This window comes from Kitasatospora sp. NPDC088346 (assembly GCF_044740765.1).
GTDB lineage: Bacteria > Actinomycetota > Actinomycetes > Streptomycetales > Streptomycetaceae > Kitasatospora.
Map to the genome: position 1 here is coordinate 227,413 of NZ_JBIURH010000005.1, position 57,671 is coordinate 285,083.

Consider the following 57,671-nt stretch of genomic DNA (forward strand, 5'->3'; position numbering starts at 1 on the left):
TGCTCCGGGACTGGCTGGGCCGCAACGGCCACAACGGCAACGGCGGCAGTTGGCCGGTCAAGGTCGGCCTGAACGACGTGAACGCCTACTGGGACGGCTCCTCGATCTCGATCGGCCACAACAACGCCAACGAGTGGATCGCCGCGATGGACGTCGTGGGCCACGAGTTCGGCCACGGCATCGACCAGTACACGCCCGGCGGTGCCAACAACGAGTCCGGCCTGGGCGAGGCGACCGGCGACATCATGGGCGCCCTCACCGAGGCGTACGCCAACGAGCCCGCGCCGTACGACGCGCCGGACTACACCGTCGGCGAGATGATCAACCTGGTGGGCAGCGGGCCGATCCGGGTGATGTACAACCCCTCCCAGGTCGGCGGCAACCCGAACTGCTACTCCGCGTCGATCCCCACCACCGAGGAGCACGCCGCGGCCGGCCCGCTCAACCACTGGTTCTACCTGCTCGCCGAGGGTTCCGCGCCCGGCGGCGGCAAGCCGTCCAGCCCCACCTGCAACAGCAGCTCCGTGACCGGGATCGGTATCCGCGACGCGGGCCGGGTCTTCTACGGCGGCATGCTGCTCAAGACCAGCGGCATGACCTACAAGCGCTACCGCACCGCCACCCTGACGGCCGCGAAGAACCTCGACCCGGGCTGCACCATGTTCAACCGGGCCAAGGCGGCCTGGGACGCGGTCAGCGTGCCCGCGCAGAGCGGCGACCCGGCCTGCACGCCGTCCGGCAGCAACGACTTCTCGCTCGCGCTCGGCCCGGCGGCCGGCTCGGTGCAGCCCGGCGGCTCGGCGACCTCCACCGTGACCACCGCCGTCACCTCGGGCAACGCGCAGACCGTGAACCTCACCGCCTCCGGGCAGCCGAGCGGCGTCACCGTCAGCTTCAACCCCGTTTCGGTGCAGGCCGGTTCGTCCTCCACGATGACCGTCTCGGCATCCGCCGCGGCGGTCGCCGGCAGCTACCAGCTCACCGTGACCGGAGCCGGCAGCGCGACCCACACCGCGCAGTACACCCTGACGGTCGGCGGCGGCGGCAACCCCGGCGGCGGCGCGCCCGACATCGACGTGGCCAAGGTCCAGGCCGACCTCACCCAGCTGAACACCATCGCCTCGCAGAACGGCGGCAACCGCCGGGCCGGCAGCGCCGGGCACACCCAGTCCGTCGCCTTCGTCAAGGCCAGGCTGCAGGCCGCCGGCTACACCGTCACCGAGCAGTCCTGCACCTCCTGCACGTACGTCTCCAGCAACCTGATCGCCGACTGGCCGGGCGGCCCGTCCGACCAGGTGACGATGTTCGGCGCCCACCTGGACAGCGTCTCCGGCTCCGCCGTCCTGCTGGAGAACGCGCTCGCGCTCGCCCAGGCCAACCCGACCCTCACCCGGCACGTCCGGTTCGCCTGGTGGACCGGCGAGGAGCAGGGCCTCCAGGGCAGCGCCCACTACGTGGCGCAGCTCGGGTCCGCCCAGCGCAGCGCCGTCAAGGTCTACTACAACTTCGACATGGTCGGCTCGCCCAACGCCGGCTACTTCGTCAACAACCTCGGTTCCGCCGCCGCCGCACCGCTGAAGGCCTACTGGGACTCGCTGAGCCTGCAGCCCGAGGAGAACGTCGAGGGGCAGGGCCGCTCGGACGACTACTCGTTCCAGCAGGCCGGCATCCCGACCTCCGGGTACGCGGCGGGCGCCAGCGCGGTCAAGTCCTCGGCGCAGGCGGCCAAGTGGGGCGGCACCGCGAACCGCGCGTACGACTCCTGCTACCACCAGTCCTGCGACACCACCGGCAACGTCGGCGCCACCGTCCTGAACCGCAGCGCGGACGGCGTCGCCTACGCCCTGTGGAGGACCTCGGTCGGCGGCACCGCCCCGGCGGACGACTTCTCGCTCACGGTGAACCCGGCCACCGGCACCACCGCACCCGGCGCCACCACCACCGCGACCGTCTCCACCGCCACCACCTCCGGCTCCGCGCAGAACGTGAACATCACCGCCTCCGGGCAGCCGAGCGGCGTCACGGTGTCCTTCGAGCCGGCCTCGGTGCAGTCCGGGTCGGCCTCGACGATGACCGTCTCGGTGGGCGCCTCGACCGCCGCCGGCACGTACACCGTCACCGTGACCGGTACCGGTACCGGTACCGGCACCGCGGCCCACGGCACCACGTACTCGCTGGTCGTCGGGAGCGGGCCCGGCACCGGGACCTGGGCGGCCGACACCGTCTACCGGGCGGGCGACGTGGTCACCTACAACGGCGTCAGCTACCGGTGCCTCCAGGGCCACCAGGCCCAGACCGGGTGGGAACCGCCCGTCGTCCCGGCCCTGTGGCAGCGCCTCTGACCGGACCGACCCGTGCCGCAGCCCGTCGGGGACGGGCTGCGGCACGGCCGCGCGCCCGCCCCCGGAGCGGTGTCGGTGGCCGGCGGTAGAGTCCCTGCGGGCCGGACGGACCGGAGACCGGCCTCCCCGGATCGCCCACCTCCCGGCGGGGCCACCCCGCCCCGGGCTGCGGCGACCCCGGCGCGCCACCACCCCACGCAGGAGACACATGACCCCCCGATTCCCGAGGACCCGCCGCGCGGCCTCCGCGCTCGTCATGGCGGCGGCCGTCGGCCTGCTCGCCGCACCGTCGGCGCAGGCGGCCCCGACCGGCGTCACCAACCCCGGCTTCGAGGCCGGGAGCACCGGCTGGAACCAGTTCTCGACCCCGTTCGGCGGCCTGCCGCTGATCAACTCCTCCTCGGCCCGTCCCGCCCACTCGGGCTCCTGGAAGGCCGAGTTGGGCGGACGCGGCTTCACCGGGGTGAACCGCATATCGCAGCAGGTGACCGTCCCCGCCCACCGCGTGCCGGTCCTCAGCTTCTGGCTGCGGATCGACCCGCAGACCCCGGCAACCCTGGCCTACCGCGAGCTGGACGTCGAGGCGACCGCGCCGGACGGCACGCCGTACCTGCTGGCCAGCCGTACCAACAAGGACGCCGACGGCGCCTACGAGAAGGTCACCGTGACCCTCCCCGACGCCTTCTACGCCTCGACCGACCAGCAGGTGAACCTGTCGTTCCTCGTGGTCGAGGACGCCTCCAACCGGGTGCCCTTCCTGGTGGACGACGTGACGGTGGACTTCCGGCTCAAGCTCGTCCGTCCCTGGCCGCCGGTGATCCTCCGGCCGACCACGACCGGGCTCTGACCGGCGCCGGGCTCCCGCCCGCGGGAGCCCGGTCCGTCCCGGCACCGGCCGGGCCCGCGGCGCCCTGCGGTGCCTTGCGGTCGGCGGGGGCCCGGGCGCAGGCTGGTGGGAGAGCGCAGCGCAGGGGGGCGGCGTCTGGAGGCCGTCATGCAGAATCAGTGGGATGTGCAGCTGAGCTTCGCCGAGGACGGTGTGCAGACCGTCTGCGAGGCGACCCTGGTCGGGCCGCAGGCGCCGGGCCTGCACGGGCACGGCGAGTCCACCCGCAGCGTGGACGACCGGCCGCTGGCTCGGATCGGCGAGGAGCTCGCGGCCTCGCGCGCCCTGGAGGACCTCTCGCACCGGTTGAGGTCCCAGGCGGACGGCGAGATCGCCGACGAGGGGCACCGGCCCGCGTACCTCATCTACTGACCCCTCATCCACCGACCCCGGCCAGGTCTCGCCCCGGGCGCCCGAGTCCCGGCCGGGGAGGGGACGTGCGCACGCGAACGTCCCTGGTGGGCTTATGAGTTCGACTCGGCGGCCGGTCGACCGGTACGGTCGCCTGTCATGTGCAGCACGGCCGACGACGGCCGTCACCGCACGGGGACGCCCGGCCGGGCGGGGGCGACGGACGTCGAGGGGACCACGAAGGTGCACGCAGCAGGGCCGATCCGGTCCGTCGGCAACGGCCGCTACGTCCTGCGGTCACCGCTCGGCGAGGGCGGCATGGCGTCCGTGTACCGGGCCGACGACCTCGTGCTCGGCCGTACCGTCGCGGTGAAGACCCTGCACGCCGACCTCGCCCGGGACCCGTCCTTCCGCGAGCGGTTCCGCCGGGAGGCCAGGGCCGTCGCCGCCCTCGGCCACACCAACATCGTCGCGGTGCACGACAGCGGCGAGGACACCGACGACGACGGCGACGTCGTCCCGTACATCGTGATGGAGTACGTCCGGGGCGGGTCCGTGCGCCAACTCCTCCGGGCGCGCGCCGACGGCACCGGACGGGAGGCGCTGCCGCTGGACCGGGCACTCGCCCTGACGGCCGCCGTCCTGGACGCGCTCGACCACAGTCACCGCAACGGGCTGATCCACCGGGACATCAAGCCGGCCAACGTGATGGTGACCGAGGACGGCACCGTCAAGGTGATGGACTTCGGCATCGCCCGCGCCCTGCAGTCGGACGCCACCGCGATGACCCGCACCGGCACCGTGCTCGGCACCCCGCAGTACCTCTCGCCCGAACAGGCCCTGGGCCGGCCCGCCGACGCCCGCTCCGACCTCTACTCGGTCGGCTGCATGCTCTACGAACTGGTCACCGGCAGCGTGCCGTTCGACGGCGAGTCGACGATGAGCGTGCTCTACCAGCACGTGCAGCAGCCCGCACCGACGCCGTCCACCACCCGCCCGGAGCTGCCCCCGGCCCTCGACGCCGTCGTGGCCCGCGCCCTGCACAAGGACCCGCAGCAGCGGCACCGCAGCGCCGGGGAGATGGCCGCCGAGCTGCGCCGGATCGCCACCGGCGAGCCGCCGGCCGGGGAAGGCGACCGCCGGTGCGGTCCGGAGCTCCCGCCGCACCACGCCGTCACCGTCACGGCGGAGACCGTCGCCGTCGCACCCCCGGGAGCGGGCGAGAGCGGGCCGGCCGGCGCCGGGGCCGCCGACGCGGGGGCCGCCGACGCCGACGCGGGGGTGCGCGTGCGGGTCCGCCGGAACGCGCCGCGGCGCGGGCCCCTCCCGCTGGTCGCCATCCCCGCCGTGGCGGTCCTGCTGGCGGCGGGGGCGTTCGGGGTGCCGCACCTGTTCGGCAGCGCCCCCAGGACCCCGGATCCGCGGGCCACCGGGGCGTACGCCGGGTGCGACCCGGCCTCCGTCCCCGGCAGTGAGCACAACCCGCCCTCGTTCACCGGCATGTCGCCCGCCGAGGCCAGGACCTGCGCCGGGATCGCCGGACTGACCCTCGATCAGAAGGAGGCCCGCGGCACCCGGCAGGACAAGGACACCGTCACCCGGCAGGAGCCGGAGGCGTCCCGGACCGTCCGGCCGGGCGGCACCGTGACCGTCTGGGTGTCGACCGGCGGGGACCCGAGGGCCACCGGAGACCTGGAGAAGTGCGAGGTCGAGGAGCGGCACGGCAAGGTGTCCGTCCCCTGGCTGCAGGGCCTCAGCGCGGCGGACGCCCGGGTCTGCGCGGACATCGCCCGACTCGCCGTGGAGGACGCCGGCCCCCTCCAGGACCCGCTGACGCCCGCCGGCCGGATCGCCCGGCAGGAGCCGCGCTCCCAGGACGTGTCCACCGGCAGCACGGTCAAGGTCTGGACCTCCAGCGGCGGCGACCCCCGGGCCGTCGGCCCGCTGGGCGGCTGCGACCTGTACGCGACCGCCGAACAGCCCGAGGCGCCGTTCCTGCAACTGAAGAGCACCGCGGACGCCCGGCTCTGCGCCGAGATCGCCCGCGTCCGGCTGGAGGAGCACACCGTGCCGGACGCCCTCTGGCCGGCGGGCCAGGTGGTCCGGCAGGAGCCGGCCTCGGGCACCCGCATCACGCCGGGCGGCACCATCGAGGTCTGGATCTCCTCGGGCAGTCCCTGAGGCCCCACCCCGCCCCGCGCGGGCACCCGTCCCGGGACGCCTACGAACACCTTACGGTGCGGAGATATAGTGCAATTCGGGGCATCAGGGGGTACCGGTTCCGACGGCCGCCATCGGATCATGCCGGCAGATCGGAGGCATGACAGTGGGCACCACACCCGCCCCCGGCGCGGCGGACCCGGGCCCGGGGGCGTCGGACGGCGACCGGATCCGGCTGGCCCTGGACACCGTCCGGGTCGGCGCGTGGGACTGGGACATCCGTACCGGGGACCTGCTCTGGGACAGCACGATGACCCGGGCGCTCGGCATCCCCCCGGACGCCTTCGACGGCCGGATCGACACCTGGCGGGCGCTGATCCATCCCGAGGACCTGCCGGCCGTGCTGGCGCAGGCGGAACAGTCGCTGCGCGAGGGCGCCGAGTACAGCGTCCGGCACCGGATCCGCCGCCCCGACGGCTCCGTCGGCTGGGTCGAGGTGCGGGGCCGCACCGTCGTCGGGGCGGACGGCCGGCCCTCGCACATGGTGGGGCGACTCTGGGAGACCACCGGGACCCGGGCCGCGACGGAGTCGGCCGGGCGCGCCCTGCGGCACATGAGCGACGGGTTCGTCGCCGTCGACGCACAGTGGCGGATCCTGTACCTCAACCTGCGCGCCGAACGGCTCCTGGGCTCCTCCGGCGAGCTGGTGGGCCGGCTCCTGTGGGACCTCCCGGCCGTCCGGGTGCCCGGTCTGGAGGCACGCTGCCGGCGGGCCGTCGTCGACCGCCGGCCGGCCGAGCTGGAGCGGCGGTTGCCCGCCGACGGGCGCTGGTACCACCTGCGACTGATCCCGGTGCCCGACGGGCTGACCGTCTACCTGGCCGACATCACCGAGCAGCGGCAGCTGGCGGCGGAACGCGCCGTCGCCGAACGCGCGGAGGCCGAACGCTCCGCCCACATCGGGCGGCTGACGTCCGCCCTCGCCGAGGCGCTCACCGCCGCCGACGTCGTCGCGGCCGCCGAACGGGTGCTCCCGCTGTTCGGCGCCTCCGGGCTGATCGTGCAGGCCCTGGAGGGCGACCGGGTGCGGCCCGTCGGCGCGGTCGGCTACTCACGGCAGTTCCTCGACCTCCTCGCGAGCGGCGCCTTCCCCCGCGGAAGCCCGATCGACCACGCGCTGCAGGACGGCCGCCCCAGGTTCATCGCCTCGCCCGAGGAGATGACGGCCGGCTACCCGGGCATGGCCCCCCTGCTCGAACTGAGCGGCAAACGCGCCTGGGCGTTCGTGCCGCTGGTGGTCTCCGGCCGTCAGGTCGGCGGTTGCGTGGTGTCGTTCGACCGGCCCCGCCCGTTCGCCGCCGAGGACCGCACCCTGCTGATCGCCCTCAGCGGGCTGATCGCCCAGGCCCTGGAACGGGCCCGGCAGTACGACACCGAGCACAGCCGCGCCCAGGCGCTGCAACGCGGACTGCTGCCCGGCGCGCTGCCCGCACTGCCCGCGGTCACCACCGCCGCCCGCTACCTGCCGGCCGGCGAGGGCATGCTCGGCGGCGACTGGTACGACGTCATACCGCTCTCGGCCGAGCGCGTCGCCCTGGTCATCGGCGACGTGATGGGCCACGGCCTGCCCGAGGCCGCCACCATGGGCCGGCTGCGCACCGCCGTGCACACCCTGGCCGGGCTGGAACTCCCGCCCGACGAGCTGTTCTCGCACCTCAACGACGTGGTCAGCGGCCTCGGCGACGACTTCTACGCGACCTGCCTGTACGCGCTGTACGACCCGGCGGACGGGCTCTGCACGCTCGGCAGCGCCGGTCACCCGCCGCCTGCCGTCGTCCGCCCCGACGGCACGGTGACCTTCCCCGACCTCCCCGTGAACCCGCCGCTCGGCGCGGCCACCCCGCCGTTCGACACCACGGAGCTGGCGCTGCCCGCGGGGAGCCTGCTGGTGCTGTACACGGACGGCTTCGTGGAGTCGGCCCAGCGTGACATCGGCACCGGGATCGCCGAGCTCGCCGCCGCGCTCCGGGCCGCCCCCGGCAGCCCGGTGCCCGGCGCGCCCGCCGGACCGGACGAGCTCGACGAGCTCGACGAGCTCGACCGGCTCTGCGAGCGGCTCGTCACCACCCTCGTCCCGGCCCCCGAACGGACCGAGGACGACGCCGCGGTCCTCCTCGCCCGCACCCGCACGCTCGCCCCCGGCGACGTGGCGTCGTGGGACCTCCCCGAGGGGCCCGTCGCGGCCGGCCGGGCCCGCGCGCACATCCGGCACCGGCTCGCCGAATGGCAGCTCGACGAGCTCGTGACGACCACCGAACTGCTCGCCAGCGAGCTCGTCGGCAACGTGGTGCGGCACGCCCGCGGGCCGGTGCGGCTGCGCCTGCTGCGCAGCCGCACCCTGGTCTGCGAGGTCTCCGACGGCAGCCTGACCACGCCCCACGTCCGCCGCGCCCGGGAGACCGACGAGGGCGGCCGCGGACTCCAGCTGGTCGCCGCGCTGAGCCAGCGGTGGGGCACCCGCTACACCTCCGACGGCAAGTGCATCTGGACCGAGCAGCCGCTGCCCGACACCCCCCGATGACGGCTTCCGCCCGCCGCGGGTGGTACCGCGGTACCACCCGCGGCCGCCGGATTCCGCCCCGGGTACCACGGTCCGCCACCACCGCCCGGCTAGCGTGAACAGGGAGACAGCTGCAGCAGGTCGGGACCCGAACCGAGGCCGGACACCGCGTCCGGCGCCGGCGTCCGGGCACCGGCACCGAGCACCTCCGGAGGGCGGCATGAGCACCATCGCCTGCGTCAGGACCCCCGTGACCGCCGTCGGCCCCGCCGCCGCACCGGCCCCGCCCGCACAGCAGTCCGCGCCACCGTCCGCACCGCCGCTCGCACCGCCGCCGTCCGCGCCCGTGCCCGGGACGGGGTCCGGCCGCCGTGCGCGACGGCCGGTCGGCGGTCCGCCGGCCGGCGCCCCGGTCCTGGCCGAGTGGGCGAAGCGCACGCCGTGGCCGGCCGCCCGGGCCACCGTCCTCCCCCGGACCTCGCCGCCGCCGCGCCCGCGCTGCACCTGCCCCTGCTCGGCGTCGGCCCCTCCCGCCGCGCCCTGGGCACCGCCCCCACCACCGCGCTGAGGGCTCCCGGGCCCGCCGGTGCACGGGCCCGGCCGGTAGGGTCGACGGATGTTCGATCTCCGAGAGGCGATGGCGGCCCGCGAGCGGCCGATCCGCCGGTGGCTGCCGATCGCGCTGCGCACCGCGGCGGTCCTGCTGGTCCCGTGGATCCTCACCCTCGCGCTGTCGGTCCGCCGCTTCGGGGCGCGCAACCTCGCCAACTCCTGGGTGTGGCTGGACGTCCTGGAGGTGCTGGCGCTGCTGCTGCTCGCCGCGCTGGTCCGCCGCCGCCACCCGGCGACCGGTTCGCTGGCCTCCGCCACGGCCGTCCTGCTGGCGATGGACGCCTACTTCGACCTCTGGTCGGCGCACCGCGGCTCCGACTACCTGGCCGCCCAGGTGATGGCCTACAGCGCCGAACTGCCCGGCGCCGCGCTGCTCGCGGCGCTCTCCTGGTACGCCGCGCCGTGGGCGGCGCACCCGGCCCCGGCGCAGCAGACCCCGCCGCAGCAGACCCCGACCCGTCCGGCTCCCCCGGGGGCCTGACGGGTTCAGCCCTCCCGGCCGGCCGGCGCGGCCAGGTCGAGCGGGTCGGGGAACCCGGGCGGGCCGGGCAGGTCGTCGAGGTCGGTCAGCGGGCGGCCGGCCAGCATCGCGGTGGTGAGTGAGACCGTGACCCGGTGCCAGGTCCGCGCTCCGCGCAGCATGGTGTGGCCGCCGCCCGGCATCGCGACGGTCCGCACCCGGGCGCCCGCGGCGGCGGCTCGGCGGGCGAAGTCCCAGGTCTGCCGGGCGGAGGTGACGCGGTCGGCCTCGTCGTGCAGGAAGGCCGCGCTGCGGCCCGCCAGGGGCCGGACGGGCTCGCCCGGCGGGCACCAGGGCGCGAGGGCGACGACCCCGCGGACGGCGTCGTGGGCGGCGGCGCCGAGGGCGGCCCGGCCGCCCATCGAGTGGCCGACCAGGACGACCGGGATCCCCGGCGCCCGGCGGTGGAGCTCGTCGACAGCCCGTAGGGCGTCCCGCAGGGCGTCGGCCCGGTGGCCGTTCCAGCCGCGCAGCCGGTAGCGCACCGAGGCGACCAGCAGGCCCGGTCCGTCGGGGCCGTCCCGCAGGGCGGCGGCGAAGGGGCGCATCCGGGCCAGCGGCAGGTTGACGGCGGGTGGCGCGGTCAGCGAGTCGGCGCGGCCTCCGTGCAGCAGGAGGACGGCGGCGCGGGGGCGCCGCGGCTCGTGGTGGAGCCGCAGCGGACTCCGGTCGGCCGTGCCGTGGCCGGGCTGCCGGGGCGTGGTCATCGGGCTCCTGTCCGTTCGGGCGCGCGGGTGCCGCGCCGGGGTGTCCCCGACTCCTCTTCGGAGCACCCCCGGCCGCCGGATTGGTCGCGGCCCCGGCCTGCGGGCCGGGCGGGCTCCCGGGACACGGTCGGGCCGGACGGCGGCCGCCGCCCCGGGCGCCCGGGACGGCGGGTGGCGGAGCTTGGGGATCCGGGCCCGGTCCACCGGGCCGCACGATCCGCCGAACCATGGGGATTCCACCATGCGCGCACAGCCCGTCCTGCTCACCCGACACGACACCCGCCGCGCCGTCTGCCTGCCCGACCTGCTCCGGCGGCAAGCCGTCGCGCGGCCGGACCGCACGGCCGTGACCGACGGCGGCCGGCACCTCGACTACCGGACCCTCGACGAGTCCTCCGGTGCGCTCGGCGCCCGACTGCGGCACCTCGGGGTCGGCGCCGACGACTGCGTCGGCCTGTACGTCGAACCGTCCCTGGAGCTGATGGTGGGGGTCTGGGGCGTCCTCTACGCCGGGGCGGCGTACCTGCCGCTCTCCCCGGAGTACCCCGACGACCGGATCCGCTGGATGATCGAGGACAGCCGGGCCCGGGTGATCGTCACCCGGGAGCACCTGCGGGCCCGGCTGGCCGGCCTGGCCCCGCGCGGCACCCGCGTCATCACACCCGACAGCGCCGACACCGCCGCCGACACCCCGGCCGGCCCCGGCGGGGCGCACCCGATCCCGTCCCAGAGCCACGGCCCGGCCGACCCGCCCGCGGGCCCCCGGCCGGAGTCGCTGGCGTACGTCATCTACACCTCGGGCAGCACGGGCCGCCCCAAGGGCGTGATGATCGAGCACCGCAGCATCGTGTCGCAGCTGCGCTGGCTGGTCGCCCGGGGTCACCTGGGCGAGGACGCCAGCGTGCTGCAGAAGACACCGCTGAGCTTCGACGCGGCGCAGTGGGAGATCCTCGCGCCGGCCGGCGGTGCCCGGGTCGTGATGGGCGCGCCCGGCGTCTACCGCGACCCGGAGGCGCTGGTCGACGCCGTCCGGGAGCACGGGGTGACCACCCTTCAGGGCGTGCCCACGCTGCTCCGGGCGCTGCTGGACACCGAGCGCCTCGGCACCTGCACCACGCTGCGCCGGGTGTTCTCCGGCGGCGAACCGCTGTCGAACGCGCTGGCCCGGGCCCTCACCGCGGAGCTGCCACGGGCGTCGCTGGTCAACCTGTACGGTCCGACCGAGTGCACGATCAACGCGACCGCCCAGCCGGTCGACCCGGCCGAGGTCGGGCACGGCGGCGGTTCGGTGCCGATCGGGGTGCCGGTCGACCACACCCGCTGCTTCGTGCTCGACCCGACCCTGGCGCCGGTGGGGCCGGGTGAGACCGGCGAACTCTGCATCGGCGGCGTCCAGCTGGCGCGCGGCTACCTGCACCGGCCCGACCTGACGGCGGAGCGGTTCGTCACCTCGCCGCACCTGCCGGGCGAGCGCCTCTACCGCACCGGGGACCTCGCCCGGTGGAACCCGGACGGCACCCTCCAGTGCTCGGGCCGAGTGGACAACCAGGTCAAACTGCGCGGCTACCGGGTCGAGCTGGACGAGATCGCGCTCGCGATCGAGGAGCACACCTGGGTGCGGCGGGCCGCCGCGGTCGTCACCGACGACCCGCGGACGGGCCACCGGAACCTGGTGGCCTGCGTCGAGCTCAACCCGAGGGAGGCCGCGCTGATGGACCAGGGCGAGCACGGCGGCCACCACCAGTCCAAGGCGAGCCGGCTGCAGGTGCGGGCGCAGCTGTCGAACCCGGGTGTCCGGGACGCGGCGGAGCTGGCCGGGCGGGAGGAGCTGGAGCTGCCCGGCCGGTGCGAGACCCGGCGCCAGCGGCGGGAGGCGTTCGCCCGCAAGACCTACCGCTGCTACGAGGGCGACCGCCCGGTGACCCGCGCGGACCTGCTGGCGCTGCTCGCACCGCGCGAGCTCCGTGCCGCGCGCCCGGCCGGCGCCCGACCGGGCGGCCGGGGCCGTGGCCCGGCGGAGCTGACGCTCGCCGAACTCGGCCGGATCCTGCGGTGGTTCGGGCAGTTCCACAGCGAGGAGCGGCTGCTGCCGAAGTACGCGTACGCCTCCCCCGGCGCGCTGTACGCCACCCAGCTGTACCTGGAGACCGGAGGCGGCTGCGGGCCGGCCGCCGGCACGTACTACTACCACCCGGTGCGGCACGCGCTGGTACGGGTCGGTGACAGTGCGGCGGGCCCGGGACTGACCGTGCACCTCGTCGGCCGGAGGCGGGCGATCGAGCCGGTCTACCGCCACAACGTCGAGGAGGTGCTGGAGTTCGAGGCCGGCCACATGCTGGGCGTCTTCGAGGAGGTGCTGCCGGCGTACGGGCTGGACATCCGGCCGCTGGGCCATCTCCCCACGGCCATGGGCCGGTTGGACGCCGCCGGGGACGACTGCTACCTGGGCGGCTTCGCGATCCGGCCCGACGACGGGCGCCCGCGCGCGGAGCTCACCGAGGTCTTCGTCCAGGCGCATCCCGGGGGTGTCGAGGACCTGGAGGCCGGCCAGTACCGGTTCCGGGACGGCGCCCTGGAGCGGGTGTCCGCGGACGTCGTCCGGTCGAAGGACGTGATCGCGATCAACCAGCAGGTGTACGAGCGGGCCGCCTTCGGTATGACGGCCGTCGCCCGGACGAGGGAGCCGTGGCTGGCCTACATCGCGATGGGCACGCGGCTGCACCACCTGCAGCGCAACGGGCTCGGCCTCGGCTTCATGTCGTCCGGCTACAGCTCGCGCAGCGGGCACCCGCTGCCGGCCGCCCGGCGGATCGACGACATCCTGACCGGGTGCGGCATCGAACCGGGCCCGTCGTACTTCTTCGTCGGCGGGCGGGTCAGCGAGGAGCAGGTGCGCAGCGAGGGCATGCGGGAGGACGCCGTCCACATGCGGGGTCCGGCCGAGCTGGTCCGGGCCGACCTGGCCGCCCTGCTGCCCGACTACATGGTCCCCAACCGGGTGCTGGTGCTGGACCGGCTGCCGGTGACCGCCAACGGCAAGGTCGACCTGCGGGCGCTGGCCGCGGACGGGCGGGTCGCGGACGCGGGGACGGGCAGTCCGTTCGTCGCGCCGTCGACACCGACGGAGGGCCGGCTGGCGGAGGTCTGGGGCGGCGCCCTGGCGTACGAGAACGTGTCGGTGGCGGACGAGTTCTTCGGGGCCGGCGGGAACTCGCTGATCGCGGTGGCGCTGGTCAACCGGATCAACCGGGAGTTCGGCACCCGCCTGCCGCTCCAGGTGCTGTTCGAGAGCCCGCGGCTGGCCGACCTGGCCGCCCGGGTCGACGAGGACGGCGGCGCGCCCGCCTCGCGGCTGGTGCCGCTGCACCGCGGCGGCAGCGGTGCGCCGGTGTTCTGCTGGCCCGGGCTCGGCGGCTACCCGATGAACCTGCGCCCGCTCGGCAGGTCGGTGGGCCGGCCGTTCTACGGCGTCCAGGCCCACGGCATCAACGCCGGGGAGATGCCGTACCCGACGATCCGGGAGACCGCGGCCGCCGACCTGGCGGAGATCCGCGCGGTCCGGCCCAAGGGCCCCTACACCCTGTGGGGCTACTCCTTCGGGGCCCGGGTCGCGTTCGAGGCCGCCTGGCAGCTGGAGCGGGCCGGCGAGCGGGTCGCCGAACTGGTGCTGATCTGCCCGGGCAATCCGGAGGTCCGGCAGGTCGGCGGTGGGCGGAACGGGCGCGAGGCGTCCTTCGACAACCCCGCGTACGTCGCCGTCCTGTACTCGGTCTTCGCCGGGTCGATCAGCGGCCCTGGGCTCGCCGAGTGCCTCGCCGAGGCGCACGACGAGGACGGTTTCACCGCCTTCGTCCACCGGATGCTGCCGGATCTCGACGAGGAGGTGATCCGCCGGATCACCCGCATCGCGGCCCTGACCTACGAGTTCGACTACAGCTTCCACGAACTCGCCGAGCGGCGGCTGGCGGCTCCGGTGACCGTGCTCAAGGCCGCCGGGGACGACTACTCGTTCATCGAGGGCCGCAGCGGCTGGTCCGCCGCTCCCCCGACCGTCGTCCGGTTGACCGGTGACCACTACGGCGTGCTGAAGGAGCACGGCGTCGCCGAACTGCTCACCGCGGTCCGCACCGGACCGAACGGCTGAGCCCACGAGCCCTGACGCGGCGGTGCCGCGTCAGGGCTTGTAGCTGCCCGTCCTGACCGGCGTCCAGGAACCGTTCTTCACGGAGTACACGGTGAGCTGCCGGTTGACGGTGTCGCCGTACTCGTCGAAGTCGACCCGCCCGGTGACCCCGTCGAAGGCCACGGCCGCCATCGCCGTGGTGACCTTGGCCCGGGCGCCGGCCGGCAGCGTGCCGCCGTTCGCGGCGACCACCGCCTTCACCGCCTCGATGACGGACCAGGCCGCGTCGTACGCGTAGGCGCCGTACGCGCCGGCCTCCTCCGAGTACCCGGCCGCCGCGTAGTCGGCCTGGAAGATCCTGCCGCCGGAGAGCAGGTCGGCCGGCGCGCCGACGGCGGTCGCCAGGTCGCCCTCCGCCTTGGTGTTGCCGCTGACGAACTCGGCCGCGTAGATGCCGTCGCCGCCCATCAGGGGGACGTTCACGCCCGCCTGCTTGAGCTGCTGGGACAGCGGCGCCGCCGCCGGGTACTCGCCGCCGTAGTACACGGCGTCGGCACCGGCGGCCGCCACCTTCGCGGCCAGCGCGGTGAAGTCCCGGTCGTCCGGCTTGACGTGCTCGGTGCCCACGACCGTCCCGCCGAGCCGGGTGAACTGGCCGCCGGCCGCGGCGGCGATCCCGGACCCGTACGTCCCGTTGTCGTCGATGACGAAGAGCCTGGTCTTCCGGGCGTCCTGGTACAGGTACTGGGCGGCGTACGGTCCCTGGGCCGCGTCGGTGGCGACGGTCCGGAAGTACGACGGGTGCGGGCGGGCCTTGACGCCCTTCGCCCAGTCCGGCCCCTGGGACAGCAGCGGGTTGGTGTTGGCCGGCGAGACGTCCGTCAGGCCCGCCGGGTCGAGCACGCCCAGCATGGCCTGGGCCACCGAGGAGTTGAGCGGCCCGACCACGCCGAGCACCTTGGCGTCGCCGACCAGCCGGGTGGCGTTCTGCTGTCCGGTGGCGGGCTGCGCCTGGTCGTCCAGGGCCTGCAGCTCGAAGGTGACGCCGGGTACCTCGTGGGTGCGGTTGGCCTTCTTCACCGCCAGGTCGGCGGAGTTCTTGATGCCCAGGCCCAGGGCGGACAGGCTGCCGCTGAGCGGCGCCGCCACCCCGATCACCACGGTGGTGGCGCCTGCGGAGTCGCTGCCCGCCTGCGCGGCCGGCCCGCTGCTGCCGCCCTTCGCCGCCGAGCCACCGGTGCCGCCCGACCCGCCGGAACCGCCACCGTGGGTGAGGCTCCACGCCAGGACGCCGCCACCGGCCAGCGTCGCCAGGGCGACGGCGACGGCGGCGATCCGCAGGGCGGCCGGGCGGCGAGTCCGGTCCGCGACCAGCAGGTCCGCGGGGCGGTGGGTCACCGGCACGGACAGGCTGCCGCCGTCGCCCCACGGTGACGGCGTGGCCGGCGCGGCGGCGTGCGGGTCGGCGGGTGCCGGCGCGGCGTACGGATTGCCGGGCACCGGGGCGGTGTGCGGGCCGGTCGGCGGGAGCGCGGTGTACGGGCTGCCCGACGGCGGCGTGGCGGGTGCGGTGGGCGTCGCGTGCGTGGTGGGCGTCGCGGGCGCCGTCGGCGCGGAGGGCACCGGCGGAGCTGCGGGCCCGGCATCCGGCGCCGTCGGCTGCGGTGCCGTGGCCGGCGGCCGGGCGGGCACCGGCGGGACGGCGGCGGTCCCGGGTGGTGTGGGGCCCTCGTCCCGGAGGACCGCCGCGAGCAGTTCGCCGGCGACGGCCACCGTCGCCCGCCGCTCGGGGTCCTTGGTGAGGAGCGCGTCCAGGACCGGGGTCAGCCGGCCGGCCGAGGTCGGCGCCCGGTGCGGCCGGGTGAAGACCGCGACGGCGAGCGCGTGCAGCCCCTCGGCCTCGAACGGCGGCCGACCCTCGACCGCGTGGTAGAGCGTGGCGCCCAGGGCCCACAGGTCGTTGGCGGCGGTGGGGCGCTTGCCCTCCAGCTGCTCCGGCGGCATGTACTGCGGGGTGCCGATGACGATGCCGCTGTGGCTCAGCTTGGTGGAGACGTCCGCGAGGTGGGCGATGCCGAAGTCGGTGAGGACCACGCGGTCCTTGGTCAGCAGGACGTTGTCCGGCTTGATGTCGCGGTGGACGATCCCCGCCGCGTGCGCCTCGGCGAGCGCCCCGAGCATGGCGGCGCCGATCTCCGCGACCCGGCGGACGGGCAGCCGGCCCTCCTCGCGGATCGCGGCGGCCAGCGACCGGCCCCGGACGAACTCCATCACGATGGCGGGGGCGCCGTTGTGCTCGACCACGTCGTGGACGGTGATGATGCCGGGGTGGCTCAGCGTGACGGCCGCGCGGGCCTCAGCGGTGAAGCGCCGCAGCAGCATGGTGCGCTCGGCCTCCTCCAGACCGGGCGGGAAGAGGATCTCCTTGATGGCGACCTCGCGGCCGAACAGGTGCCGGTCGGTGCCGCGCCAGACCCGGCCCATGCCGCCCTGGCCGATCCGCTCGACCAACTGGTAGCGCCCGGCGATGAGATCAGCGTTGTTGTCCTCGCTCACCCGCCACACTCTAGGGCGGGATCCGCCCTCAGGCCCGCGCAACGGCCTTTCACATCAGCGGATGTGACGGCGTGTCGGACCCGAACGGCCGGCGGGCGCCGCCGGGCCGGTGAGGTGTGCCGGGGCGCACGGTCAGTACGGCTCGACCAGGACGTGCGCCGCACCGGGGATGCCGACCTCCAGCAGCTCGTCCTCCTCCGGGGTGGTCGGGGTGCCGGTCTCCTGCCTGAGCACCGCACGCGACAGGGCCTGCACCCACAGGGCGCGCGGCCGGCGGCGGGCCTCCCAGGCGGCGAGCGCGGCGGGCACGTCGGCCTCCGCAGCCAGGCTCAGGGCCAGCACCAGGGCGTCCTCGACGGCCATCGCCGCGCCCTGGGCGAGGTGCGGGGTCGAGGCGTGCGCGGCGTCGCCGGCCAGCACCACCCGGCCCACGTGCCAGGGCGCCTCGACGGTCACCTGGGAGATCCGCGAGTGGACCACCGCGGCGGGGTCGGTGACCCGGGTGAGCGCCTCGGCGACCGGCCCGGTGAAGGCGGCGAGCCGCTCGGCGAGCTGCTCGTGGGCGCGCTCCGGGTCCGGCCGGAAGTCCTCCTCCTCGGCGAAGACCGCGCCCAGGTACATCAGTTCGTCGGTGATCGGGGTGAGCAGGGCCTTGGCCGTGCGGTCCCCGGTGCTCATCACCACGCCCTGCACCTCGGCCTGCCGGGGCACGGTGACCCGCCAGTTGGCGAATCCGGTGTACTCGGGCGCGTAGCGGTCCCCGTACAGCCGGGTGCGCAGCGGAGAGCCGATGCCGTCGAAGCCGACCACCAGGTCCCAGCGGCCGGAGCCGCCGTCGGACAGGGTGACGTCCACCCCGTGGCCGTCGTCGGCCAGTTCGGTGATGGTGGTGCCGAAGGCGAGCTCGGCGCCGGCCGCCGTGGCGGCGGCTGCGAGCACCCGGGCCAGGGCCGGGCGCGGGATGCCGATGTTCGACGGCGCGTCGCCCATCCGGGGCTGCGGGATCTTGGCGAGGATTCCGCCCGCCGGGTCGCAGATGGTGAGGGTGTCCCATGCGAAGCCGGCCTCCAGGCAGTCGGCGAGGACGCCGATCTCGCGCATCACGTGCAGCGCGTTGGAGGGCTGGATGATGCCGACGCCGAGGGCGTCCAGCTCGCCGCGCAGTTCGGCGACGCGGACCCGGTGGCCGGCGCGGGCGAGGGCGGTGGCCAGGGTGAGGCCGCCGATGCCGCCGCCGTGGACGAGGACGCGCAGGGGTGTCGCCATGTCAGGTGTCTCCGTAGCAGTCGTGGGGCGGGCGGGCGGCCGGCGCCGGGAGGTGTCAGCCGACGGGGGCGGGTTCGGGCAGCGCCATCAGGTGGTCGACCAGGGCGAGCAGGGCGTCCCGGCCGAAGGTCCGCTCGCGGACGTCGCCGATCAGCAGCGGGATCTGCGGGTCGAGGTCGAGTGCCACCCGGATCTCCTGTGCCGTCCGGGTGTTGTGACCGTGGAAGCAGTTGATCGCGACCACGAACGGGATGCCCCGGCTCTCGAAGAAGTCGATCGACGCGAAGCTGGTCTCCAGGCGCCGGGTGTCGGCGATCACCATGCCGCCGAGCGCTCCGTTGACCAGGTCGTTCCACATGAACCAGAACCGCTCCTGGCCCGGGGTGCCGAAGAGGTAGACCACCAGCTCGGGGCTGACGGTGATCCGGCCGAAGTCCAGTGCCACCGTGGTGGTGTCCTTGCGGTCGATCCCGGCGAGGTCGTCCACGCCCTCGCTGGCCCGGGTCAGGTACTCCTCGGTGCGCAGCGGCGCGACCTCGCTGACGGCGCCGACCATGGTGGTCTTGCCCACCCCGAAGCCGCCCGCGATCAGGATCTTCACGGCGGCCTGGGCCGCCTGGCTGTCTGTCATCTCACTCACAGGGTGTGTCGGCCGGCGCGCGGTGGGCCCGGCGGCCGGTCGGTGGGACGGGCGGGGGTGGTGAACGCGGGTCAGAGCCGTCTGAGGCCCTCGCGCACGGCGGTGAGCAGTCCGAGGTCCGCCCGGCCGCCGGCGGCGACCGCCAGCGGCGCCCGGGCGAGCAGGAGGCCCTGCGCGACCAGGTCGGCGACCAGGATCTTCGCCAGCGAGACGGGCAGCCGCAGTTCGGCGGCCACCTCGGCCAGCGCGGCGGACCGCCGGCAGCGCTCCAGCACCACCCGGTGTTCGGGTTGGAGGCCGCGCGCCGCGGTCCGGGCCGGGGCGCCGAGCTCGTCGGCCTGCTCCCGGACCGTGGTCAGCACGGTGATCAGGCTGAAGTCGTCGCGCTCCGGGGCCGTGCGGCCCCGGGTCACGGTGTACGGGCGGACCATGGAGTCCGCCGCGTCGTCCTCGTCCTCCGACTCCTCGTACCAGTGCGGCGGCGGGGTCACCCCCGACCACCGCCGCGGGCGGCGAAGGCGTCGAACCCGCCGCGGACCGGGGTGCTGAGCTTCTGGCCGACCTGCTGCACCAGGTTGTGCATGGCCAGCGACATCACCTCGGCGTCGACGTCCTGGGAGGCGGTCACCGCCAGGTGGGTGCCCTGCCCGGCGGTGATGACGAACAGCCACAGCTCGGCCAGCTCGACGATGACCTGGTGCACCGGGCCGCCGTCGAAGAGCCGGCCGACGCCGCGGGCCAGGCTCTGCTGGCCGGTGGCGACGGCCGCCAGCCGCTCGGCGTCCGCGCGGTCGATGGTCCGCGAGTGGCTGACCACCAGGCCGTCGTCGGAGAGCAGGACCGCGGTTCTGGTCCCGGGCACCGAGTCCACGAGGCCGTCGAGCAGCCAGTCGAGATCCTGATGGGTGGCGGTGGTGCGCGTCATGACCGGTCTTCCGTCGTAGGGATGGGGGGTTCGATCCCGGGGCCGCCGAAGGGCTCGGACGCCCCGGGGTTCTCCCGGGCGGCCCTGGACCTGCGCTGGAACGCTCCGATCGCCGCTCCGGCCCGTCGGGGAGCCGGCCGGAACAGCGGGTTCTCGTCCCAGCGGGGCGGCCGCGGGCGGGTCCTGGGCTCGTCGGGAGCGATCCGCAGCTCGTCCACCAGGCTGGCCTGGCGGACGCGGCGCGGCAGCGGCGGCTCGGCCTCCGGACCGCCGGCGGGGCCGGGGCCGAGGAGGCCGCCGGCCGGGGAGGGGGCGGTGGGCGGCGCCTGGTGCGACTCGTGCGGCAGGCCGGCGTGGCCCGGCTCGGCCGGGACCAGCGGCTCCACGTAGAGCGGCCGGCCCGGCCACGGTACGGGTGCCTGGAGCGGTCCGCCGTACGGCAGTTCCGGCACCGGGCGGCGCGGCTCCGGGCCGCGCCGCGGCAGTTCGGCCACCGGTCGGCGGTGCTCCTGCCCGCCGTACGGGGCCGGGGGCAGTTCGGGGGCGGTCGCCCGGGCCATGGCCTCGCCGCGCGAGCGGGTCGGCAGGGCGACGGTGGGCGGGGCGGCGGTGGGCGGGGCGGCGGGCACCGGGTGCAGGCCGGGGGCGGGGACCAGCAGGGTGTCCGGGAGCAGCAGGACGGCCCGGGTGCCGCCGAAGGCCGACCGGCGGAACTCGACCCGCAGCCCGTGGTGGGCTGCGAGCCTGGCGATCACGTGGAAGCCGAGCCGGATGTCCTCGGTGCGGGCGAGCACGTCCAGTCGCGGCGGGCGGCCCATCAGCTCGTTGGCGGCGGCCAGTTGCTCGTCGTCCATGCCGAGCCCGCGGTCCTCGACCTCGATCGCCAGGCCGCGGCCGACGGCGCCGGCCCGAACCTCCACCGGGGTGGGCGGCGGGGAGAAGCTCAGGGCGTTCTCGATGAGTTCGGCGACGACGTGCGCGACCGGGCCGACCGCACGCTCGGACACCCAGGGGCTGCCGTCGAGGTCGAGCACCACCCGGGTGTAGTCCTGGACCTCGCCCTGGGCGGCGCGCAGCACGTCCAGCAGCGGGACGGGCTTGCGCCAGCGCCGGTGCGGGGTGCCGCCGGCCAGGATGACCAGGTTCTCCTCGTAGCGGCGCAGGCGGGCGGTGAGGTGGTCGAGGTCGAAGAGCCCCTCCAGCACCTCCGGGTCCTCGTACCGGCGCTCCAACTCGTCGAGCTTGCGCAGCTGCTGGCCGATCAGCAACTGGGTGCGGCGGGCGATCCGCTGGAGCAGCTTCTCGAAGCCGCGGTGCTGGTCGGCCTGCTGGACGGCGGCGCCGATCGCGGCGGAGCGGGCGAGGTTGAGCGCCGCACCGAGGCGGGATAGCTCGTCCCGGGAGCCGGTCTCGGGCTCCTCCTCGATGGCGGCCGCCTCGGCGGCGGCGTCGATCTGCTCGCCCTGGGCGAGCCGCTCCACGACCTCCGGCAGGCTGCGCTCCAACTCCTCTGCACGCGCCTGGAGTTCGGTGATCCGGCGACGCATCGAGCGGGTCAGCCGCCAGGTGGTGACGATCACCGCGACGACCGCGAACAGGCCGATCACGCTGGTGAGCACCACGGTCAGCAGCAGATGGGTGATGGAGCCGAGCCCGACGTCGACGACGCTACCGGTCCTGGACTCCATCAGGTCGACCAGTCTGGGGGTCAGCTGGTCCATCGCCTGGCGCCACTTCTGCTGGTTCGGCGCGAGGGCGACGGTGCCGGCGGCGTCGGCCGCGGTGGGTTTCAGCAGGGCCTGCTCGACCTCGCCCTTGGCCTGCCAGGCCGGGCTGTTGACGATCTCCTGCCACTTGGCCGTCTCGGCCGGCGACAGGTAGGGCACCACCTCGGTGCCGTAGCGGAACGCCTGCTCGTTCAGGGCCGCCTGGACCTGCTGGTAGTCCGGGACGGAGAGCCGTCCGGCGGGCCAGCCGCGGGCCAGCAGCGCGTCCGAGCGGGAGATCATCTCCTTGGTCCAGAACAGTCCGATCAGCGGCTGGGAGATGGTGGTCACCCTGCCGTCGTCGACGTGGCCGAGGGCGGTGAACAGCCGCAGGTCGACCGCGATCAGGTCGGTGTAGTAGCGGTAGACGGTGGCCTGCCGGTCGGCGGATCCGCCCTCGTCCACGGCGGCCCGCTGCGCGTCCAGCCGGCCCATGGCCTGCCGGGCCCGGAGCACCGCGTCGCGCACCTCGACGGGGGCGTCGGAGGCGGTGACGGCGGAGAGCTTCTCGAAGGTGGCGATCGCCTCGTCGGTCCTGTGGCGCTGGTCCCGCAGCTGGTCCGTGACGCTGCCGGGCCGGGCGATCGCCTCGGCGCTGAGCCGGCGCTCCTCCTGGAGGTTGTAGTACACGATGTTGGACGGCTGACCGGCCTGCTGGGCCAACTGCCCCTGGTCGGCCATCCGTTGGAAGCTGAAGAAGGTCTCGCCGGTGGTGGCCGCCCAGAGTGCGGCGAGGGCGAGGCCCGGCACGACGGCCAGGGTCAGCAGGGCCGAGCGGAGGGACATCCGGGACCGGCCGCGGCCGGAACGGCTGACCCGCCGGGGGGCCGTGGGAGGCGACGGCTCGGCCACCGCCCCCTGATTCGTCGGGGCGATCCGCCGAGACGCACGCGCGCGCAGGGCATTCTCCTTGGAGACGGCGGTGGTCGTTGCCGACACACCGTGTCTGAAAGAACGTTGACGGATCGATATTAGTCATATCGCATAACAACCACGAAGCCTCACCCCATAGTTCACGCGGCGTCACATTCTCCGCTCCTGCCCACCGAGCCCCGGTCCGACCCGCCACCCGCCGGGACACCCCCGCCGCGAACGCCTCCGCGCCACACCGCACCCGTACGTCACCGCTGGTCGAACGAGGTTCCCGGACCGGCGCCCGAGGGACGGGCGGTGCCCGGCGGACCCGTCCTCCCACCGCCCGCCACCACCCGCCGCCGGCACCACCCGCCGTCACACCGTCACGCGCCGTACACACCGCCCTGCCGGCCGACGGCCACCCGGTCGCCGTCGTCGGCCACCTCGGCGGGCCCCTCCCCCGGCCCGGCCGGGTCGCCGGCGGGACCGCCCGCACGCGGCCCCCGCGGCGCGGCGGCACCCTCCCGGGCGGGGACGGCGCCGCCCTGCCCGGGCTCCTGCCCCTGGTGACGCCCGAGGCCGGGACGCCCGTACGCCCCCGGATCGGGCGCACCCGCCGGCGGGGCGAACGCCGGCCGGGCCGGACCGGCCGGCTCCCGGGCCGACTGTCCGCCGACGTGCCCACCGGTCCCGTTCCGGGCCGGGACCGGGCCGCCCTGGTGACCGGAAGCAGGATGCGGACCGGCGGCGGACGCCGGCCTCGGCTGCGCCGCCGGGACGGCGGTGGCCCGCTCCGCCGGCACGGTGTGCCGGTCCGGTGCGCCGGGCCCCACGGGGCGGGCCGGCCGCGCACCACGCGCGTCGACCGCTCCGGACGGTCCCGCCGCAACGGGGAACGGCCCACCGCCCACCGCGGCACCGGCGGCGGCGAGGTCGGGCCCCTCCTCCGAACGGCGGCCCGTACGGTGCACGCCGCCGGCGCCGACCCCGCCCGCCAGCCTCAGCGGCCCCGGCCCGGCCGGCGAGCCCGGCGCGGTCAGGATGCCCTGCATCTCGCGGCTGTGCGCGTCCTCGTGCTCGGTCAGGTTGCGCGCCACCTAGTCCATCCGGTCGGCCGTCCCGCGGAAGCAGCCCAGCAGGCGCCTGAGCACCTCCGTCCCCACGGTGACGGCGATCTGCTCGACGGCGGCGAGCACCAGCCGGCCCAGCGCGTCGCCCGGCCGGCCCACGTCCAGGCCGTCGACGATCCGCCGGAAGGAGTCGCCGTGCGCGTCGATCCCGTCGGCGTGCCGGCGCAGTTGCAGCGCGCAGGACGCCAACTGCTCCAGGTCCACCCCGAACCCGCTGCCCTGCGACGAGCCCGAGCCACCGGCGGCCAGGCCGCCGGCCACCGCCTCCACCAGATCGCCCACCGGCTGCGCCAGGGCCTGGCCGAGCGCGGACACCGCCTCCTCCAGGATCGTCGAGGCGATCTGCCGGGCCACCGCGACGATGCCCGCCGTGGACCACGGCCCGGTCACCGAGGCCGCCGCCAACTCGCCCTGGGTGGTCACCAGCTGGACGATCGTGGCGGCCTTGCAGCCCTCGACGACCAGCGCGGCCGCGTTGAGCGCGGTGGCGGCTGCCCCGCAGGCCTCGACCACCAGGCGGGAGTACGTCGAGACCGTCCCCCACATCTCGGTCAGCCGGTCCGCGGACGCGCCGTGGTAGGCCTCCTTCAGTACGGTGAGCGCCCGGTCGGCGTCCATCTGCACGGAGTCGAGGGTCGAGGCGAGCTTCCTCAGCTCGTCCGCGAGCCTGACCACCTCGTCCTCGTCCACCTGGGGCCATGCCAGCCCGAGGAGGCCGAGCACGGCACCGAGTTCCGGCGGTAGTTCGACTGCCATGGTTCCCCCCTCACCAAGGCCTGCACCGTCCGCCGGCGGGCCCCGAGCGGCCGCCGGCGCGTGCGGCCGGTCCGGGCGCGCGGCGTGGGCGCGCCCGGACCAGCAGAGGCTAACGGCGGCGCGGCGGGCCGGGCTTGGACAAAATTGCGCTCCCCTCCGCGGCGCGCCTACTGCGCGAGCGCGCCCTCCACCCGGCGGGCGGCCACCAGTTGCCCGGGCGTGGCGGCGGCCATCGCGCGGAACTCCCGGTTGAGGTGCGCCTGGTCGTAGTAGCCGCAGGCCGCCGCGACGGCGGCGGGGCCGTCCCCCCGCGCCAGCAGGGTGACCGCGCGGTGGAAGCGCAGCACCCGGGCCGAGGCCTTGGGCGCCAGCCCGACCTGGTCGGTGAAGCGGCGGATCAAGTGGCCCTGGCTCCAGCCCACTTCGTCCGCGAGCCGGGCGATCGGGACGGTACCGCCGCTGGCGGCCAGCAGCCGCCAGGCCCGGCCGACCTCGGGTGCCGGGTCCGGACCCAGCCCCAGCCTGGCCAGCAGGGCGGCGTCCAGCAGGTCGAACCTGGCCGCCCAGTCCCCGGTGGCCGCCAGTCGCTCGACCAGGAGGCCGGCCCCGGGCCCCAGCACGTCCCGCAGGTCGACCGCGTGGTTGGTCAACTCCCGCATCGGGACGGCGAACAGGCGGTAGGCACCCAGCGGCGTCAGCTCCAGCCGGATCGCCTCCTGCCCGCCGGGGTGCTCGCACAGCGCCGGCCGGTCCTCCAGGCCCACCACCAGCGAACCGATCCGCCCGCTGCCCGGGCCGGGCACTCCCAACCGGGTGACCTGCGTGAACGGTTCGGCCAGGTTGATCACCACCACGGCCCGCCCGGTCGGGACCACCCGCACCCGGTACGGCGACGACCCGGTCTCCCAGTAGCCGGCGTAGCTGCGCAGATGCGGCCGCAGCCCGGGATGCCAGGGCCTGGTCACCCGCCAGCGCCCGCCGATCCGGACGACCGAGACCCCCGGACCGGCCACCACACCGCCTCGCACGTCGACCGTCATCGGACCGTCCTCCTCCCCGGGACGGGCCCGTCACAGGACGGCGCGATCATGCCGATCGAATCCGTCCGCTCGTCCGCCGACACGGCGACAACACCGCGGGCCCCTTCCTACCATCCACCGCTCCGGCTCCCGCCGGGATCGGGACGGACGGGCGGAAGGTCACATGACCCGACCTCATGCGGTGCCGTCGCCAACGGCGTTCGGGACACGGCACCCGGACCACCACCCGCCCGTCCTCCGGACGACTCCCGGCCACGGCCCCGCTCACCCGCCGCCCACCCCCAGGTGGGTCGGCTCGAACATCCGCAGCAGCACCGGCAGCACCACCACCGACGGGCCCGGCGCCGCGAGCGCGGCCGCCAGGTCGGACCGGAGCCGGTCGGGGGTGGTCGCGGTGGCGGGGACGCCGAACGCCTCGGCGAGGCGGACGAAGTCGGGCCGGACCAGCTCGGTGCCGGTGGCCCCGCCGAAGGCGCCGGTCATGTACTCCCGCAGGATGCCGTAGCCCCCGTCGTCCACGATCAGCCAGGTGACCGGGAGACGGTGCTGGGCGGCGGTGGCCAGTTCGGCGATCGAGTACATCGCGCCGCCGTCCCCGCTGACGGCGAGCACCGGCGTGGGAGTGCCGTCGAGGGCCGCGGCGGCGCCGAGCGCGGCGGGGAGGGCGTAGCCGAGGCCGCCCGCGCCCTGGGCCGAGTGCATGGCCCCCGGGCGGCGGGCGTCCCAGGCCGACCACGCCCAGTAGCCCAGGATCGTCATGTCGAAGAAGGCCGGGGCGTCGTCCGGCAGGGCGGCGCGCACGGCGGCGAGCACCCGCTGCTCCAGGTCGAGGCCCTGGCCCGCGATCCGTTCGCGGACCCGCTTGAGCAGGTCGGCGACGCGCGCCTCGGCGAGCCCGTCGGCGGCCCTGGCCGGGACGGCCTCGCCGAGCGCACCGAGGGCCGGCGCCGCGTCCGCGTGGATGCCCAGCGCAGGATGGTTGGACTCCAGCTTGCCGAGGTCCGCCTCGATCTGGACGACCCGGCCGCGGGGGGCGAACGTGTGGTAGTTGCTGGAGAGTTCGCCCAGGCCGGAGCCGACCACCAGCAGCACGTCGGCGTCCTCCAGCAGCTCGGTGGTGTACCGGTCCTCCAGCCACGACTGCAACGAGAGCGGATGCTCCCAGGGGAAGGCGCCCTTGCCGCCGAAGGTGCACGCCACGGGCGCACGCAGCCGCTCGGCGAGCCTCAGCAGCCCGTCCGCGGCGCCCGCCCGCACCACGCCGCCGCCCGCCAGGACCGCCGGCCGCCGGGCGGCCCCGAGCAGGGCCGCGGCCTCGGCGATCAGCTCCGGGCGGGGCGGCAGCGGCCGCGGCTCGGCGCGCAGCGCGGTCACCGGCGGCACCGGGGTGTCGGCGAGCAGGACGTCCTGCGGGACCTCCACCCAGACCGGGCCGTGGGGGACGGTGAGCGCGGACTCCCAGGCCGCCGCGAGGGCGGAGGGGATCTGCGAGGCGCTACGGGCCTGGTGCACGGACTTCACCACGTCGCGGAAGCTCGCCTGCTGGTCGACCAGTTCGTGCAGGTAGCCCCTGCGGCGCCCGCCGAGGCCGGGACCTGGGATCTGGCTGCTGACGGCCAGCACCGGGACCGCCGCGGCGGCCGCCTCCTGGAGCGCCGCGAGCGAGGTCAGCGCGCCGGGGCCGGTGGAGAGCAGCAGCGGGGCCACCGTCCCGGCCGTGCGGGCGTAGCCGTCGGCGGCGAAACCGGCGTTGTTCTCGACGCGCAGGCCGACGTAGCGCAGCCCGGAGCGGCCCAGGGCGTCGAAGAGTCCCAGGGCGTGCTGGCCGGGGATCCCGAAGACGCACTCGGCGCCGAGGGCGGTCAGCGACTCGACGACGAGGTCACCCCCGGTTCGGGCCCGGGTCATCGGCCGCTCTCCGCCCGGTCCGCGGCGATCTGCCGGGTCATCAGGGTGACCAGCTCGTAGGCGGTGTGGGCGGCCGCCACCGAGGTGATCTCCGCGTGGTCGTAGGCCGGGGCGACCTCCACCACGTCGGCGGAGACCAGCCGGCAGCCGGCCAGGCCGCGCAGGATCTCCAGCAGCTCGCGGGAGGTCAGGCCGCCCGCCTCGGGGGTGCCGGTGCCGGGTGCGTGGGCGGGGTCGAGCACGTCGATGTCGACGGACACGTAGAGCGGGCGGTCACCGATCCGCTCGCGCAGCTGCTGGACCACCTCGTCCACGCCGCGGCGCATGACGTCGGCGGAGGTGACGATGCCGAAGCCCATCTTCCGGTCGTCCGTGAGGTCCTGAGGGCCGTAGAGCGGCCCGCGGATGCCGACGTGCGAGAGCGCCGCGGTGTCCAGGAGGCCCTCCTCGACGGCGCGCCGGAACGGGGTGCCGTGGGTGTGGGCCGCACCGAAGTAGGTGTCCCAGGTGTCGAGGTGCGCGTCGAAGTGCAGCAGCGCCACCGGGCCGTGCCGGCGGGCCACCGCGCGCAGCAGCGGCAGGGCGACGGTGTGGTCCCCGCCGAGGGTCATCAGGCGGGCGCCGGTGGCGAGCAGACCGTCGGCGGCGGCGTCGATGCTCTCGATCGCCTCGCCGATGTCGAAGGGGTTGGCGGTGACGTCACCGGCGTCGGCGACCTGGGCGAGGGCGAACGGCGAGGCGTCCTGGGCCGGGTTGTAGGGGCGCAGCAGGCGGCTGGCCTCCCGGACGGCGTTGCCGCCGAACCGCGCCCCGGGCCGGTAGGAGACTCCGCTGTCGAACGGGACGCCGACCACCGCGACGTCCGCGCGGGCCACCTCGTCCAGGCGCGGCAGCCGGGCGAAGGTGGCCGGTCCGGCGTACCGGGGGACGCGTGCGGAGTCGACGGGGCCGCGCGGTTCGGGGTGGGGCATGGCGGGTGGCCTTCCTTCCGGACTGACGCCCGGCCCCGGCCGGCGGGTCGCGCCGGGCGTACGGGGTGACGGGCTGACGGGTGGTCGCGGGCTGACGGGCGGTGGCGGGGTGCAGCGTGCGTGGGTGCGCCACGACCCTCGTCTGTGCTGCCCGCCGGACGGCCGCGCCACGCCACCCCGTACGCCCGGGTCCGGAGGGCGGAACGGGTCGCGGAGTGCGCCCCGGCTTCGATTGCGTGCACACCACCTCCGTCCTGCTGTCGGTAATGGCGCAGGTGCCGGAGTTCGGCCGCCGGCTGACCGCCGCGTTCGGGGCGCCGGCCGGGCGGATGGAGACGTTCACCGAGGTCTCGCTCCCGCACGGTGACGCTCCCCGGCGCCCCGACGGCGTCGTCCCGGTCGAACGCGCCGGACGGCTGTGGACGGCGCTGGTGGAGAGCAAGACCAACGGCAACCCGCTGCGGGCCGAACAGGTCCAGGACTACATGGACATCGCCGCCCGGCGCGGGTACGAAGCGGTCATCACGCTCTCCAACGACGTGGCACTGGAGGGCAGTCCCCTCGTCCCGGTCAAGGTCGACGGGCGGCGCAAGCACAAGGTGGTGCTCTGGCACCTCTCGTGGGCGGAGGTCGCCTACCAGGCGAAGATGCTGATCCGCCACGAGGGCGTCGGCAATCCGGCGCACGCCTGGCTCCTCCAGGAGCTGCTGCACTACCTCCAGCACGACAACTCCGGCTGCCACGGCTTCCAGAACATGGGACCGGCCTGGGTCCCGGTGCGCAACGGCATCGACGACGAGACCCTCTGCCGGGGCGACGAGCGCGCCACCCTGGTGATCGAGAGCTGGGAGCGCCTGATCCGGCAGGTCTGCCTCCAGCTCGGCGGCGAACTGGGTGTCAAGGTGCTGCCGGTGCAGCGGACCCGCCGCGGTGACGACCCCTCGGCCCGGCGGGCCGCGCTCGCCGACCGGCTGTGCGAGGACGGGCGGCTCCAGGCCGAGATCCGGGTCGACGACGCGGTCGGCACCATCGAGATCGTCGCCGACCTCCGGGTGGGCCGGCTGCGGACCTCCGTCGAGATCCCGGCTCCCGAGCAGGGGTACCCGCTCAGCTGGGTCAAGCGGCTGGTCCGCCAGCTCGCGGACGCGCCCGCGGACCTTCACGTGCAGACCCTCACCGACGGGAGCGCCCCCGGGCCGCGCGGCACCCTGGAGCGGCTGCGCCCGGAGCCGGGCGACCTGCTGCCCAGGAACGCCGCCCGGATCACCGGCTTCCGGCTGTCGCTCGCCAAGAGCATGGGCAGCACCCGTGGCAACGCCGAGTCCGGCTTCATCCGCAGTGTGGACGCCGCCGTCGAGCGCTTCCACCGCTCGGTGGTGGAAGCGCTCGACGTGCGGACCGTCCGCAGGCCCGCTCCGGCCGGGGCGGGCGCGGCGGGCACGACGACCTGAGGCGGGCGGCGGGCGCCCGGGGTCAGGCGGGCGGGCGCTCGTCCAGGACCTGCTGGAGCTTGCCGGTGCGGGGGTTGGTGACCAGCTCGGACCTGGGTACCCATTCGACGACGAGGTGGTGGATGGCACCGGCCGCCACCTCGGAGGGGTAGAGCGGGCGGGCCCGGTAGACGGCCTCGACCAGCCGGTCGGCCAGGTCGGCGGGGGGTTCCTCGGTGTGGCCCAGGCGCAGGATCAGGCCGTCCCGGCCGTCCCAGCGGCGTTGCACCATCTGCATGCCGGCGATGTACCGGTCGGGGTCGGCGTCGATGAGCACGGCGCGGATGTCCTCGGTGGGCATCGCGACCGTCCCGACCCGGGCGCCCTCGATGGACCGGCCGAGCAGCCGGAACCGCCGGCACTCGGGGTCGAGCCACTCGGCGCGGTCGCCGGCCGGGTAGCGGATGATCGGCATCAGGGTGCGGAAGAGGTTGGTCACCAGGACCCGGCCGGGCACGCCCGGGGTGGTGATCGGCTCGCCGGTGACGTCGTCGACGATCTCGACCAGGGTGCGGTTGGCGAACGCCTCGTGCACGCGGACGTCGTCGCCCGCGACGGGTGCGGCCACCAGCCCGGCGTCCACCGACGCGTAGCCGATCGAGGAGACGGCGGCCTTGGGGAAGGCCCGGGACAGGATCGGGCGCAGGTCGGCGAAGAGCAGGTCGCCGCCGAAGAGGAGCAGCTCCACCGAGTCGGCGCTCTCGCCGCGCCGGACCAGGCACTCGGCGACCGAGCTGAGCTTCATCGGCTCGCCCGCCAGCACGTGGACGCCGAAGCTGTTGATCAGGTCGGCGACGTAGTCGTCCGGGGCGGTGCCGCCGACCGGCAGCCGGACGTTGTCGACCGGGGCGTGGTGCAGGGCGTTCTCGATGTAGAGGAACCCGCCGTAGAGCTCACCGGCGCAGAACAGGTTGGCCACCCGGTGGCCGGGCTTCAGGCCGGCCTGGACCAGGCCGGCGCCGAACGCGGTCACCGAGTCGGCGTGTTCCGTCCGCGACCAGGGCGAGAGCTTGGGCGCGCCGGTGGTGCCGCCGGTCTTGTAGACGCCCGCGTCGGTCAGCGGGCCGGTGAGCACCTGGTTGTCCGGCCATCTGTTGGCGGCCCAGAACTCGGCCTGGTCGATGATCGGGAGCTGGCTGAGGTGCGAGACCGTCCGGGGCACGTCGCGGTAGGCCTGCGCGTAGAAGGGCGAGTGCGTCCGGGCGTGGTCGACCAGCTCCTGAAGCGATTTCGCGGGCACTGTCTCTCCTGAGCTCTAGGGGGAATCAGGTCGCCCGATCCAGGTGCGGGCGAGGGTCTGGACCGTCGCCCCGTCCCGGTCGGCCAGTTTGTGGTCCAGGTAGGCGGCGGCCCAGGGGTTGGCGGGCACCCGGAAGGGTGGCCGTTCGGCGAGCAGGGTCCGCACCACGACCTCGGCCACCTCCCCCGCCGGCTGGCCGGCGGCCTCCCAGCCCTGGTTGCCGATCCGGTCCAGGTAGTCGGCGAAGGTGGCCGCGTACGGGCCGGAGGCGGCCTGGATGGTGGTGCGGTCGATGTCGGGGAAGACCCCGAACGAGGTGTCGGGCACGTAGCCCGGCACGACGACGGACACCCGGACGCCGTGCGCCGCCGCCACCGGGGCCAGGCTCTCCATGAAGCCCTCGACGGCGAACTTGGCTGCGCAGTAGGCCTCGTTGAACGGTTGGCCGACGACCCCGTGCACGCTGCCGATGGTCACCAGCCGCCCGCCGGCGGCGCGCAGCAGCGGCATCGCGGCCCGGCTGACCTCGACCACGCCGAAGAAGTTCACCTCCAGGTTGGCCCGCAGCGCGGCCGCCGTCGACATCTCCAGGGTGGGGTCGGAGTTGGAGACGCCGGCGTTGTTGACGACGGCGTCGAGCTGCCCGTAGGTGCGCTCGACGCCGTCGACGCAGGCGGCGACCGAGGCGGCGTCGGTGACGTCGAGGCGGCGGACGTCCAGGTCGACGCCGGCACGCCCGGCCGCCTCGCGCAGCGCCTCGGCCCGGTCGGGATCGCGGACGGTGGCGACGGTGGTGAACCCGGCCGCCGCCGCGCGGACGGCGGTGGCCAGCCCGATGCCGGAGGAGGTCCCGGTGACCAGCAGCGTCCCGCGGTGTCGCGGCGTCATGATGCGCTCCTGGCGGGCTCGGTGTCCGCGGCCGGCGGGCGGGCGCGCTCCGCCGCGTCGAGCAGCGGCTGGATCCGCGCCGCCGGCAGGAAGGAGAACGCCGCCAGCAGGGTGCCGCCCGCCATGACCGCCCGGGCCGCGTCGAGGATGCCCAGCGGGCCGGTCAGCAGTGTGACGGCGAGGCCGCCGACGAACGCGGCCAGCGGGATCACGCCCCAGGTCACGGTGCGGAAGGCGGCGTGCATCACGCCCTGGTTGCGGGCGGACATCCGGGACTGCCGGATGGGTGCGCTGCACACGTTGATGCACGACATGAAGAAGCCGTAGCAGCCCATCGTCACGGCGATCACCGCTCCGCCGGGCAGGGCGGGCGCGGCGAGCACGCCGAACCCGACCAGGCAGTGCAGCAGCAGCGCCCAGGCCATCGTCCGCCCGGTGCCCAGCCGTTGGCTGATCCTGGGTGCGACGACGGCGCCGACCAGTGCACCGGCCGCGGCGACCGACATGGCGGCGCCGAAGACGGCGGCGGACAGGCCGAGCCCCCGGTAGGCGAGGATCGGCAGCACGGTGACGAAGACCGGGCCGCCGCAGTTGAGGGTGACCGCGGCGACCACCACCCGGCGCAGCACCGGGTCGGCCCAGTTCAGCCGGAAGCCGGCCGTCAGCCGCTCCCACACCGTCCCTTCGGTGACCGTCCTGTCGCCCCAGGGCTTCATGGCGCGGAAGCAGGCGGCCGAGACGAGGTAGCTGGCGGCGTCGACCAACAGGGCGGCGACGCCGAGCGCTCCGTAGAGGGCGGCCGCGATCGACGGGCCGGCGACCTCGGAGACCGAGCCGCTGCCTTCCAGCCGCGCGTAGGCGCGGACCAGGTGCTCCTCCTCGACCACGGCCGGGACGGCGACCAGGTAGCCGACGTTGAAGAAGATCGTCGCGCCGCTGATCACCGCCACGCAGCCGAACAGCAGGGGGGTGGAGAGCAGGTCCTGCCAGTACGCGAGGGGGATGGCCGCGACCGCCGCCAGCCGGATCAGGTCGCAGTTCAGCATCGTGCGGCGCTTGTCCCACCGGTCGACCAGGACGCCGGCGATCGGCCCGAGCAGCGGGATGCCCAGGTACTGCGCCATCGCGACCACGCCGACCTGGAGGGCACTGGCGTGCAGCACGAAGATCATCAGGGTCGGGACCACGAACACGGTGACCCGGTCGCCCACCGTGCTGACGGTCTGGCCGGCCCAGAACAGGTTGAAACCGCCGCCCAGGGAGGCCGGTCGACGCAGCTTCACGACTCCTCCCGCACCACGAAGTCGGCGGTCTTCCCGGTCCGGTCGTTGCTGATCAGGGCGTCCACCACGCGGACCCGGAAGGACCGGGGGTCGTGCTGGAACGCGGTACTGAGCGTGAACGTCGCGGACAGCAGCTCGGCGCGCAGCCGGTCGACGTCGACCGCGCCGTCCTGGTCGGTCAGCAGCAGGACGTCCACCCCGAGGGCGCGGCCGCCCTGCTCGGTGATCAGGACCTGCGCCCGGGCGACGCCCGGCTCCCGCTCCACCTGCGCGATGAGCTCACCCACGTGCAGGCCCAGTCCGCGCACCTGGACGACGCTGTCCCGGCGGCCGAGCACCCGCATCGCCCGGCCCGGCAGGCCGCACGGGCAGTCGACGAGCCGGCCGGCGTCGCCGGTGCGGTAGCGCAGCACCGGGTTGAGCATGTCGGGGTTGAGCGTGGTGAAGTCCAGCAGGTCGTCCGCGCCGACGTGGACCAGTTGCTCGGGCAACGGGTGGAAGGTGTCGGCCGGGCAGTCGGGGGTGTTGGTGCCCACCACCCAGGTCTCGGTGCTGCCGAACATGCCCCAGCGGCGGGCGGCGGGCGCGACGGCGGCCATGTCCTCGTCCAGCTGGGGCTGCCAGGCCTCGCCGAGCCAGAGCACCTTGCGCAGCGCCGGGAGCTTCACCCCGGCGGCCCGGGCCCGCGCGAACCACAGCCGCAGGACACTCGGTGTGCCGCCGATCGCGGTCACCTTGCGGGCGACGAAGAACGCCAGCCAGTCCTCGTACTCGTCCGGCGTGACCGAGCCCAGCGCGACGACCTGGCAGCGGGCCAGGTCGGCGAGCGCGGCCACCAGGAAGTGCGCGCCCCACATCCGGCCCGCGCCCCAGGCGTTGACGAAGACGTCCGAGCGGTCCAGCGGCTGCCAGTGCGCGTGGACACCGGCCATGTAGAAGCCGGTGGGCGCGTACCCGACCTTGGGCGCGCCGGTGCTGCCGCCGCTCTGGAAGAGCCAGGTGGCGCCGTGCTCGGCCCGGGGCTCCAGGTGGGCGAGGGCGGTGTTGAGGTCGTCCTTGGCCAGCGGCGGCAGCGCGGCGAGGTCGTCGAGGGTGCGCAGCCCGCCGCGGCCTGCGTAGCGCGGCGCCAGCCCGGGGACGCTCTCCAGCAGTTCGAGGGCGCGGCGGGCGACGTCGAGGCGGGGTTCGGCCGCCTGCGGGGACAGTGAGAAGCGGTCGGTCATCTCGACTCCGTCCCTGCGGCAGCGGCGGCGGTCGTGCGGGCCCGCTCGGCCGCGCCGTTGGCGAGCCACTTGGCGTGGGCGTCCCGGTAGGCGGCGAACCGCGCGCGGGTGATGTCCCGCTGGAGCGTGCGGTCCGGGTCGTCGTAGTCGGGGGCGATCACCCCGTCCGGTTCGAGTTCGGAGAACCAGTACCGTTCCCCGTCGAAGAGGAAGTCCACGCAGAAGAACGGGATCGGGAGCCGCTGGGCGAAGTAGGCCGTCGCGGCGGCGAGTTCGGCCGGCACGGGCGGGAACTCCATGATGCCGCCGCGGCTGGCGTTGGCCACCGGTGAGCCCGGCAGCGGGGAGCGCTTCATCACGGCGTAGGGCTCGCCGTCGACGACGTACACCCGGTAGTCGATCGTGCCGTCCCCCAGGTAGGGCTGGACGACCAGCGTGGTGTCGCCGCCCTGCGCCAGGCTGGCCAGGCCCCGGATGTCCTCGCGGCTGCGGGCCAGGTTGATCCCGCCGCCGCCGCACCAGCCGGCCGGCTTCACGATGGCCGGGTAGGTCATGTTCGCCAGCGCCACCTCGTACAGGTGCTTGCCGACGTCCCGGCCGGTGCCGATGCGGACGGTCGGGATCGGCGGCACCGGTGAGTCGCCGAGGTGCAGCAGGGTGGCCAGCTTGTCGTTGCCGACCAGCGAAACCTGCGGCGGGAAGGGCAGGTAGAACCCGGCCTGTTCGAGGACCGCGTACAGCTCGTACTGGTTGAAGATGTCCATCGACTGGTACGGCAGCGAGTACAACGCGGTGACGAAGAGCGTGTCCTGCGGGGTGACGAATTCGCCGTCCACGTAGACCCGGGGCCGGCCGCGGACGGTGCCGTCCACCGTGACGGCGTCGGGGGCGTGCCGGGTCCAGCTCATTCCGGACTCCTCGGCGACCTCGGCGTAGAGGTCCCAGAAGAAGTCCTCCCACATCGCGGTGGCCCGGGTCGACTCCCGGTCGGGGAAGATCCAGCACATCCGGCGCAGCGGGCCGGCGGGACTCGTCGGATCGGCGGGTTCCGCCGTCGTGGATATGCTCATCGTGATCCTCACAGAGAAGCGGTCGAAGGCCGGTCGGCGGGCCCGGCGCCCGGTCCACGGAGCTCCGCGACGGCCGTCCCGGGGCCGGTCGCGCGACGGTCGGCGGCGTTACGGGCCGTCCGGGCGGGCCGCGGCCGGGCCGTCCGGCAGCAGGCCGGCGCTGCCGGGTGCGGTGCCGTGGGCGCGCCGGTCCCCCCGGTGACCCCGGAGCCGACGCGCGGACGTCCGACGGGCGAGGTGGCGGGCGTCCGTCGACCCGGTTCGGGACCGGCGCGTCACATCGGTGTCGGGGCTCATCCGGGTTCGGGTCTCCACCATGGCTCGGGTGCGTCGCCGGACGGCTGTCCGGCAGTGTCGCACCGGCTCGCTCCGGACGAGGAGAACTCTCGCAACGCCGGTGAGCCATGTCAATGGTCCGGAATCCGTAGTGACCGATCGTCAAATGACCTTGTACGGAGGTGGATCGGCGCACCTGGGACCGGTTCGGCGTGTCGGAGTTGGGCCGGTATTCGACGAACCGTCCGCACTCCGTCCGCGGGGTGTCCGTCCTCGGGGTGTCCGTTCCGGCGGAGCCGGGGCCGGCCCGGCGGTGCGGGCCGGCCCCGATGGCGCGGGTCAGTCCCGGAGAGCGAGCAGCAGGGCCGGGACGATCAGCAGGAGCGCCCAGGGTTCGGCGAGGGCGATCAGGCCGAGGCCGGTGTAGGCGGCGGTCTCGGCGACCCGGCGCCGGGCGCGCCGGCGGTTCCGGCCCGCCTTGCCGGCCTTCTTGACCGGGGACTTCCCGGCGGACTTCTTCTTCGTTCCGCCTGCGGGGGTCGCAGCGGCGGGCGTCGCGGCGGCGGGCGCGGTCGGGTCGGTCTGCTGCGGGTCGCCGGGCAGCTCGGACGAGGTGTCCTTGGTCAGGTCGAGCACGGTGTCCTCCTGGAAGGGAATGCGGAAGGGTGGTCGGGGGCGGGGTCAGGCGAGGTCAGGCGAGGTCGGTGTCCGGGATCCAGGAGCCGTGGATCATGGCGGGCACCCGGCGGGGCAGGTGGACGGTGGCCACCGGCGGCAGGCTCAGGTCGGAGGCGTCCAGCACGACCAGCCGCGAGGCGTCGGCGTTCAGGTCGCTGACGACGCTGAGCAGGTAGCCGTCGTCCTCGCTCGTGCCGCCGGCGGCCGGGACGAAGACCGCCTCACTGGGGAGCTGTCCGGTGCCGAACGGCAGCAGCTGACGGGTACCGGCGGCGCGGTCGTACTTGACGAGCGTGTGGTTGCCGACGCCGAGGTCGTCCGGGAAGGACAGGGCGTACTGGTAGCGGTGCGCCCGGCCGAGGTAGGCGTCGTTGATGGTCGGGAACTCCACCACGAGGTCGTCGGTGTCCTCCTCGCGGACGGTGCCGGCCGCCATGTCGACCGTCCAGCGGCGGCTGCGGGAGCCGGAGTTGGGCTCGGCGCCGCGGTCGGGCGCGCCGACCCACCAGTTCCAGGAGCGCTGCCAGCCGGCGCGGCCCACGCTCGGGCCCTCGATCACGATCCGCCCGCGGGCGTCCTCGTAGGCGTTGGCGAGGTGCATCGCGTAGCCCTGGCCGATCTCGAACCAGCGGACCCGCTGCGCGCCGCCGGCGCCGCGCGGCATCACGCCGATGCGCGAGGCCTGGGCGTCGCTCCAGGCGTAGGGGATGCCGGAGTGCTCGGTCGGGTCGAAGGTGACCGAGCCCTCCAGGAAGACCACGTGGTGGGCGGTGATGGCGAAGTCGTGCTTGAGCGCGGGGCCGGCCCCCGGAACCTCCTGGCTGTCCAGGACCCGGCCGTCGGGGGAGGCCACGTGGTGGATCAGGTACGGCGGGAGCGGGGAGGAGCCGAAGAAGTGCAGCTCGCCGGTGACCGGGTCCTCCTTGGGGTGCGCGGTCATCGCCGAGGTGAGCTTGCCGTTCCAGTCGAAGGGGCCGACCGTCTCCAGGTCGGGGGTCAGCTCGAACGGGAGGTTGGCCTCGCAGAGGGCGAGCAGCCGTCCGCCGTGTTCGATGACGTGGGTGCCGGCGGTGGAGGCGCTCAGGTCGGGGCCGTGCTCCGTCATGTACGGCGCGCCGTCCAGGGCGGGGGTGTGCACCCAGCGGTTGCGGTACCACTCGGCGCGGCCCTCGCGCAGCCGGATGCCGTGCACCATGCCGCTGCCCTTGAACCAGTGCGTCGGGGTGACGCCGGGCTTGGGGTTGTGGCTGTTGCGGATCAGCCGTCCGGTCAGCTCCGGGGGCAGGGCGCCCTCGACGGTGAGCCCGGTGGCGCTGATCTCGTCCACGACCGGGGCGTAGTGGCCGGTCAGGTAGGGCTTGCTGGTCACGGTGGTGCCTCTCTCGTTGGTGATGCCGACAGCAGAAGTATGTGTGGTTGACCACTCACTCGATGGCCCGAAAGGAGGGCGGCCCGCACGTCGGCAGGCCGCCACCCGAGGCCGGTCAGAAGTGCCGGATGCCCGATGTGAGCGTGCGCGTCCAGGGCGCGTCCACGGCGTCCGCGTCCATCGCCACCAGCAGGTGGCAGAGCATCCCGACCGCGAAGAACTCCTGGACCTGGCGCTCGTCCCCGCCGGAGGCGCCGCGGACGTACTCGACCATCCGGGCGTACCCGGCGCGCACCGCCTCCCGGACGGCCGGCTCGGAGACCGCGGCCGCCTGGGCGTGCATCTGCACCAGCAGCAGGTCGTTGTCGCTGATCAGCCGCGCGTACGCGTCGCCCATCGCGGACAGGACGGCCTCCGGGGCACTCCCCCGGGCACCGGCGGCACCGGCCTCCAGGCTGGCCCGGACCCGGACGAAGCAGTGCTCCACGACCGCGACGAACAGCGCCTCCTTGTTGGGGAAGAGCCGGTAGACGTAGGCCTGGGAGATGCCGGCCGCCTTGGCCACCTCACTGGTGGTGGTGCCGAAGTACCCGCGCGAGGCGAAGGCACCGATCGCGGTGCGCAGCACCGTCTCCCGGCGCTCCTCCGCGGTGGAGAGCTGGCGTTGTCGTTCCGATTGCATGTGAGTACTCAATCACTCACACTTTTGGTTGTCAACCGCCCTCGCCGGGGAGGCCACACCCGGGGCCCCTCCCCGGGAGCGGGCAGGGACGCGCGGGAGCGGGCGCGAACGCGCGGGAACGCCGGAGGCGGCGGTGGGGCCGCAGCCGGGGCCGGATCGGGAGCCGATCCGACCTGACTGCCACCCCACCGCCGCCTCACCCGCCGGGAGCGGGCCGACCGCGGGTCCGGGCTCAGACCGCCGGGGCCGGGTAGGTCGGGTACTCCACGCCGGATACGTGCTGCACGACCCGGACGACCTGGCAGGAGTAGCCGAACTCGTTGTCGTACCACAGGTAGAGGATGGCGTTGTCGCCCTCGACCTTGGTGGCACCGGCGTCGACGATCGAGGCGTGGCGCGAGCCGATGAAGTCGCTGGACACCGCGTCGGGCGCGCTGATGAAGTCGATCTGGCGCTTGAGCGGCGAGGTCAGCGACACGTCACGGAGGTGGTCGAGGACCTCCTCGCGGGTGGTCTCGCGGGCGAGCTGGAGGTTCAGGATCGCGATCGAGACGTCCGGCACGGGGACGCGGATCGAGCTGCCGCTGATCGTCGCCTTGAGGTCGGGCAGCGCCTTCGCGACGGCCGAGGCGGCACCGGTCTCGGTGATCACCATGTTGAGCGCCGCCGAACGGCCACGACGGTCGGAGTCGTGGTAGTTGTCCAGCAGGTTCTGGTCGTTGGTGTACGAGTGGACGGTCTCCACGTGGCCGCGCAGGACGCCGTACTCGTCCGCCATCGCCTTCAGCGGCGGCACGATCGCGTTGGTGGTGCAGGACGCGCAGGACAGGATCTGCTCGTCCGGCTTGATCGTGTCGTGGTTGACGCCGTGCACGATGTTGGGCACGTCGCCCTTGCCGGGCGCGGTGAGCACCACCTTGGCGATACCGGGGCGCAGGTGCTTGGAGAGCCCCTCGCGGTCGCGCCACCGGCCGGTGTTGTCGATCAGGATCGCGTCGTTGATCCCGTACTCGGTGTAGTCGACCTTGGTGGGGTCGTCCGAGTAGATGACCTTGATCTCGGTGCCGTTGGCGATGATCTTGTCATTCGCCTCGTCGACCGTGATGGTGCCCTGGAACTGGCCGTGGATCGAGTCCCGGCGCAGCAGCGAGGCGCGCTTGACGAGGTCCTCACCGGCGCTCTTGCGGACCACGATCGCCCGCAGCCGCAGCCCGTTGCCGGAGCCGGCCTTCTCGATGAGCAGGCGGGCGAGGAGGCGGCCGATCCGGCCGAAGCCGTACAGCACGACGTCGCGCGACTCGCGGCGCTCCACCTTGTTGGCACCGGTGGCGCCGGCGACGGCCTCCGCGGTGAACTCCGCCACCGACAGGCCGCGGTCGTCGCTCTTGTACGTCGCGGCGAGCATGCCGATGTCGATCTGGGAAGGACCGAGGTCCAGCGCGGTGAGGGCTTCGAGGAACGGCACCGTCTCGGTGACCGAGAGCTCCTCGCCGGCGATCTGGCGGGCGAACCGGTGAGTCTTGAGGATGCTGACCACCGACTTGTTCACCAGGGAACGGCTGTGGACCAGGACGGTGACGTCCCGCTCCCGGTGCAGCCTCCCGATGATCGGGATCATCGACTCCGCGATCTCCTCGCGGTTCTTCCAGTTCGTGAACACGTCTTCGTTGACAGTCACAGTTCATCTTTCGAGCTAGGCGATGCGCACACCCATGCTAGCCACGGGCCCGTGCGAGCCTGCAGGCGGACCCTCCTGAGCAGGAGATTCCCGCCCCCGGCACCCGGTCGCCATCGAGGTGATGGAGAGTCACCTGACGCCCACTCTGTGCAATTTCACTATTCGACGGCGCATCTAACAATAGATCACGAAGTATAACGCTTCGATGAAGTCGCATACCCACCGAATGCCCGAATGGAGTAGACCATTGAGGAGGTCGGAGACCAACTGCGCATTTCTCCCGCCGGGTTGGAATCCGGCTCTCCGCGCGGAGCAGATGATTGAACGTGAGACATCTTCGCGCGCAGAACACCGCTATTCAGGGTGATCCACACTTCTGGCAGGATTCCCGGCACTCAGCCCTCCGCAGGAACGAGGTGTGATTTGCCCGGTCGCAGGAGAGTTCCGGAAAGGCGGTTCACCACCTTCCGCCGCCTCGCGGCCGCCGCCTGCGCCGCCCTCGCGGGCCTCCTCGTCCTGGCCCCCGCCGCCCCGGCCCACGCCCGCGGCGAGACCGTCCGGCTCACCGTCACCGGCGTCCGGGCCGGACGCCCGATCGCCGCCGCCACCTGGGAGAGCGACGCGCGCCCCGTCGGCGAACGGCTCGTCGGCACCCTCGGCGCGGTCTCGGCCGACGGCGCCGCCCTCGGGCCGTGGCGCCTGGTCCCCGTCCCGGGCCGGGCCGGCGCCTTCACCACCGCCGAGGTGCTGCCGCCCGGCCGCTGGACGCTCACCGCCGAGTCGTCCGCGCCCGGGATCGGTCGGGCCGAGGGCGTGGTGGACGTGCCGGGGGACGACCCGGCGACGGCCCCGCCCGTCTCCCCCGACCCCGCGCCCGACCCCGCACTGGACCCCGACCCCGCACCCCGACCGTCCTGGACCTGGACGCGGGCGCTGGCCGCCGTCGGGGTGACGATCGGGTCCGTGGCCGCCGTCGCCGTGGCCGTGCTGTTCCTGCGCCGCTGCGCGTAGGGCCCGCGCCGCCGGCCCTTTCGGGCGAACCCGGCTCCGCCGCCGCCGCGCCGGGCGCCCTCCGAGCGAGTCCCGCCGGCGTGCGGGAGCGACGCTTCGCGGTCGCCATGACCGCGGTGCTAGAAAGGACGCATGGTCGAACAGCCCGACCGACCCCGGACCGTATCGAAGCAGTCGCTGATCGCGAAGACTCGGCTCGGCAAGAGCCCTCGGAGCGTTGCCGGCCAGGTGTTCGTGCTGCAGGTGGCGGTCGTGGTGCTGCTCGTCCTGGGGGCGATCCTGGCCCTCGTCCTGGAGTCCCGGCGCGCCAGCGAGTCGGAGGCCGTCAACCGGTCGGTGGCCGTGGCCCAGACCTTCGCCAACTCCCCCGGCATCATCCCGGCACTGGAGTCGCCCGCACCGACGGCCATCCTCCAGCCGCTGACCGAGCAGGCCCGCCAGGCCGCCGGGGTGGACTTCATCGTGGTCATGGACACCCACGGGATCCGGTACACGCACCCGCTGCCGGACCGGATCGGCAAGCAGTTCGTCGGGACGATCGGCCCCTCGCTCGCCGGTCGCGTGTACACCGAGAGCGTGCACGGCCCGCTCGGCCACGAGGTCCAGGCGGTCGTCCCGGTGACGGCCTCCGACGGAACGGTGGTGGGCCTGGTGTCGGCCGGGCTCAAGGTGAAGAACGTCGTCACGGCCGGGGACCGGCAGCTGCCCGTCATCCTGGGCACCAGCGCCGCCGCGCTCGCGGTCGCCACCGCCGGGACGGCTCTGGTCACCCGGCGGCTGAAGCGCCAGACCGGCGGTCTCGGCCCGGCCGAGATGACCCGCATGTACGAGCACCACGACGCCGTCCTGCACGCGGTCCGCGAGGGCGTGGTCATCGTCGCCCAGGACGGCCGGCTGGTGCTGGCGAACGACGAGGCGAAGGAACTGCTGGGGCTGCCGGCCGACGCCGAGGGCCGGCACCTGTCCGAGCTGCGCGACCTCGATCCCGGCACCGCGGAGCTGCTGCTGTCGGGCCGGGTCGCCACCGACGAGGTGCACCAGTCCGGCGGGCGGCTGCTGGCGGTGAACCAGCGCCCGGCGGAGCGCCACGGGAACGGCATGGGCACGGTCGCGACGATCCGCGACTCCACCGAGCTCCTCGCGCTGTCCGGGAAGGCCGAGGTGGCCGGCAAGCGCCTCGCCCTGCTCTACGAGGCCGGCGTCGGCATCGGGACGACGCTGGAGGTGGTGCGCACGGCCGAGGAGCTGGCCCGGGTCGCCGTCCCCGGCTTCGCCGACTTCGTCACCGTCGACCTCGCCGACCCCGTCCTGGTGGGCGAGGAACCCACCGGGACGGGCCGGGACCTGCGCCGGGCCGCCGTCAACGGGATCCGCGAGGACCACCCCTTCTACCCGTGCGGCAGGCTGATCGCCTTCGTGCCGTCCACCCCGCAGGCGATGGGCTTCGACAGCGGCCACTCGCAGGTGGTGCCCGACCTGTCGGTGGCGCACGGCTGGCAGGCCCAGGACCCGCAGTGGGCCCGCCGGATCGTCGACTACGGGGTGCACTCGCTGATCGCCACCCCCCTGAAGGCCCGCGGCATCATCCTCGGCGTCGCGAACTTCTGGCGGTCGGAGAAGCCCGATCCGTTCGACGACGAGGACCGCTCGCTGGCCGAGGAGCTGGTCGCGCGGGCCGCGGTCAGCATGGACAACGCCCGCCGCTACACCCGCGAGCACGCCATGGCCGTGACCCTCCAGCGCAGCCTGCTGCCGCGCGCCCTGCCGGAACAGAGCGCCCTGGAGGTCGCGCACCGCTACCTGCCCGCCCAGTCCGGGGTCAGCGGCGACTGGTTCGACGTGATCCCGCTGCCCGGCAGCCGGGTCGCCCTGGTGGTGGGCGACGTGGTCGGCCACGGGCTGCACGCCGCGGCCACCATGGGCCGGCTGCGCACCGCCGTGCACAACTTCTCCGCCCTCGACCTGCCGCCGGACGAGCTGCTCGGCCACCTCGACGAGCTGGTGAACCGCATCGACCAGGAGGAGACCGAGAGCGGCACCGGGATCGGCATCACCGGCGCCACCTGCCTGTACGCGATCTACGACCCGGTCTCCCGGCTCTGCACCATCGCACGGGCCGGCCACCCGACGCCGGCGCTGGTGCGGCCGGACGGGAGCGTGGTCTTCCCCGACCTCCCGATCGGCCCACCGCTGGGGGCGGGCGCCGCCGGGATGCCGTTCGAGACGGCGCAGGTGCACCTGGCCGAGGGCACCCAGATCGTGCTGTACACGGACGGGCTGGTCGAGGAGCGCACCCGGGACTTCGACGTCGGCATGGAACTGCTGCGCGAGGCGCTGGCCGGCCACCGCCGGGAGCCCGAGGAGCACTGCCAGGCCCTGCTGGACGCCCTGCTCCCCGCCCGCCCGCAGGACGACGTGGCGCTGCTGATCGCCAGGACCAGGGTGCTCGGTGCGGACCAGGTCGCCGAACGGGACGTGCCGTTCGACCCGGCCACCGTCGCCGAGACCCGCGCGTGGGCCACCGGGACGCTGGAGCTGTGGGGCCTGGACGACCTGGTCTTCGGCACCGAATTGGTCCTCAGCGAGCTGGTCACCAACGCGATCCGCTACGGCTCGCCGCCGGTCCGGGTACGGCTGCTGCGCGACCGCGCCCTGATCTGCGAGGTGTCCGACGGCAGCAACACCTCCCCGCACCTGAAGTACGCGGCCACCACGGACGAGGGCGGCCGCGGACTCTTCCTGGTGGCCCAGCTCACCGACCACTGGGGCACCCGGTACACCTCGCAGGGGAAGATCATCTGGGCGGAGCAGCCGTTGCCCGCCCCGGCCGCCGACCTCGACGGGCAGCCGGGGCCCTCGACGGCCCGCCCGGTGGCCCCCCTGTCGCGTTCGGCGTCCGCCGCTGCGGAGCCGGCGGCGGCCCCGCCGCCGTCCGGCGAGCGCTGAACCACCGGCTCGCCGCAGCCCGGGCCGGCCGGCGGCGCGCCGCGGGCCGCCGGTCAGTCCCCGAGCTGTGCCGCGGCCCGTACGAGCCGTTCCTCGATGCCCTCCAGGACGGCCAGGGCGGCGGCCTGCTCCTCGTCCGTGGTGTCGCCGACGGTGGCCGCCTCCAGCCGGCGCCAGAGCTGTTCGACCTCCCTGCGCAACGCGTGGCTGGCGGTGGTGGCCTCGATCAGGGAGGCGCGCCGGTCGTCGGTGCAGGGGGAACGGCGGACGAAGCCGGCCTGTTCGAGGCGCCGGACGGTGCGGGTCATGGTGGCGGCGTCGGAGTCGAGCAGGCGGACCAGGTCGATCTGCCGCTGCGGTCCGAGTGACCAGAGCTGCATCATGACCAGCTCCTGGCCGGGGTGCAGGCCGACCCGGCGCAGCAGGTGCCCGGCGATCATGCGGTGGGTCCGGGCGACCCGGAAGATCGCGTGGCTGATCGGCCCCCCACCCGCGGCGGCGGGCAGCGGGACGGCCTCACCCGCCCGGGCCGGTGAGCACCCCTCGCTGCCGTCTGTGGGCTGCGCCATGGTCCGGATGCTCCTGTCCTCGTCATCGATTGTTCGAGCAGGATACCCCCGGAGCCCGAGGGATGCCGCGCCGCCGGCCGCTCGACCGGCCCGAATCCCCCACCCCCAAGGTCATGTGACGGGCGTCACAGGTGTTTGCGGCATACCTTCGGCCGGATTTACTGTTCGGACAGGTAAATTGCTGGAGGCAGGCAGGACCCGCCGCAGCACCCCCGTTCGAAGGGCTGGACCCCATGACCACCGCATTCGACCCGATCGACCTCGGCGGCACCCGCCTGGCCAACCGCATCGCGATGGCGCCGATGACCCGCAGCCGTGCGTACGGACCCGGCGCGAGCCCGACGGAGCTGACGGCGACCTACTACGCCCAGCGGGCCGGCGCGGGGCTGATCGTCACCGAGGGAATCCAGCCGTCGGTGGTCGGCCAGGGCTACCCCGACACCCCCGGGCTGCACTCCGCGGAGCAGATCGCCGCCTGGCGGCAGGTGACCGACGCGGTGCACCGCGAGGGCGGGGTGATCTTCGCGCAGCTGATGCACACCGGCCGGATCGGGCATCCCAGCCTGCTGCCCGACGGGCTCGTACCGGTCGGGCCGTCCGCGGTGGGGGCCGAGGGCCGGGTGTACACCCACGAGGGGCCGAAGGAGTTCGTCACGCCGAAGGAGCTGGACGAGGCGGAGATCCGGCAGACCGTCGAGGACTTCGCCGCCGCCGCCCGGGGCGCCGTGGCGGCCGGGTTCGACGGCGTGGAGGTCCACGGCGCCAACGGCTACCTGATCCACCAGTTCCTCGCACCCAACACCAACCGGCGCACCGACGGCTGGGGCGGCGACACCGAGGGCCGGATCCGCTTCGCCGTGGAGGTCACCACCGCCGTGGCCGAGGCGATCGGCGGCCACCGCGTCGGCCTGCGGATCTCGCCCGGGAACCCGTTCAACGACATCGCCGAGGACACCCCGGGCGAGGTGTACGAGGCGCTGCTGGAGCGGATCGCCGGGCTGGACCTGGCCTACCTGCACCTGATGGAGGGCCCGGACCGCGGGCTGACCGCACGGCTGCGCAAGGTCTGGCCGGGCACCTTCGTCCTCAACCCCTTCACCTACCCGCAGGCCACCGGCCCCGACGCGCTGGCGCTGGTGGAGGAGGGCACCGCGGACGTGGTCGCCTTCGGCGCGCTGTTCCTGGCCAACCCGGACCTGCCGGCCCGGCTGGCCGCCGGCGGCCCGTTCAACAGCCCGGACCCGGCCACCTTCTACGGCGGCGACCACCGCGGCTACACCGACTACCCGACCCTCGCCGGCTGATCCCGGGGCCGTCCCGACGGCCTGCCGCCGGGACGGCCCGCCCCCGCGACCCCACTCTTGTGAGACGGGGTCAGTTCACCCCCACCCCACCTTCCTCTTGGAGCTCTCGATGTCCCACGCGATCACCTACGCACGCTACGGCGGCCCGGACGTCCTCACCCTGACCGAGGTCGACGCCCCCGGGCCCGGTCAGGGCCAGGTCCGGATCAGGGTGCGGGCCGCCGCCGTCAACCCGATCGACCTGAAGCTGCGCTCCGGGCGGATGGCCGGCGCCCGGCCGGCGGAGTTCCCGGCGCATCCGGGCCTGGACGTGGCCGGCGTCGTCGACGGGGCCGGCCCGGGTGCCGGCGCCGCGGTCGGCGACGAGGTCCTCGGCTCGGCCGTGGGCGGCGGCTACGGCGAGTACGCGCTGCTGGACCAGCCGTTCGCCAAGCCGGCCGAGATCTCCTTCGAGACCGCGGCCGCCCTGGTCACCGTGGGCGAGACCGCCTACCGGGGCCTGCGACAGCTCGACGTCCAGCCGGGCGAGACCCTGCTGGTCCACGGCGCGGGCGGCAGCGTCGGCACGGTCGCCGTCCAGCTCGCCGTCGCCCGCGGCATCACCGTGGTCGCCACCGCCGGTGAGCCCGACCTCCAGCGGCTCACCGCGCTCGGCGCCCGGGCCGTCCGCTACGGCGACGGCTGGGTGGAGCGGGTGGAGGCGGCCGCCCCGCAGGGCGTGGGCCGGGTCTTCGACACCTCCGGCGCGGGCGTACTGGCGGAGTCGGTCGCGCTGACCGGCGACCCGGCCCGGGTGATCACCATCGCCGACATGGACGCCGCCCGGCACGGCGTGCGGTTCAGCGCCGGAGGGCCGACCAACCGCTTCCCGCAGGCCATCCCCGAGCTGGCCCGGCTGGCCGCCGCCGGCCGCCTCGACCTCCCGATCGGCGCCACCTACCCCCTGGCCGAGGCCGCCCGCGCCCACGCCGACATCGAGGCCCGCCGCACCCGCGGCAAGGTCGTCCTGCTGCCCTGACCGCCCCGGACACCGCACCACCCCGCACCACCCCGCACCACCCCGCACCGAAGGACGGAACCCCCATGTCAGCGCACACCCTGCCCGAACCGACCTTCGCCCGCACCGTCGTGGGCGCCGGCCCCGGCCTCGCCCTGGCGCACGGCGCGGGCAGCAGCGCGGCCGGCACCTACGGCCCGATCCTGGACGGCCTCGCCGCCCGACACACCGTCGTCGCCGTCGACTACCCCGGCAGCGGTGACACCCCCCGCGCCGCCGCGCCGCTGTCCCTGGACGACCTGGCCGACCAGCTGGTGGCCGCCGCCGTCGCCGAGGGCCTGGACACCTTCGCGCTGTCCGGGTACTCCCTCGGCGGCCCGGTGGCGATCCGTGCCGCCGCCCGCCACCCCGAGCGCGTCAGCGCCCTCGTGCTGACGGCGACCTTCGCCCGCCGGGACAACCGTCTCGCCCTCGCCCTGCCGCTCTGGCGCAGGCTGGCCGAGTCGGGCGAGCGCCAACTGCTGGCCGAGTTCCTCACCATGATGGCCCTGGGCGCCGACGCCCTGGAGGCGATGCCGGAGGACCAGCTCCGGCAGGCCGTCGGCTTCACCGACGCCGGCGTCGCCGACGGCACCCCGGAGCAGGCCGAGCTGGCCCCCCGGATCGACGTCCGCGACGACCTGGCCCGTGTCCGGGCACCCACCCTGGTCGTCTCCACCACCCAGGACTGGTTCACCTCCACCCGCCTGCACCGCGAGCTCGCCGACGGCATCCCCGGTGCCCGGCTCGCGGAGATCGCCACCGGCCACCTGCCCATGGTCGAGCGCCCGGAGGAGTGGCAGGCGCTCATCACCGGCTTCCTGGCCGAACACGGCGCCTGACACCGGCCGCGCCCGGTGGCGGGCCGCCGCTCCCCACCGGGCCCGGGCCCGTCGGTGCACGGGAATTCCCGTGCACCGACGGGCCTTTCGCCTTCCCACCGACCGCTCGGCGGTCTGCGGCCATGTGCGGTGCGGAGAAGACAATTCCCCCAGGACTGTCCTGACGTCACGTCAGTTGACTAGGCTTCGCGAAGTTTCGAAGACATGATCGATGGTCGCCACTATGCTCGGCCCGCAGCATCATGTCAGGTACGCGCTAAATGGAGGCTTCGCAGCGGCTGATCCACCCTCTCGTCCCCACCCGCCCCCTCCGACCGACTCCAAGGCGCGCCATGACCTCTGACCAGCAAGGCCTGCTCGATCCTCCGCTCATGGCCGGAGGATCGGCCCGGTGAGAATCACCCGCAAGCTCGCCGTCCTCGCCACCGTGCCGCTGCTCGCCGTGCTGGCCTTCGCGGCGCTCGCCCTGCGCATCACCGCGGGCCAGGTGTTCGGTGCCGCGCAGCTGCGCTCGATGGTCGCCATCAGCGCCCAGGCCGGTGACCTGACCCACCAGCTCCAGCGGGAACGCACCTGCGCCGCAGTCCTGTTGACCGGCGAGGCGAGCCCCGACCGGACCAACGCCTACCTCCACCAGATCCAGGCCACCGACGCGAGCATCGCGGAGTACCGCCGGCTGCGGGCCCGCCTGCACCAGGGCCGGGGCAACGCGCTCGGCCTGCTCCGGCAGGTGGACGACGACCTGGCGGGCCTGCCCGCGCTGCGCAAGCAGGTCGAGTCGGGCCCGGGCGCCGCGCTGTCCGCCACCACCTTCCACTACCGGATCGTCATCGCCGACCTGCTGGCCTATCGGGGCGACGTCGCCGAGGCCGGGCGCGCCGGCGCCGATCTGGCGGACCGGATCAACAGCGGGGTGGCCCTGGCCCGGGCCCAGGAGGCCGTCGGCCAGCAGGAGGTCGCGGTCCTCACCTCGCAGGCCTCCGGCGTCCTCACCCCGGCCGCGCAGCAGGCGATCACCGCCACCCGCACCGGGTACACCGAGGCCGTCCTGGAGTTCCAGCGGACCGCCACGCCCGAGTGGCAGAGCTGGCTGGACCGCTCGATGACCGGCACCGAGATCATCGCCGCGGGCCGCCTGGAGGACGCCGTCGCCCGCGCCCGGCCCGGCCGCCCGCTGCCGCTGGACGCGAGCTGGACGGCCGTGATGGACGAGCGGTCCGACCGGCTCCAGCAGGTCGAGCAGAAGGTCGACGCCGCGGCCCTCGCCCGGGTCACCGACTTCCGTACCACGCAACGCGGCTGGGCCCTGAGCGAGGGCCTGGCGGTGGTGCTGGCGGTGGTCTCGGTGATCGTCCTGGCGTTCCGGCTCGGCCGTCCGATGATCCGGGAGCTGCGCCGGCTGCGCGACGCCGCGCACGCCGTCGCCCACGAACGCCTGCCGGCGGCCGTCGCCGCACTCTCGACCGGCGGCGCCCTCGGGGGCGCGACCCCGGAGGAGTTCGCCGCCGCGGCGGGCGACCCGGTCAGGGTCCGCGGCCGCGACGAGATCGCCGAGGTCGGCGCCGCCTTCAACACCGTCAGCCGGGAGGCGGTGCGGATCGCCGCCGAGCAGGCGGCCATGCGCGACCGGATGGGGACCGTCTACGTCGGACTGGCCCGCCGGGCCGAGCGGCTGACCGGCGCGCTGGTCCGGGCGCTCGACACCGCCCAGCGGGACGAACCGGACCCGGAGCGGCTGGCCCGTCTCTTCGAACTCGACCACCTGGCCAGCAGGATGCGCCGCAACAACCACAGCCTGCTCGTCCTCGGCGGCGAGGCGACCGCCCGGGTGCGGTCGACGAACTCCCCGGTGGAGGACGTCCTGCGGGCCGCGGTGGCCCAGATCGAGCGCTACACGCGGGTCGACGTCGGGACCACCGACCAGGGCGTCCTGATCCAGGGCCGGGCGGTGGACCACCTGGTCCACCTCTTCGCCGAACTGCTGGACAACGCCACCGCCTACTCCAAGCCCGGGACCAGGGTGACCGCCGAGGCCAGGCTGCTGACGGACCGGCTGGTGGTGCAGGTCTGCGACCAGGGCATCGGCCTGCCCGAGGACCGCTGGGAGGAGGCCAACGAGAAGCTGGCCGCGCCCTCGCCGGTCGAGGTGGCCGCCGTCCGCGCGATGGGGCTGACCGTGGTCGGCCACCTGGCCTCCTGGTACGGCATCCGGGTCGAGCTGCGCCCGCGGCCCGGCGGCGGCACCATCGCCGAGGTCACCCTCCCGGACGACGTGTTCGAGCTCGCCGGGGCGGCCGGTCCGGCCCCGCTGCCGACCCCGACCGTGCTCCCGCCGGCGGCGCCGGCGCCGGTCCCGGCCGCCCCGGCGCCCACGCCCGCACCGGAACCCGCGACCGACGGCACCACCGGCGCCGGCCTGCCCCGTCGCCGGCGCGCGGCGACCCCCGAGGCCGAGCCCGCCCCCGTGCACGCGGTGGCGCCGAGCACCTCGGACTCCCCGGCGCCGGCCGCCCACCCCCCGCACGGACCGGCGCACCGCGACCCCCGGCAGGTCTCGGCCGCCATGGCGGCCTACGCCCGCGGCATCGGCGCCAGCCGTGCCGGTCGCGGCGCCCCCAAGCCCCTCCTCTCCGAACCGAACCAGAAGGAAGACGCATGACCTCCCCCTCGACGCAGGATCTCGACTGGCTGCTGAACGACTTCGCGGCCCGCGTCCCGGAGATCACCCACGCGGTGGCGGTCTCCGCCGACGGACTGCTGATCGCCGCCACCCGCGACGTCGACGCCGAGCACGCCGACCAGCTCGCCGCGATCGCGTCGGGCCTGGTCAGCCTGCTGGCCGGGGCCGGGCGCCTGTTGAAGGCGGATCCGGTGATCAGCAACCTGACCGAGCTGCAGGGCGGTTTCCTGTTCTCGATGGCGGTCAGCAGCGGCGCCTCGCTGCTGGTGCTCGCCTCGAAGTCCTGCGACATCGGCCAGGTCTCCTTCGAACTCGCCGAACTGATCAACCAGGTCGGGCCGCAGCTCACCCCCGCCGCCCGCGCCAAGCTGCTCGACGCGCCCTCCTGAACCCTCCTCACCGCCGTCGGTCCAGGCCCGTCCCCCAACTCCCGGGAGCACTCGTGTCACCGATCCGCAGATCCCGTCCGGCCGGCGCCGCCCTCGCCGCCGCCCTGCTGCTCGCCACCGGCTGCTCCGGCGGACACGGCGGCGCCCGCGCCGCGGGGGGCGGCGCCGGCACGGTGAAGATCGGGCTGCTGGCCTCGCTCTCCGGCACGTACAAGGCGGTCGGCACCGATCTGCTGGACGGCTTCCAGCTCTACCTGGACACCCACGACGGCCGGCTCGGCGGTCACCCGGTCGACCTGGTGACCGCCGACGAGGGCGACGGTGCGCCGACCGCCCTCCCCGCCGCCACCAAGCTGGTCAAGCAGGACAAGGTGCTCGCCGTCACCGGGGTGGTCGGAGCCGGCTCGGTCGCCGCGATCTCGCCGCTGCTCGGCGAGGCGGGGATCCCGCTGGTCAGCTCGAACGGCCGCCCCGCGGTCAAGGACGTCAGCCGGCAGTGGAGCACCAGTTTCATGTCCGACGAGCCGGGGGCGGCGATCGCCCAGTACGTGCGCGACACCGTCGACGGCCCGGTCTACGCCATCGGCCCCGACTACCAGGGCGGCTGGGACGAGCTGCGCGGCTTCACCGACGCGTTCGGCAAGGCGGGCGGGCAGCTCGCCGATCCCGGCGGCAAGACCGTGTTCACGCCGTTCCCGGGCACCACCGACTTCACCCCGTACTTCAACAAGATCAAGAACTCCAAGGCCAAGGCGGTGTACTGCTTCTACGCCGGCAGCGCCGCGGTCGACTTCGTCAAGCAGTACGCCCAGTCCGACCTGGCCGGCACCCCGCTGTACGCCGCCGGGTTCCTCACCGAGGGCGGCGTGCTGAACGCCCAGGGCGACGCGGCCAAGGGCATCCGCTCGGTGCTCAACTACGCGCCCGACCTCGACAACGCGGCCAACCGCGCGTTCGTCTCGGCCTGGCAGTCCAAGCACCAGTCCCCGCCCACCACCTACGCGATGGCCTCCTACGACGCCGCGGCCGTGCTCGACAAGGCGATCGGCGCGGCGGGCGAACGGCTCGACCCCCAGACGCTGAACACCGCGATCTCCGGGCTCGGCCAGATCGACAGCCCCCGCGGCACCTGGCAGTTCGGCAGCAACACCCACTCGCCGGTCCAGAAGTGGTACCTGCGCGAGGTCAGGAGCGACGGCCGGGCCCTGTCCAACCAGACCGTCCAGGACCTCGCCACCATCGGGAACTGACCGGCACCGGAGAGGGGGGCCGATGGGCCTGATCGACGCGCACCTGGTCCCGGCCGTGGACGGCGTCGCCTACGGGCTGCTGCTGTACGTCGCCGCAGCCGGGCTGACCCTGGCGTTCGGCACCGGCGACGTCCTCAACCTCGCCCACGGCACCCTCTACGCCGTCGGCGCGTACACCGCCGCCGCCCTCTCCGACGGCACCTGGGCCGGGCTGCTGCTCGCCCTGGCCGCCGGCACCGCGGCGGCCGGCGCCGGCGGCGGGCTGCTGGCCGCGCTCACCGCACCGCTGCGCCGACGCGGCCACCTCGCCCAGGCGCTGCTCACCGCCGGGGTGGCGCTGGTCGGCGGCGACCTGCTCGGCACGGCCGCCGGGCCGGACGACCTGCCGGTCGCGCTGCCGGCGGCCCTGGACGGCAGCGCCGACCTCGGCGGGCACCGCTACCCGGTCTACCGGCTGGTGTTCATCCTGGTGGCGGCGGCCCTGGCCGCGGCCGGGCAGCTGTTCCTGCGGCGCACCAGGGCCGGGCTGCTGCTGCGCGCCACCGTGGACGACGCCGCGATGGTCGCGGGCCTGGGCACCGACCCGCGGCTGGTGCACGCCGCCGTCCTGACCGGCGCCGGGGCGCTCGCCGGCCTCGCCGGCGTCCTCGGGGCGCCTATCATCGGCCCGGGTCCGCGCACGGCGGAGACCGTCCTGCTGCTCTCGCTGGTCGTCGTGGTGCTGGGCCGCCCGGGCTCGGTGCTGGGCGCACTGGCGGCGGCGGTGGCCGTGGGCGAGGTGCAGACCCTCGGCGTCGACCTGGCGTCCGGCCTCGCCCCCTACCTGCTGTTCGCGGCCATGGCCGGGGCGCTGGTGCTGCGCCGCGGCACCGGCGCCGGAGCCGGAGCACCCGGATGACCGGCGCCATGGTGCCGTACGGCGGTGCCGGTGTGCTGCGCCCGGTCGGGTGGGCCCTGCTGCTGACCGCGCTCGCACTGTTCGGCGTGCCCGCGCTGGTCGACGGGTCGATGCTCGTCCTGCTCGCCCCCGTCCCCGCACTCGGCCTGGTCGCCGTCGGCGTCACGGTGCTCACCGGCCGGGCCGGCCTGCCCAGCCTCGGCCAGGCCGCGCCGTACGCGGTCGGCGCCTACACCAGTGCCCTGCTCGGCCGCGCGGGCCTGGACACCGGGCCGCTCCAGGCCGCCGCCGCGGCGCTGGCGGCCGCGCTGTTCGCCCTGCTGACCGGACCGGTCGTGGCCCGCACCCGGGGCGTCACGGCACTGATGACCACCCTGGCCCTGGGCGAGCTCACCGCCACCGCGGCGGCCCGGTGGAGCACCCTCACCGGCGGCAGCGACGGCCTGGCCGGCATCCCGCCGGTGCGTCTGCCGTGGGACGCCGCACCGCTGACCGGCGACACCGACGTCTTCCGGTACGCGGTCGCGGTCGCCGCCTGCGCGGTGACCGCGACGGTCCTGGCCCTGCGCTCGCCGGTCGGACTGCTGCTCGCCGGGTGCCGGGACCACGAGGCCCGGATGCTGGCCGACGGCCACCGGGTCGGCCGGGTGCTGGTCGGCGCCCAGGTCTGGGCCGGCGCGCTCGCCGGCCTGGGCGGGCACCTGCTGGTCGCCGTGCAGCGCTACGTCTCCCCCGCCGACGTCGGCTTCACCACCTCCTCGCTCGCCCTGCTGGCCGCGGTGCTCGGCGGCGCGGCCTCACCGCTCGGCGCGCTGGCCGGCGCCGCGCTCGTCCTGACCACCCGGGACCAGCTCGCCGCCCCCTGGCCGGGCCACGGCCCCCTGCTGCTCGGGGGGCTGTTCGTCGCCGCCGTCTACCTGCTGCCCCGCGGGCTGGCCGGCGTCCGCCCGCCCCGGCTCCCCCATCCGCGCCGTCCGGCCGCCGCCGGCCGCCCGCCCCGTCCGAACCCCCCGGAGGCCGGCCCGTGACCACCCTGCTCAGCCTCGACCGGGTGACCCGCCGCTACGGCGCCCTGGTCGCCGTCGACCGGCTCGACCTGACCGTCCGGCCCGGCGCCCGCCATGCCGTGATCGGCCCGAACGGCGCCGGCAAGTCCACCCTGCTCGGTCTGGTGGCCGGTACGGTCGCCCCGTCGGCCGGCCGGATCCTCCTGGACCGGCAGGACATCACCGGCGCCGACCCCGCCCGGCGGTCCCGCCTCGGCATCGCCCGCACCTTCCAGCGGCCCGCGGTCCTCAGCAGCCTGAGCGCCCTGGACAACGTGGCGCTGGCCGCCTGGCGGCACACCGAACTGCGCGGCCTGTGGCGCCCGCGCCGCTACCGCGACCTCGGGCACCGCTGCCACGACCAGCTCGACCGGGTCGGCATCGCCCACCTGGCCGCCCGGCCCGCCGGCGAACTCTCGCACGGCCAGCAGCGGTTGGTGGAGATCGCGGCCGCGCTCGCCGCCCGGCCCCGGCTCCTGCTGCTGGACGAGCCTGCGGCCGGCCTGGCCGAGGAGGACACCGACCGGCTGGTGACGGTCCTGCGCCAGGTGCCCGCCGAGGTCGCCGTGCTCCTGGTCGAGCACAACCTCGACTTCGTCAACGCGCTGGCCACCCGGGTCACCGTCCTGCACGAGGGCCGGCCGATCGCCGACGGCACGCCGGAGCAGATCGCCGCCGACCCCGCCACGCGGGAGGCCTACCTCGGCCACCGGCCCGGGTGAGGGCCGTGCTGGAGACGCACCGGCTACGGGCCGGTCACCACGGCGGCACCGTGCTGCACGGCGTGGACCTGACCGTCGAGCCCTCCACCGTGCACGCCCTCCTCGGGCCCAACGGCGCCGGCAAGACCACCCTGCTGAACACCCTGGCCGGCCTCGTCCCGGTGCGGGCGGGCCGGATCACCCTCGCCGGGACGGACCTCACCCGGCTGCCCGCACACCGCCGCGCCCGGGCCGGCATCGGCCTCGTCCCGCAGGGCCGCCGGGTGTTCGCCTCCCTGACGGTGGCCGAGCACCTCGCGGTCTGCCACCGCCGTCGGCCGACCGCCTGGGCACCCGCCCGGATCCTCGACCTGCTGCCCCGGCTCGGCGAGCGGCTGCACCAGCGCGCCGACCGTCTCTCCGGCGGCGAGCAGCAGATGCTCGCCCTCGCCCGCACCCTGCTCGGCGGCCCCCGCGTCCTGCTGCTCGACGAACCCGCCGAAGGCCTGGCCCCGACGCTCGCGGCCGAGGTGCTCGCCCTGGCGGGCCGGCTGGCCGCCGACGGCCTGGCCGTCCTGCTCGCCGCGCCGCGCCCGGCCCAGGCGCTGCCCGTCGCCGACCGGGTCACCGTCCTCGACGCCGGACGGATCACGCTCGCCCTGGACGGCGCCGCCGCGCGCCGGGACCCGGCCGCCGTCCTCACCGCCCTCGGCCCGGCGGCCCACCGAGCAGCACAGCACCCGGCCCAGCGAGCAGCACAGCACCCGACCCACCGAGCAGCACAGCACCCGACCCACCGAGCAGCGCAGCACCCGACCCACCGAGCACCACGGGAGACGCCCCGATGACGACCGCCGTCCGCTACGCCTTCGACAACCGGGCCGAGGAGGCCGTGGACCAGCTCCGGGTGCTGGAGGAGGCCCTCGACCCGATCACCACCGGCCACCTGGACCGGCTCGGGGTCCCGGCCGGCGCCCACTGCTGGGAGGTCGGCGCGGGCGCCGGGTCGATCGCCCGGCTGCTCGCCGAACGGGTCGGCCCCACCGGCTCGGTGACCGCCACCGACCTCGACCCGACCCGACTGGCCGGGGCCGGCGGCTCCGTCCTCGTCCGCCGCCACGACGTCCGCTCCGAGCAGCCGCCCGGCGGGCCGTTCGACCTGATCCACGCCCGCCTGCTCCTGCTCCACCTGCCCGAGCGCCAGGAGGTGCTGGCCACCCTGGCGGGGGCGCTGCGGCCCGGCGGCGTGCTGCTGGTCGAGGAGTTCGACCGCAGCCCGCTCACCGTGCTCGGCACGGCCGCACCGGACGAGGCGGCCCTGTTCTCCCGGGTGGTCGACGCCCTCCTGACCGTCCTCGGGGACCGGGGCGCGGACCTGGACTGGGGGCGCCGGGTCCACGGGGCGATGACCGGACTCGGCCTGACCGGGGTCCGCACCTCCGTGCACGCCGAGAGCTGGTCCCACGACGGCGGCGCCCGGCTGCACGAGATCAACTCGCGCCAGCTCCAGGGCCCCCTGCTGGCCGCCGGTGTCACCCCCGACGAGCTGACCCGGTTCCGCGCGCTGGTCCGCCGGCCGGGCTTCGACGCGCTGTCCTACACCCTGGTCTCGACCTCGGGCCGCCGGCCCGGATGAGTCACCGACCCGAGGGTCGCCGGCCCGGACGAGCCACCCGTCCGAACACGCCGGCGGGCGCCCGGGATTGCGCTACGAGGCGGTAATGTCACCCCGTCCGGGCCCGGTAATAACGATTCGCTACCGGGCCTTTCTCGTTTCCCGGACCGGCCATAGTCTGCGTCCGTGTCGATCTTTCGAAGGCTTCGAAACTCCGGTCCGCGCCTGGTCCCAGAACTCGACGACCGAAATCTCGGCAGGGTCCGCAAGCAACTGGACAGCCCCCCGATGCCGGGTCTGACCGATATTCAGGTCGACCAGGTGGAGCGGGTCATTCAGGAGGCCGGAAACGACTGGGACCGACGGGCGCACCGATTCTCGGTGCTCTCGGAATCCGCCGCGGATTCCGGTCTCGCCCGGTGCTGGCTCCGGCGGCGGCAGCGCAGCGGCGAGGCACTGACCTTCTCGGCCCGGGTCGAGCTGGTGCGCGGCCGGCGGGCCGGCGCGATGGAGGACGCCCGCGCGGCGGCCGACGACTGTTACCGTGCCGCGGAACTGCAGCCGAACGATCCGACACCGTGGGTCGTACTGCTGGGAATTCTGCGGCTCCTGAGATGCAATCAGCAGGACGTGTTCAAGGCCTGGCACGAGGTGACCACCCGCGACGCCTGGCACCGCGAGGCGCATTTCCAGATGCTGCGCTACCTGTCCCCGGAAGAGTGCGGTTCCCACAGTCAGTTGCTCGACTTCGTCGATTCCGTCCGCGCACGGATTCCGGCCGCCACCCCGGCCGTCCCCGCCGTGGGACTGGAACTCGCGGCGGCCGTCGACCACCACCACCGGACGGTCTCCCGGGGCGGCGTCGACGCCCTGCTGGCCCGGCGCCAGTGGACGAACGCGCGCGCCGAGTCCGCCCTGCAGCGGGCGCTCCTCGACTGGACCTCCCCCGGCCGTCTCGGCCACGCCACGGCCCTGGCCGACCTCAACATGCTGGCGTACGCGCTGGTGCAGGCCAACCGCCTCCCGGAGGCCGCGGCGGTGTTCGAGGCGATCGACGGCACCGTCACGCCCTGGCCGTGGGGGCTGAACGGCGACCCGGTCCAGCAGTTCACCTCCTGGCAGGCGCAGGTCCTGCGCTGAGCCGCCGCGCGCACGGACGTCCCGCGCCGAACCGGCCCGCGCCGAACCGACCGGCACCGGGCCGGCCCCCACGGGCGGGCCCGGACGGGCCCGTCAGGCGACGTGCCAGGTGAGCACGGCGGTGTGCACCTGCCCGGCGGTCTGGAACTGCAGGAAGACCCGCCAGTCGCCGGACTCGCCGATCATCGCGTCGAAGCTCAGCGTCGGGCCGCCGTGGTCCCCGTCGACGACGTTCTTGGGGTGGAGGTGGGCCAGCGCCTGGTTCCCCGCGCGGAAGGCGCTCAGGTGCGCGT

Annotated in this window: 43 protein-coding genes and 3 pseudogenes (2 of these 46 only partly in view); 22 read left to right on the plus strand and 24 right to left on the minus strand. The window is 74.9% G+C overall.

Features of this window, described 5'->3' with window-relative positions; genetic code table 11:
* From ACIOFR_RS10355 to ACIOFR_RS10380, 6 genes are all read left to right on the plus strand, one after another.
* Positions 1 to 2,342, plus strand: partial view of a M28 family peptidase gene (locus ACIOFR_RS10355; protein ID WP_400994493.1) — the 3' portion only. 400 nt of this gene lie to the left of the window's left edge; the window shows 2,342 of its 2,742 coding nt (coding positions 401-2,742); its start codon lies beyond the left edge, outside the window; its stop codon occupies positions 2,340 to 2,342.
* 208 nt (positions 2,343 to 2,550) lie between these two features.
* On the plus strand, positions 2,551 to 3,189 hold the full coding sequence (locus tag ACIOFR_RS10360) for a hypothetical protein (protein WP_400994495.1): 639 nt from the start codon (positions 2,551 to 2,553) through the stop codon (positions 3,187 to 3,189).
* Between the two features lie 147 nt (positions 3,190 to 3,336).
* A complete protein-coding gene (locus tag ACIOFR_RS10365) occupies positions 3,337 to 3,600 on the plus strand; it encodes a dsRBD fold-containing protein (protein ID WP_400994497.1) in 264 nt (87 codons plus the stop codon).
* A 138-nt stretch (positions 3,601 to 3,738) separates the two neighbouring features.
* Positions 3,739 to 5,760, plus strand: coding sequence for a protein kinase (locus tag ACIOFR_RS10370; protein ID WP_400994499.1), 2,022 nt, complete (start codon positions 3,739 to 3,741; stop codon positions 5,758 to 5,760).
* A 139-nt stretch (positions 5,761 to 5,899) separates the two neighbouring features.
* Complete coding sequence (locus tag ACIOFR_RS10375; protein ID WP_400994501.1) at positions 5,900 to 8,320, plus strand: SpoIIE family protein phosphatase; 2,421 nt, start codon at positions 5,900 to 5,902, stop codon at positions 8,318 to 8,320.
* Between the two features lie 595 nt (positions 8,321 to 8,915).
* The gene (locus ACIOFR_RS10380) at positions 8,916 to 9,392 is read left to right on the plus strand and encodes a hypothetical protein (RefSeq protein ID WP_400994503.1); all 477 of its coding nucleotides are present in this window, start codon (positions 8,916 to 8,918) and stop codon (positions 9,390 to 9,392) included.
* A 5-nt stretch (positions 9,393 to 9,397) separates the two neighbouring features.
* Here the strand turns inward: ACIOFR_RS10380 and ACIOFR_RS10385 are convergent, their stop codons facing one another.
* Positions 9,398 to 10,138, minus strand: a complete 741-nt coding sequence (locus ACIOFR_RS10385; RefSeq protein ID WP_400994505.1) for an alpha/beta fold hydrolase — start codon at positions 10,136 to 10,138, stop codon at positions 9,398 to 9,400.
* A gap of 241 nt (positions 10,139 to 10,379) precedes the next feature.
* Between ACIOFR_RS10385 and ACIOFR_RS10390 the strand changes: the two genes are divergently transcribed.
* Positions 10,380 to 14,282 carry an amino acid adenylation domain-containing protein gene (locus tag ACIOFR_RS10390; RefSeq protein ID WP_400994508.1) on the plus strand — a complete coding sequence of 1,301 codons (3,903 nt, stop codon included), beginning with the start codon at positions 10,380 to 10,382 and terminating at the stop codon, positions 14,280 to 14,282.
* Between the two features lie 30 nt (positions 14,283 to 14,312).
* Here the strand turns inward: ACIOFR_RS10390 and ACIOFR_RS10395 are convergent, their stop codons facing one another.
* From ACIOFR_RS10395 to speB, 12 genes and pseudogenes are all read right to left on the minus strand, one after another.
* Positions 14,313 to 15,602: a branched-chain amino acid ABC transporter substrate-binding protein gene (locus tag ACIOFR_RS10395; RefSeq protein WP_400994726.1), complete on the minus strand. Its 1,290-nt coding sequence runs from the start codon at positions 15,600 to 15,602 to the stop codon at positions 14,313 to 14,315.
* A 438-nt stretch (positions 15,603 to 16,040) separates the two neighbouring features.
* A pseudogene (locus ACIOFR_RS10400) lies at positions 16,041 to 16,826 on the minus strand (serine/threonine-protein kinase); the annotation flags it as partial.
* A 123-nt stretch (positions 16,827 to 16,949) separates the two neighbouring features.
* Positions 16,950 to 18,083 (minus strand): FAD-dependent monooxygenase, encoded by a 1,134-nt coding sequence (locus ACIOFR_RS10405; RefSeq protein ID WP_400994510.1) that lies wholly within the window; start codon positions 18,081 to 18,083, stop codon positions 16,950 to 16,952.
* A gap of 55 nt (positions 18,084 to 18,138) precedes the next feature.
* Complete coding sequence (locus ACIOFR_RS10410) at positions 18,139 to 18,714, minus strand: GTP-binding protein (protein ID WP_400994513.1); 576 nt, start codon at positions 18,712 to 18,714, stop codon at positions 18,139 to 18,141.
* 80 nt (positions 18,715 to 18,794) lie between these two features.
* Positions 18,795 to 19,214, minus strand: coding sequence for a DUF742 domain-containing protein (locus ACIOFR_RS10415; RefSeq protein WP_400994515.1), 420 nt, complete (start codon positions 19,212 to 19,214; stop codon positions 18,795 to 18,797).
* Positions 19,211 to 19,648, minus strand: coding sequence for a roadblock/LC7 domain-containing protein (locus tag ACIOFR_RS10420; protein ID WP_400994518.1), 438 nt, complete (start codon positions 19,646 to 19,648; stop codon positions 19,211 to 19,213). Before ACIOFR_RS10420 ends, ACIOFR_RS10415 begins: the two co-directional genes overlap by 4 nt.
* Complete coding sequence (locus tag ACIOFR_RS10425) at positions 19,645 to 22,200, minus strand: nitrate- and nitrite sensing domain-containing protein (protein WP_400994521.1); 2,556 nt, start codon at positions 22,198 to 22,200, stop codon at positions 19,645 to 19,647. Before ACIOFR_RS10425 ends, ACIOFR_RS10420 begins: the two co-directional genes overlap by 4 nt.
* A gap of 452 nt (positions 22,201 to 22,652) precedes the next feature.
* On the minus strand, positions 22,653 to 23,366 hold the full coding sequence (locus tag ACIOFR_RS10430) for a hypothetical protein (protein WP_400994524.1): 714 nt from the start codon (positions 23,364 to 23,366) through the stop codon (positions 22,653 to 22,655).
* Complete coding sequence (locus tag ACIOFR_RS10435; RefSeq protein WP_400994526.1) at positions 23,367 to 24,155, minus strand: hypothetical protein; 789 nt, start codon at positions 24,153 to 24,155, stop codon at positions 23,367 to 23,369.
* 167 nt (positions 24,156 to 24,322) lie between these two features.
* Positions 24,323 to 25,195 carry a helix-turn-helix domain-containing protein gene (locus ACIOFR_RS10440; protein WP_400994529.1) on the minus strand — a complete coding sequence of 291 codons (873 nt, stop codon included), beginning with the start codon at positions 25,193 to 25,195 and terminating at the stop codon, positions 24,323 to 24,325.
* Between the two features lie 264 nt (positions 25,196 to 25,459).
* Positions 25,460 to 27,103, minus strand: coding sequence for a thiamine pyrophosphate-binding protein (locus tag ACIOFR_RS10445; RefSeq protein WP_400994532.1), 1,644 nt, complete (start codon positions 27,101 to 27,103; stop codon positions 25,460 to 25,462).
* A complete protein-coding gene (gene speB, locus ACIOFR_RS10450; RefSeq protein WP_400994534.1) occupies positions 27,100 to 28,074 on the minus strand; it encodes an agmatinase in 975 nt (324 codons plus the stop codon). Before speB ends, ACIOFR_RS10445 begins: the two co-directional genes overlap by 4 nt.
* Positions 28,075 to 28,310: 236 nt before the next feature.
* Between speB and ACIOFR_RS10455 the strand changes: the two are divergent.
* Positions 28,311 to 29,525 (plus strand): annotated as a pseudogene (locus tag ACIOFR_RS10455) (hypothetical protein); the annotation flags it as partial.
* A gap of 22 nt (positions 29,526 to 29,547) precedes the next feature.
* Here the strand turns inward: ACIOFR_RS10455 and ACIOFR_RS10460 are convergent.
* The 9 genes from ACIOFR_RS10460 to ACIOFR_RS10500 form a co-directional block, all read right to left on the minus strand.
* Positions 29,548 to 30,804 carry a phenylacetate--CoA ligase family protein gene (locus tag ACIOFR_RS10460; protein WP_400994537.1) on the minus strand — a complete coding sequence of 419 codons (1,257 nt, stop codon included), beginning with the start codon at positions 30,802 to 30,804 and terminating at the stop codon, positions 29,548 to 29,550.
* A 15-nt stretch (positions 30,805 to 30,819) separates the two neighbouring features.
* Positions 30,820 to 31,692 (minus strand): SDR family NAD(P)-dependent oxidoreductase, encoded by an 873-nt coding sequence (locus ACIOFR_RS10465; RefSeq protein WP_400994539.1) that lies wholly within the window; start codon positions 31,690 to 31,692, stop codon positions 30,820 to 30,822.
* Positions 31,689 to 32,975, minus strand: coding sequence for an MFS transporter (locus ACIOFR_RS10470; RefSeq protein WP_400994542.1), 1,287 nt, complete (start codon positions 32,973 to 32,975; stop codon positions 31,689 to 31,691). Before ACIOFR_RS10470 ends, ACIOFR_RS10465 begins: the two co-directional genes overlap by 4 nt.
* Positions 32,972 to 34,198, minus strand: a complete 1,227-nt coding sequence (locus ACIOFR_RS10475; protein ID WP_400994544.1) for an AMP-binding protein — start codon at positions 34,196 to 34,198, stop codon at positions 32,972 to 32,974. Before ACIOFR_RS10475 ends, ACIOFR_RS10470 begins: the two co-directional genes overlap by 4 nt.
* Positions 34,195 to 35,268, minus strand: coding sequence for a RimK family alpha-L-glutamate ligase (locus ACIOFR_RS10480; protein WP_400994546.1), 1,074 nt, complete (start codon positions 35,266 to 35,268; stop codon positions 34,195 to 34,197). The genes ACIOFR_RS10475 and ACIOFR_RS10480 overlap by 4 nt, the downstream gene beginning before the upstream one ends.
* Before the next feature lie 615 nt (positions 35,269 to 35,883).
* Positions 35,884 to 36,180, minus strand: coding sequence for a hypothetical protein (locus ACIOFR_RS10485; RefSeq protein WP_400994549.1), 297 nt, complete (start codon positions 36,178 to 36,180; stop codon positions 35,884 to 35,886).
* A gap of 55 nt (positions 36,181 to 36,235) precedes the next feature.
* The gene (locus ACIOFR_RS10490) at positions 36,236 to 37,591 is read right to left on the minus strand and encodes a carotenoid oxygenase family protein (protein WP_400994552.1); all 1,356 of its coding nucleotides are present in this window, start codon (positions 37,589 to 37,591) and stop codon (positions 36,236 to 36,238) included.
* Positions 37,592 to 37,706: 115 nt separating this feature from the next.
* A complete protein-coding gene (locus ACIOFR_RS10495; protein WP_400994554.1) occupies positions 37,707 to 38,273 on the minus strand; it encodes a TetR/AcrR family transcriptional regulator in 567 nt (188 codons plus the stop codon).
* 232 nt (positions 38,274 to 38,505) lie between these two features.
* Positions 38,506 to 39,951: a glyceraldehyde-3-phosphate dehydrogenase gene (locus ACIOFR_RS10500; RefSeq protein WP_400994556.1), complete on the minus strand. Its 1,446-nt coding sequence runs from the start codon at positions 39,949 to 39,951 to the stop codon at positions 38,506 to 38,508.
* Between the two features lie 423 nt (positions 39,952 to 40,374).
* Between ACIOFR_RS10500 and ACIOFR_RS10505 the strand changes: the two genes are divergently transcribed.
* Positions 40,375 to 40,962 (plus strand): hypothetical protein, encoded by a 588-nt coding sequence (locus ACIOFR_RS10505; protein ID WP_400994558.1) that lies wholly within the window; start codon positions 40,375 to 40,377, stop codon positions 40,960 to 40,962.
* A gap of 132 nt (positions 40,963 to 41,094) precedes the next feature.
* Positions 41,095 to 43,908, plus strand: coding sequence for a SpoIIE family protein phosphatase (locus ACIOFR_RS10510; RefSeq protein WP_400994560.1), 2,814 nt, complete (start codon positions 41,095 to 41,097; stop codon positions 43,906 to 43,908).
* Between the two features lie 53 nt (positions 43,909 to 43,961).
* Here the strand turns inward: ACIOFR_RS10510 and ACIOFR_RS10515 are convergent, their stop codons facing one another.
* The gene (locus ACIOFR_RS10515; RefSeq protein WP_400994562.1) at positions 43,962 to 44,477 is read right to left on the minus strand and encodes a MarR family winged helix-turn-helix transcriptional regulator; all 516 of its coding nucleotides are present in this window, start codon (positions 44,475 to 44,477) and stop codon (positions 43,962 to 43,964) included.
* Positions 44,478 to 44,710: 233 nt separating this feature from the next.
* Between ACIOFR_RS10515 and ACIOFR_RS10520 the strand changes: the two genes are divergently transcribed.
* The 12 genes and pseudogenes from ACIOFR_RS10520 to ACIOFR_RS10575 all read left to right on the plus strand — a co-directional run bounded on the left by ACIOFR_RS10520 (position 44,711) and on the right by ACIOFR_RS10575 (position 57,378).
* Positions 44,711 to 45,781 carry an alkene reductase gene (locus ACIOFR_RS10520; protein WP_400994564.1) on the plus strand — a complete coding sequence of 357 codons (1,071 nt, stop codon included), beginning with the start codon at positions 44,711 to 44,713 and terminating at the stop codon, positions 45,779 to 45,781.
* A gap of 109 nt (positions 45,782 to 45,890) precedes the next feature.
* Positions 45,891 to 46,799 carry an NADP-dependent oxidoreductase gene (locus ACIOFR_RS10525; RefSeq protein ID WP_400994567.1) on the plus strand — a complete coding sequence of 303 codons (909 nt, stop codon included), beginning with the start codon at positions 45,891 to 45,893 and terminating at the stop codon, positions 46,797 to 46,799.
* A 65-nt stretch (positions 46,800 to 46,864) separates the two neighbouring features.
* Positions 46,865 to 47,659, plus strand: coding sequence for an alpha/beta fold hydrolase (locus ACIOFR_RS10530; protein ID WP_400994569.1), 795 nt, complete (start codon positions 46,865 to 46,867; stop codon positions 47,657 to 47,659).
* Positions 47,660 to 48,050: 391 nt separating this feature from the next.
* The gene (locus tag ACIOFR_RS10535; protein WP_400994571.1) at positions 48,051 to 50,318 is read left to right on the plus strand and encodes a nitrate- and nitrite sensing domain-containing protein; all 2,268 of its coding nucleotides are present in this window, start codon (positions 48,051 to 48,053) and stop codon (positions 50,316 to 50,318) included.
* A complete protein-coding gene (locus ACIOFR_RS10540) occupies positions 50,315 to 50,728 on the plus strand; it encodes a roadblock/LC7 domain-containing protein (RefSeq protein WP_400994573.1) in 414 nt (137 codons plus the stop codon). The genes ACIOFR_RS10535 and ACIOFR_RS10540 overlap by 4 nt, the downstream gene beginning before the upstream one ends.
* A 53-nt stretch (positions 50,729 to 50,781) precedes the next feature.
* Positions 50,782 to 51,978, plus strand: a complete 1,197-nt coding sequence (locus tag ACIOFR_RS10545; RefSeq protein WP_400994576.1) for an ABC transporter substrate-binding protein — start codon at positions 50,782 to 50,784, stop codon at positions 51,976 to 51,978.
* Positions 51,979 to 52,000: 22 nt separating this feature from the next.
* The gene (locus tag ACIOFR_RS10550; RefSeq protein WP_400994578.1) at positions 52,001 to 52,876 is read left to right on the plus strand and encodes a hypothetical protein; all 876 of its coding nucleotides are present in this window, start codon (positions 52,001 to 52,003) and stop codon (positions 52,874 to 52,876) included.
* Entirely contained in the window at positions 52,873 to 53,904 is a 1,032-nt protein-coding gene (locus ACIOFR_RS10555) for a branched-chain amino acid ABC transporter permease (RefSeq protein WP_400994580.1), read from the plus strand. The genes ACIOFR_RS10550 and ACIOFR_RS10555 overlap by 4 nt, the downstream gene beginning before the upstream one ends.
* Positions 53,901 to 54,644: an ABC transporter ATP-binding protein gene (locus ACIOFR_RS10560; protein ID WP_400994583.1), complete on the plus strand. Its 744-nt coding sequence runs from the start codon at positions 53,901 to 53,903 to the stop codon at positions 54,642 to 54,644. Before ACIOFR_RS10555 ends, ACIOFR_RS10560 begins: the two co-directional genes overlap by 4 nt.
* A 5-nt stretch (positions 54,645 to 54,649) precedes the next feature.
* Positions 54,650 to 55,333: pseudogene (locus tag ACIOFR_RS10565) on the plus strand (ABC transporter ATP-binding protein); the annotation flags it as partial.
* A gap of 134 nt (positions 55,334 to 55,467) precedes the next feature.
* A complete protein-coding gene (locus ACIOFR_RS10570) occupies positions 55,468 to 56,259 on the plus strand; it encodes a class I SAM-dependent methyltransferase (protein WP_400994586.1) in 792 nt (263 codons plus the stop codon).
* A gap of 267 nt (positions 56,260 to 56,526) precedes the next feature.
* On the plus strand, positions 56,527 to 57,378 hold the full coding sequence (locus ACIOFR_RS10575) for a hypothetical protein (protein WP_400994589.1): 852 nt from the start codon (positions 56,527 to 56,529) through the stop codon (positions 57,376 to 57,378).
* A gap of 93 nt (positions 57,379 to 57,471) precedes the next feature.
* Here the strand turns inward: ACIOFR_RS10575 and ACIOFR_RS10580 are convergent, their stop codons facing one another.
* Positions 57,472 to 57,671: the end of a hypothetical protein gene (locus ACIOFR_RS10580; protein ID WP_400994591.1), read on the minus strand. 715 nt of this gene lie beyond the right edge of the window; the window shows 200 of its 915 coding nt (coding positions 716-915); its start codon lies beyond the right edge, outside the window; its stop codon occupies positions 57,472 to 57,474.

Excerpts from the sequence above, each read along its gene's own strand:
- ACIOFR_RS10480 (WP_400994546.1), bottom strand. The coding sequence starts at position 35,268 with ATGAGCATATCCACGACGGCGGAACCCGCCGATCCGACGAGTCCCGCC.
- ACIOFR_RS10440 (WP_400994529.1), bottom strand. The coding sequence starts at position 25,195 with ATGACGGTCGACGTGCGAGGCGGTGTGGTGGCCGGTCCGGGGGTCTCG.
- ACIOFR_RS10370 (WP_400994499.1), top strand. The coding sequence starts at position 3,739 with ATGTGCAGCACGGCCGACGACGGCCGTCACCGCACGGGGACGCCCGGC.
- ACIOFR_RS10365 (WP_400994497.1), top strand. The coding sequence starts at position 3,337 with ATGCAGAATCAGTGGGATGTGCAGCTGAGCTTCGCCGAGGACGGTGTG.
- ACIOFR_RS10540 (WP_400994573.1), top strand. The coding sequence starts at position 50,315 with ATGACCTCCCCCTCGACGCAGGATCTCGACTGGCTGCTGAACGACTTC.
- ACIOFR_RS10520 (WP_400994564.1), top strand. The coding sequence starts at position 44,711 with ATGACCACCGCATTCGACCCGATCGACCTCGGCGGCACCCGCCTGGCC.
- ACIOFR_RS10575 (WP_400994589.1), top strand. The coding sequence starts at position 56,527 with ATGCCGGGTCTGACCGATATTCAGGTCGACCAGGTGGAGCGGGTCATT.
- ACIOFR_RS10510 (WP_400994560.1), top strand. The coding sequence starts at position 41,095 with ATGGTCGAACAGCCCGACCGACCCCGGACCGTATCGAAGCAGTCGCTG.
- ACIOFR_RS10465 (WP_400994539.1), bottom strand. The coding sequence starts at position 31,692 with ATGACGCCGCGACACCGCGGGACGCTGCTGGTCACCGGGACCTCCTCC.
- ACIOFR_RS10405 (WP_400994510.1), bottom strand. The coding sequence starts at position 18,083 with ATGGCGACACCCCTGCGCGTCCTCGTCCACGGCGGCGGCATCGGCGGC.
- ACIOFR_RS10525 (WP_400994567.1), top strand. The coding sequence starts at position 45,891 with ATGTCCCACGCGATCACCTACGCACGCTACGGCGGCCCGGACGTCCTC.
- ACIOFR_RS10435 (WP_400994526.1), bottom strand. The coding sequence starts at position 24,155 with ATGGCAGTCGAACTACCGCCGGAACTCGGTGCCGTGCTCGGCCTCCTC.
- ACIOFR_RS10390 (WP_400994508.1), top strand. The coding sequence starts at position 10,380 with ATGCGCGCACAGCCCGTCCTGCTCACCCGACACGACACCCGCCGCGCC.
- ACIOFR_RS10530 (WP_400994569.1), top strand. The coding sequence starts at position 46,865 with ATGTCAGCGCACACCCTGCCCGAACCGACCTTCGCCCGCACCGTCGTG.
- ACIOFR_RS10495 (WP_400994554.1), bottom strand. The coding sequence starts at position 38,273 with ATGCAATCGGAACGACAACGCCAGCTCTCCACCGCGGAGGAGCGCCGG.
- ACIOFR_RS10550 (WP_400994578.1), top strand. The coding sequence starts at position 52,001 with ATGGGCCTGATCGACGCGCACCTGGTCCCGGCCGTGGACGGCGTCGCC.
- ACIOFR_RS10555 (WP_400994580.1), top strand. The coding sequence starts at position 52,873 with ATGACCGGCGCCATGGTGCCGTACGGCGGTGCCGGTGTGCTGCGCCCG.
- ACIOFR_RS10410 (WP_400994513.1), bottom strand. The coding sequence starts at position 18,714 with ATGACAGACAGCCAGGCGGCCCAGGCCGCCGTGAAGATCCTGATCGCG.
- ACIOFR_RS10360 (WP_400994495.1), top strand. The coding sequence starts at position 2,551 with ATGACCCCCCGATTCCCGAGGACCCGCCGCGCGGCCTCCGCGCTCGTC.
- ACIOFR_RS10570 (WP_400994586.1), top strand. The coding sequence starts at position 55,468 with ATGACGACCGCCGTCCGCTACGCCTTCGACAACCGGGCCGAGGAGGCC.
- ACIOFR_RS10475 (WP_400994544.1), bottom strand. The coding sequence starts at position 34,198 with ATGACCGACCGCTTCTCACTGTCCCCGCAGGCGGCCGAACCCCGCCTC.
- ACIOFR_RS10385 (WP_400994505.1), bottom strand. The coding sequence starts at position 10,138 with ATGACCACGCCCCGGCAGCCCGGCCACGGCACGGCCGACCGGAGTCCG.
- ACIOFR_RS10425 (WP_400994521.1), bottom strand. The coding sequence starts at position 22,200 with ATGTCCCTCCGCTCGGCCCTGCTGACCCTGGCCGTCGTGCCGGGCCTC.
- speB (WP_400994534.1), bottom strand. The coding sequence starts at position 28,074 with ATGCCCCACCCCGAACCGCGCGGCCCCGTCGACTCCGCACGCGTCCCC.
- ACIOFR_RS10420 (WP_400994518.1), bottom strand. The coding sequence starts at position 19,648 with ATGACGCGCACCACCGCCACCCATCAGGATCTCGACTGGCTGCTCGAC.
- ACIOFR_RS10375 (WP_400994501.1), top strand. The coding sequence starts at position 5,900 with ATGACAGTGGGCACCACACCCGCCCCCGGCGCGGCGGACCCGGGCCCG.
- ACIOFR_RS10515 (WP_400994562.1), bottom strand. The coding sequence starts at position 44,477 with ATGGCGCAGCCCACAGACGGCAGCGAGGGGTGCTCACCGGCCCGGGCG.
- ACIOFR_RS10380 (WP_400994503.1), top strand. The coding sequence starts at position 8,916 with ATGTTCGATCTCCGAGAGGCGATGGCGGCCCGCGAGCGGCCGATCCGC.
- ACIOFR_RS10445 (WP_400994532.1), bottom strand. The coding sequence starts at position 27,103 with ATGACCCGGGCCCGAACCGGGGGTGACCTCGTCGTCGAGTCGCTGACC.